Origin of the sequence: Mesorhizobium tianshanense (genome assembly GCF_007830515.1) — a bacterium.
Lineage (GTDB): Bacteria > Pseudomonadota > Alphaproteobacteria > Rhizobiales > Rhizobiaceae > Mesorhizobium > Mesorhizobium tianshanense.
This window is the reverse complement of the sequence record NZ_VLKT01000034.1, coordinates 1-56,369: the sequence shown is the minus strand read 5'-3', so window position 1 is coordinate 56,369 and position 56,369 is coordinate 1. Positions and strand designations below refer to the sequence as shown.

Genomic DNA, 56,369 nt, shown 5'->3' with positions numbered 1-56,369 from the left:
GTTGGCCAGGGCCAAACATTGAATTCAATGCCGGGCGCGGTTTCGGCCGCACCTGGAAAGAAAGATTGCGGAGCGTCCGCAGGGGTTTGAGACGACATGGCAAAGCTCAAGGTCGACGGGAAAGAGATCACTGTACCCGACCACTACACGCTGCTGCAGGCAGCCGAGGACGCTGGCGCGGAAGTGCCGCGCTTCTGCTTCCATGAGCGGTTGTCGATCGCCGGCAATTGCCGCATGTGCCTGATCGAGGTGAAGGGCGGGCCGCCCAAGCCGCAGGCGTCCTGCGCCATGGGCGTGCGCGATCTGCGCCCCGGCCCGAACGGCGAAACGCCGGAAATCTTCACCAACACGCCGATGGTCAAGAAGGCCAGGGAAGGCGTGATGGAATTCCTGCTGATCAACCATCCGTTGGATTGCCCGATCTGCGACCAGGGCGGCGAGTGCGACCTGCAGGACCAGGCGATGGCGTTCGGTGTCGATTCCTCGCGCTATCACGAGAACAAGCGGGCGGTCGAAGACAAGTATATCGGGCCTCTAGTCAAGACGATCATGAACCGCTGCATCCATTGCACGCGCTGCGTCCGTTTCACCACCGAAATCGCCGGCATATCCGAGCTCGGCCTGATCGGCCGAGGCGAGGACGCCGAGATCACCACCTATCTCGAAAGCGCGATGACCTCGGAGCTGCAGGGCAACGTCATCGACCTTTGCCCGGTCGGCGCGCTGACCTCCAAGCCTTACGCCTTCCAGGCGCGGCCGTGGGAACTGACCAAGACCGAATCCATCGATGTGATGGATGCCGTCGGCTCGGCGATCCGTGTCGATTCCAGAGGCCGCGAAGTGATGCGCATCCTGCCGCGTACCAACGAGGCGGTGAACGAGGAGTGGATTTCCGACAAGACCCGCTTCATCTGGGACGGCTTGCGCACCCAGCGCCTCGACCGCCCTTATGTGCGCAAGGATGGCAGGCTGGTGCCGGCAAGCTGGGCAGAGGCATTTTCCGCGATCAAGGAGGCGGTGTCGAAGACATCGCCCGAAAAGATTGGCGCCATATCAGGCGATCTCGCCGCCGTTGAGGAAATTTATGCGCTGAAGCTGCTGATGGCCTCGCTCGGCTCGAAGAACACCGACTGCCGCCAGGATGGCGCGGCACTCGATCCGTCGCTCGGCCGGGCAAGCTATATCTTCAATCCCACCATCGAGGGCATCGAGCAGGCCGACGCGGTGTTGATCATCGGCGCCAATCCGCGCTTCGAGGCCTCCTTGCTCAACGCCCGCATCCGCAAGCGGTGGCGGGTCGGCAATTTGCCGGTCGGCGTCATCGGCGATGTCGGCGACACGCGCTACGACTATGAGCAGCTCGGCGCCGGACCGGAATCGCTGAAAGATCTGGCCGACGGCAATGGCAAGTTCTTCCAGGTGCTGAAGAAGGCGACGCATCCGCTTATTATCGTCGGCCAAGGTGCCTTGGCACGTTCAGACGGCGCGGCCGTGCTTGGCCAGGCGGCCAAGCTTGCCACCGCCGTCAATGCCGCGCGGTCCGACTGGAACGGCTTTGCCGTGCTGCACACCGCGGCGGGGCGTGTCGGCGGTCTCGATGTCGGCTTCGTGCCGGGCGAGGGCGGCAAGAACGTCGCCGGCATGTTGGGCGACATGGACGTGCTGTTCCTGCTCGGCGCCGACGAGATCGACATGGCCAAGACCGGGGGCGCCTTCGTCGTCTATATCGGCACGCATGGCGACCAGGGCGCGCACCGCGCCAACGTCATCCTGCCAGGCGCCGCCTATACCGAAAAATCGGGCACCTACGTCAACACCGAGGGCCGCGTGCAGCAGACCAACCGTGCCGGCTTCGCGCCGGGCGATGCGCGCGAGGACTGGGCGATCCTGCGGGCGCTGTCGGATGTGCTGGGCAACAAGCTGCCGTTCGATTCGCTGCCGCAGCTTCGCGCAAAACTCTATTCGGAATTTCCGCATCTCGCCAGCATCGACCAGGTCGCAGCCGGCAACGCCGACGATGTCGCCAAGGTGGCGAAGCTCGGCGGGCGGCTGAACAAGGGCAGCTTCACCTCGCCGGTCAAGGATTTCTACCTGACCAACCCGATCGCGCGGGCTTCCGCCGTGATGGCGGAATGCTCGGCGCTGGCGAAAAACGGCTTCAGGCAGGCGGCGGAATAAGCATGGACACCTTCTTCTCCTTCTACGTGCTGCCGGCGCTGATCATCCTGTTGAAGTCGGTCGTGCTGATCGTCGTGCTGTTGATCTTCGTCGCCTACATTCTGTATGCCGACCGCAAGATCTGGGCGGCGGTGCAGTTGCGCCGCGGCCCGAACGTCGTCGGCCCATGGGGCACGCTGCAGGCTTTCGCCGACCTTCTGAAGTTCGTGTTCAAGGAGCCGGTGATCCCGTCCGGCGCCAACAAGGGCGTTTTTCTCCTGGCGCCGCTGGTGTCGGCGGTGCTGGCGATCTCGGCCTGGGCGGTGATCCCGGTCAGCGACGGCTGGGCGATCGCCAACATCAATGTCGGCATCCTCTACGTCTTCGCAATCTCCTCGCTCGAGGTCTATGGCGTGATCATGGGCGGCTGGGCGTCCAACTCGAAATATCCGTTCCTCGGCGCGCTGCGCTCGGCGGCACAGATGGTGTCCTACGAAGTCTCGATCGGCTTCGTCATCGTCACCGTGCTGCTTTGCGTCGGCTCGCTCAACCTGTCCGACATCGTGCTGTCGCAGCAGGATGGGCTGGGCACGCGGGTTGGCCTGCCCAACACCTTCCTCGACTGGCATTGGCTGTCGCTGTTTCCGATGTTCGTCATCTTCTTCATCTCGGCGCTGGCCGAGACGAACCGGCCGCCTTTCGACCTTGTGGAGGCCGAATCGGAACTCGTCGCCGGCCATATGGTCGAGTATTCGTCGACGCCGTTCCTGCTGTTCTTCCTCGGCGAATATGTCGCCATCGTGCTGATGTGCGCGCTGGCCACCATCCTGTTCCTCGGCGGCTGGCTGCCACCCTTCGACTTCGCTCCCTTCACCTGGGTGCCGGGTCTGATCTGGTTCGTGCTCAAGGTCTGCCTGGTGTTCTTCATGATTTCCATGGTGAAGGCCTTCGTGCCGCGCTACCGCTACGACCAGCTGATGCGGTTGGGCTGGAAGGTGTTCCTGCCGATCTCGCTGGCGATGGTGGTGATTGTCGCCGCGTTCCTCAAGATCACGGGGTTTGCGTGATGTCCGCTCTATCCCAAGCCGCAAAATCGCTGCTCCTGCAAGACTTCGTCAGCGCCTTCTTCCTGTCGATGCGCCAGTTCTTCGCGCCGAAGGAGACGATCAACTATCCGCATGAGAAGGGGCCGACCAGCCCGCGCTTCCGCGGCGAGCATGCGTTGCGCCGCTATCCGAACGGCGAGGAACGCTGCATCGCCTGCAAATTGTGCGAGGCGATCTGCCCGGCGCAGGCCATCACCATCGAGGCCGGCCCGCGCCGCAATGACGGCACCCGCCGGACCGTGCGCTACGACATCGACATGGTGAAGTGCATCTATTGCGGCTTCTGCCAGGAGGCCTGCCCGGTCGACGCCATCGTCGAGGGGCCGAATTTCGAATTCGCGACCGAGACGCGCGAGGAACTTTATTACGACAAGGACAAGCTGCTGGCCAATGGCGACCGCTGGGAGCGCGAACTCGCGCGCAACATCTCGCTGGATGCGCCGTACCGCTGACATTTGACGCATGGACGGGGCGAGGGGCCTCGTTCTAGAGGATGGTCCCGAAAGTTGCAGACTTTTCGGACAAGATCATCCTCCGGAATTGAAAGTGTCGCATGTTTCTTCCGATCGGGTCTTTCAACCCGATCGGAACATGCGATAGGAACACGAAACTTGCCGACCGGAGGCGGTGGCAAAACTCGAACAGGACGAACGTCCTGTTTGGACAGGAAACCCGGGGGAACCCATGCTGAATGGATTAGAGGCGGCCTTTTTCTACCTCTTCGCCTTTATCGCGGTGGCGTCGGCGTTCATGGTCATTTCGGCGCGCAATCCCGTGCATTCCGTGCTGTTCCTGATCCTGACCTTCTTCAACGCCGCCGGCCTGTTCATGCTGACCGGCGCCGAGTTCCTGGCGATGATCCTGCTCGTCGTCTATGTCGGCGCGGTCATGGTGCTGTTCCTGTTCGTCGTCATGATGCTCGACGTCGATTTCGCCGAAATGAAGGAAGGCGCCCTGCAATACGCGCCGATCGGCGCGCTGGTCGGGTTGATCCTGGCGGCTGAACTGATCGTCGTGCTCGGCGGCTATACGTTCGCGCCGCAGCTGGCGGCGACGGTTTCGAAACCCATTCCCGACCTTGTCGCGCGCTCGAACACGGCAGCGCTCGGCGACATCCTCTATACGGACTACCTCTACTATTTCCAGATTGCAGGCCTTGTGCTGCTGGTCGCCATGATCGGCGCTATCGTGCTGACGCTGCGCCACAAGCCGGGCGTCAAGCGGCAGTCGATATCAGCCCAGGTCGGCCGCACGCCGGCAACGGGAATGGAAATCCGCAAGGTCAAGACGGGCGAAGGAATCTGAGATGACCGTCGGCATCGCGCACTATCTCACCGTATCGGCGATCCTGTTCACGCTCGGCGTGTTCGGCATCTTCCTGAACCGCAGGAACATCATCGTCATCCTGATGTCGATCGAGCTGATCCTGCTCGCGGTCAATATCAATTTCGTTGCCTTCTCGGCGGCACTCGGCGATCTCGTCGGTCAGGTGTTCGCGCTGTTCGTGCTGACGGTCGCGGCGGCTGAAGCGGCGATCGGCCTCGCCATTCTCGTCGTCTTCTTCCGCAACCGCGGTTCGATCGCTGTCGAAGACGTGAACATGATGAAGGGTTGACGGAAACCACCATGTACCAGGCCATCGTCTTCCTTCCGCTGCTCGGCTTCCTGATCGTCGGCCTGTTCGGCACGTCGCTCGGCGCCAAAGCCTCCGAATACATCACCTCCGGCTTGCTGGTGATATCAGCCGTGCTGTCGTGGGTTGCCTTCTTCGCCGTCGGTTTCGGCGAGGGCGAAGTGTTCACCGTGCCGGTGATGCGCTGGATCCAGTCGGGCGGGCTAGAGGCCGCATGGGCACTCAGGATCGACACGCTGACGGTGGTGATGCTGGTCGTCGTTAACACGGTGTCGGCACTGGTCCACATCTACTCGATCGGCTACATGCATCACGATCCGAACCGGCCGCGCTTCTTCGCCTATCTGTCGCTGTTCACCTTCGCCATGCTGATGCTGGTTACGGCCGACAATCTCGTGCAGATGTTCTTCGGCTGGGAAGGCGTCGGCCTCGCCTCCTATCTGCTGATCGGCTTCTGGTACAAGAAGCCGTCCGCCAATGCTGCCGCGATCAAGGCCTTCGTCGTCAACCGCGTTGGCGATTTCGGCTTCGCGCTCGGCATCTTCGGTGTGTTCGTGCTGTTCGGCTCGGTCAATCTCGGCACCATCTTTGCCAACGCGGCGACGTTCATCCCGGCCGAAGGCGCACCGCAGGGTGCTGCCGTATTGACCTTCCTCGGCTATGCGCTCGACAAGCAGGCCGCGATGACCGTCGTCTGCCTGCTGCTGTTCATGGGCGCCATGGGCAAGTCGGCCCAGGTGCCGCTGCACACCTGGCTGCCGGACGCCATGGAAGGCCCGACGCCGGTCTCCGCACTCATCCATGCCGCCACCATGGTGACGGCCGGCGTGTTCATGCTGGCGCGGCTGTCGCCGCTGTTCGAACTGTCGCATTCGGCGCTAATCGTGGTCACCTTCATCGGCGCCTTCACCGCCTTCTTCGCGGCGACCGTCGGCCTCGTCCAGAACGACATCAAGCGCGTCATCGCCTATTCGACCTGTTCGCAGCTCGGCTACATGTTCGTGGCGCTCGGCGTCGGCGCCTATGGCGCGGCGATCTTCCATCTGTTCACGCATGCCTTCTTCAAGGCGCTGCTGTTCTTAGGATCCGGCTCGGTGATCCACGCCGTTTCCGACGAACAGGACATGCGCAATATGGGAGGGCTCAGGACGCTCATCCCGAAGACCTACTGGATGATGGTGATCGGCACGCTGGCGCTGACCGGCGTCGGCATCCCGGTGACGGTCATCGGCACCGCCGGCTTCTTCTCCAAGGACGCGATCATCGAAAGCGCCTTTGCCGCGCACAATCCGGCCGCCGGCCTTGCCTTCGTGCTGCTGGTCGTCGCCGCCTGCTTCACCAGCTTCTATTCCTGGCGGCTGATCTTCATGACCTTCCACGGCCAGCCGCGGGCGAGCCACGAGGTCATGCACCATATCCATGAATCGCCCCCGGTCATGCTGGTGCCGCTGTTCATCCTGGCGGCGGGCGCGCTGTTCGCCGGCGTGATCTTCCATGGCGCCTTCATTGGCGAGGGCTATGCCGAGTTCTGGAAGGCGTCGCTGTTCACGCTGCCGGAAAACCACATCCTGCACGACATGCACGAAGTGCCGTTGTGGGTGAAGCTGGCGCCGTTCATCGCCATGCTGATCGGCTTTGCGATTGCCTGGCAGTTCTACATCCGCGCGCCGGAAATGCCGAAGAATCTCGCGGCGCAGCATCGCGGCCTCTACGCCTTCCTGCTCAACAAGTGGTATTTCGACGAGCTCTACGACTTCCTGTTCGTACGGCCGGCAAAACGCCTCGGCCACTTCCTGTGGAAGACCGGCGACGGCACCGTCATCGACGGTCTCGGGCCTGATGGCGTTTCGGCGCGCGTCGTCGACGTCACCAATCGGGTCGTCAAGCTGCAGACCGGCTATCTCTATCACTACGCCTTCGCCATGCTGATCGGCGTTGCCGCACTCGTCACCTGGATGATGCTCTGATGACCGCCTGGCCGATCCTCTCGCTGGTCACCTTCCTGCCGCTGGTTGGTGTGCTGCTCATCCTGTTCGTCCGTGACGACAGCGAAAATGCGCGCCGCAACATCCGCGCCATCGCGTTGTGGACGACGAGCATCACCTTCATCATCTCGCTGTTCATCTGGACCGGCTTCGACAATTCGGAGCCTGGCTTCCAGTTCGTCGAGAAGCTTGCCTGGCTGGATTCCGGCATCTCCTACCATATGGGCGTCGACGGCATCTCCATGCTGTTCGTCATCCTGACCACCTTCCTGATGCCGCTCTGCATCCTGGCTTCGTGGGAATCGATCGACAAGCGCGTCAAGGCCTACATGATCGCCTTCCTGTTGCTGGAGACGCTGATGATCGGCGTGTTCTGCGCGCTCGACATCGTCTTGTTCTACGTCTTCTTCGAAGCCGGCCTGATCCCGATGTTCATCATCATCGGCGTGTGGGGCGGCAAGCGGCGCGTCTACGCCTCGTTCAAGTTCTTCCTCTACACGCTGGCCGGTTCGGTGCTGATGCTGCTCGCCATCATGGCGATGTTCTTCCAGTCCGGCACCACCGACATCCCGACGCTTCTGACGCACAATTTCCCGGCCAGCATGCAGACCTGGCTGTGGCTCGCGTTCTTCGCATCCTTCGCCGTGAAGATGCCGATGTGGCCGGTGCACACCTGGCTGCCGGACGCTCACGTCGAGGCGCCGACGGCCGGTTCGGTGATCCTGGCCGCCATCCTGCTCAAGATGGGCGGATACGGCTTCCTGCGCTTTTCGCTGCCGATGTTTCCGATCGCCTCGGAGATGTTCGCGCCGCTGGTGTTCGCGCTCTCGGTCGTCGCCATCATCTATACCTCGCTGGTAGCGCTGATGCAGGAGGACATGAAGAAGCTGATTGCCTATTCGTCGGTCGCCCATATGGGCTTCGTCACCATGGGCATTTTCGCGATGAACCAGGAAGGCGTGCAGGGGGCGATCTTCCAGATGCTGTCGCACGGTCTCGTCTCAGGCGCGCTGTTCCTCTGCGTCGGCGTCATCTACGACCGCATGCACACGCGCGACATCGACGCCTATGGCGGGCTGGTCAATAACATGCCGAAATACGCGACCGTGTTCATGATCTTCACCATGGCCAATGTCGGCCTGCCCGGCACCAGCGGGTTCGTCGGCGAGTTCCTGACCATGCTCGGCGTGTTCCGGGTCAACACCTGGGTGGCGTTCTTCGCCGCCACCGGTGTCATCCTGTCGGCGGCCTATGCGCTCTGGCTCTATCGCCGGGTGATCTTCGGCGCGCTGACCAAGGACAGCCTCAAGGGCCTGCTCGACCTGTCGGCGCGCGAGAAGGTGATCATCTATCCGCTGGTCGTGCTGGTCATCTTCTTCGGCGTCTACCCGGCGCCGGTCTTCGACGCGACGGCCGAATCGGTCAAGGCGCTCGTCACCAATGTCACGGCATCCATCGACACCGCGCAGACCGCGGCGGCGAACTGATTGGGGATTTTGCGAACCATGACGCCGGACCTTCTCTCCAGCCTGTTTCTCTCGACACCAGAATTGATCCTCGCCGTCGGCGCCCTGGCGCTGCTGATGCTCGGCGCCTATTCGCGCGCCAACACCACCACCACGGTGAGCGGCCTTGCCGTCGCCGTCCTGGTGATTGCGGGCGCCTGGACGGTCTTTTCCACCGGGCAGGGCAACGCTTACGGCGAAGCCTTTGTCCAGGACCCCTTCGCCCGCTTCATGAAGGTGCTCGCGCTGATCGGGTCGGCGGTGACGCTGGTCATGTCGATGCGCTTCGCCAAGGCGGAGCATTTCGACAAGTTCGAATATCCGGTGCTGATCCTGCTGTGCACGCTCGGCATGATGCTGATGATCTCGGCCAACGGCATGATCGGGCTTTATCTCGGCCTCGAACTGCAATCGCTGGCGATCTACGTGCTGGCGGCGATCAACCGGGACAATCTGCGCTCGACCGAGGCGGGGCTCAAGTACTTCGTCCTTGGGGCGCTGTCGTCGGGCATGCTGCTTTATGGCATCAGCCTGGTCTATGGCTACACCGGCAACACCGGGTTCCAGGAAATCGCCGCCGCACTTGGCGGCGGCGAGCGGCAGCTTGGCCTCGTCTTCGGCCTGGTCTTCGTGCTGGCCGGCCTCGCCTTCAAGATATCGGCGGTGCCGTTCCACATGTGGACGCCGGACGTCTATGAAGGCGCGCCGACGCCGGTGACGGCGTTCCTCGCGGCGGCGCCGAAGATGGCGGCGATGGCGCTGATCGTGCGCGTCACCATGGGCGCCTTCAAGCCGATCGCCGCTGACTGGCAGCAGATCATCGTCTTCATCTCGATCGCCTCGATGGCACTCGGCGCCTTCGCGGCCATCGGCCAGACCAATATCAAGCGGCTGATGGCCTATTCCTCGATCGGCCATATGGGCTACGCGCTTGTCGGCCTTGCCGCCAACAGCCAGGCCGGCGTGCGCGGCGTCGCCATCTACATGCTGATCTATCTGGTGATGACGCTCGGCACCTTCGCCTTCATCCTCGCCATGCGGCGCAAGGAAGGCAATGTCGAGCAGATCAGCGATCTCGCCGGCCTGTCGTCGACCAATCCGATCATGGCGACGATCCTGACCATCCTGATGTTCTCGCTGGCCGGCATCCCGCCGCTCGCCGGGTTCTGGGGGAAATGGTACGTGTTCCTCGCCGCCATCAACGCCAACCTCTACGCGCTGGCGATCATCGGCGTGCTGGCCTCGGTGGTGGGCGCCTATTATTATCTGCGCATCATCAAGATCATGTGGTTCGACGAACCGGTCGGCGGCTTCGTGCCGATGGCGACCGAGCTTCGCGTCGTGCTCGGCGTCAGCGGCGCCTTCGTGCTGTTCTACGTGCTGATCGGCGGACCGATCGGCACCTATGCCGAAGCCGCCGCAAAGACCTTCTTCTAGACGGGATGGCATTTCGGCTGGCTCCAACGGCGGCGTCAGAAGGGTTCCGGCTCGAGGCGCATGACACAGTCGGTTCCACCAATGCGCTGGCGCTGGACCATGCGCGCGCGGGCGACCCCGGCAAGCTCTGGGTCGTTTCAAAGAAGCAGGAAAGCGGACGTGGCCGGCGCGGCCGGGTGTGGGCGACGCCCGAGGGCAATCTGGCGGCGACGCTGCTTGTCATCACCACTGCCGAGCTTCGGCTTGCCGCGACGCTCGGCTTCGTCGCCGGACTGGCGCTGGCCGACGCGCTCGACGCCGTCGTGCCGAAGGGCAGGATCTCGATCGGCCTCGATGGCGCCAGCCAAGGGAAAAACCGTTTCGAGCTGAAATGGCCGAACGACGTACTGGCCTCCGGCGCCAAGCTTGCCGGCATCCTGCTGGAATCGGCTGTTCTGGATGGCGATCGTTTCGCGGTGGCAGTCGGCATCGGCGTCAATGTGGTGGCATACCCCAAGGATTTACCTTATCCGGCGACATCGCTTTACGCGCTGGGCACTACCTGCGATGCCGAGACGTTGTTTCTGGCGCTGTCGGATGCCTGGAGCGAGAATGCGCGGCTTTGGAACGACGGGCGCGGACTGTCAGCCGTCAGGCGGCGCTGGCTGGCGCGGGCGGCGGGGCTTGGCGGGCAGGTTGCTGTCAGAATTGACGGTAATGTGGTGCGCGGCACGTTCGAGACCATTGACGAGGACTGCCGTTTCGTGATCCGCGACGATCAGGGTTCGGTTCTGACGATCGCCGCCGGCGACGTGCATTTCGGCGCGGTCGCGTCGGCTCAGGTTTGATGGGCTTGGTCCGACCGGCCAGGAAAGGAAAGATCATGGCGAAAGCGGAAAACGCCGAACTCGTCTTCGTGCCGCTCGGCGGCGTCGGCGAGATCGGCATGAACTTCGCCCTCTATGGCTATGGGCCGCCCGATGCCCGCGAATGGATCGTCGTCGATGTCGGCGTCACCTTTCCCGATGCCAGCCTGCCCGGCGTCGATCTGGTGCTGCCCGACACGCGCTTCATTGAGGAGAACATCGCCAATCTGCGCGGCATCGTCATCACCCACGCGCATGAGGACCACTACGGCGCGCTGCTCGACACATGGCCGAAGCTCAAGGCGCCGGTTTGGATGACGCCGTTCGGCGCCGGGTTGCTGGAAGCCAAGCGGCAGGGCGAGCAGGGCGCGCCGAAGATCCCGTTGACGATCTACCGGGCCGGCGAAAGATTCAGCGTCGGCCCGTTCGAGATCGAGGCTATCCCGGTCGCGCATTCGATCCCCGAACCGATGTCACTGGCGATCACCACACCGGCCGGCACCGTCATCCACACTGGCGACTGGAAGATCGATCCGGCGCCGACGATCGGGCCGATGACCGACGAGGCGCGCTTCCGCGCCTATGGCGACAAGGGCGTCCTGGCGCTGATCTGCGATTCCACCAATGCGCTGCGGGAAGGCGATTCGCCGTCGGAAGTGGCGGTGGGCGAGGGCCTCAAGGGCGTCATCCAGAACGCCAAGGGCCGCGTCGCGGTCACCACCTTTTCCTCCAATGTCGGGCGTATCGTTTCCATTGCCAAGGCCGCAAGGGATGCCGGCCGCCAGTGCCTGGTGCTCGGCCGCTCGCTGAAGCGCGTCATCGATGTGGCTGATGAGCTTGGCTATATGGACGGACTGCCCGAATTCATCGCCGAGGAAGATTTTGGTTTCATCCCGCGCGAAAACCTCGTCATCATCTGCACCGGCAGCCAGGGCGAGCCGCTTGCGGCACTGGCGAAACTGTCGCGCGACGAGATGAAATCGGTATCGCTGACATCGGGCGACACGGTGGTGTTCTCCTCGCGCACCATTCCCGGCAACGAGAAGGGGATACTCGAGATCAAGAACCGCCTGATCGATCTCGGCATCAAGATCATCGAGGACGGCGATGCGCTGGTGCATGTCTCCGGCCATCCGCGCCGCAGCGAGTTGCGCAAGATGTACGAATGGGTGCGCCCGCAGATCGGCGTGCCGGTGCATGGCGAGGCGGCGCATCTGGTGGCGCAGGGCTCTCTGATGTCGGTGTCCGGCATCGGCCAGGTGGCGCAGGTCCGCGACGGCGACATGCTGCGGCTCTATCCCGGTGCGGCGACGATCATCGACCAAGTGCCGTTCGGCCGCATCTACAAGGACGGCAGGCTGATCGGCACCGACCAGGCGATGGGCATTCGCGACCGGCGCAAGCTGTCCTTTGCCGGCCATGTCGCGGTCAATGTCGTGCTCGACGACAAATATGAGCTCGCCGGCGATCCCGACCTCGTCGCCATCGGCGTCGCCGAGGCCGATGCAAGCGGCGAGAGCCTGGAAGACCTGATGATCGATGCGGCAATCGGCGCCGTGGACTCCATCCCCCGTCAGCGCCGAAAAGACCTCGACCTCGTGCAGGAGGCCGTGCGCCGCGCCGTGCGCGGCGCCGCCAACGAAGCGTGGGGCAAGAAGCCGCTGGTGACGGTGTTCGTCACCAGATGAGGGAGTAGGGGAGTAGGGCAGTAAGGGAGTAGTAGGGGGGAGCAAAATCTTTCCCTACTCCCTTACTGTCGTATTCCCCTATTCCCCTAACTTTCGGAGCATCTATGCTCGGACGACTGAACCATGTCGCGCTTGCCGTGCCGGATCTGGGTGCGGCGACTGCGGCCTATCGCGATGTGCTCGGCGCTCGGGTGACCGCGCCGCAGGCGCTGCCCGAGCATGGCGTGACGGTGGTGTTCGTCGATGTCGGCAACACCAAGATCGAATTGCTGGAGCCGCTCGGCGAGGGTTCTCCGATCGCGGCATTCCTCGAGAAGAACCCCTCGGGCGGCATGCATCATGTCTGCTATGAGGTCGACGACATTCTTGCCGCACGCGACCACCTCACAGCCTGCGGCGCCCGTATCCTGGGCGACGGCAATCCGAAGACCGGCGCGCATGGCAAGCCGGTGCTGTTCCTGCATCCCAAGGATTTCTTCGGCACGCTGGTCGAACTGGAGCAAGCATGAGCTGGGTTTCGTTCCTCGCCCTGTTCTTCATCACATGGTGGGTGGTGCTGTTCGCCATCCTGCCGTTCAGCATGAGGACGCAGGACGAAGATCAGGACGTGACGCTGGGCACGGTACCCAGCGCGCCGCGCGGACCGCACATGCTGCGCGCCGCGCTACGAACGACGATCGTCACGATGGTTCTTCTTGGCATTTTCTATGGCGTTACGAGGGGGCTCGGCCTCGGCATCGACGACATCCCGCACATCGTGCCGGACTTCAGCCAGAGCCCCGAAAATTGATGCATGTCGCGCAAAAGTGTGTAGCGGTTTTGCGATAACGACATGCATAAAAAAGAACTTAAAGCGCGTCGCATGAATCCGTTCAAATGCGACGCGCTTTAGACCGCTAGGGTACTGTCCACATACTTCATGTGAGCACCAAACCCGGCCGGACGCCGATGCGGGTTTTCGAGCCCGTTGTGCTGACGTCGCGTAAAGTGATTTGGTAATTTGGCGCGCTAACCAAATGATTGCACAAAAAAAATGCAAGGCACGAGGCCTTGCAATTTAAACGCGTCCGATCTGTTTCCGGTGTCCGGCGGCAGCGAGTAACCGCGCCTAGATCGCATCCTCCCAAGACTTTGACCGCGTAGGAGGGCAGATTTCTTTCCACCCTCTCGTTTATCGGGGCACATTAGCCCAAGGCGGATGAAAATGTCACGCAGAATTTTGCCTGGAAATAAGCAATCTCGTGCTGCAGTGCACAATACTAGGGCAGGCGTTGCTTGCGAAACGACCAGCAGGCGGCTGCGGCACCGCGACACCTTTGCGGGCGCCTGGGGGGCGGGTTTCCATTCCGTCATGAAATGGCTATGAAGCCGGGGCAAGCAAGCCAGCGCCGCGCCGATTCCGGTGCGGCAATCCTCTCTCACGGAACAGTCCATGCGTTTGTCGCGCTATTTCCTGCCGATCCTCAAAGAAAATCCGCGCGAGGCCGAAATCGTCTCGCACCGGCTGATGCTGCGCGCCGGCATGATCCGCCAGCAGGGGCAAGGCAGTTTTTCCTGGCTGCCGCTCGGCAAAAGGGTGCTGGACAAGGTCTGCCGGATCATTCGCGAGGAGCAGAACCGGGCCGGCGCGCTCGAGATCCTGATGCCGACCATCCAGTCCGCCGAGCTGTGGCGCGAAAGCGGCCGCTATGACGACTACGGCAAGGAGATGCTGCGCATCAAGGACCGGCAAGATCGCGACATGCTCTACGGGCCGACCAACGAGGAAATGGTCACCGAGATTTTCCGCGCCTATGTGAAGTCCTATAAGGATCTGCCGCTCAACCTCTATCACATCCAGTGGAAATTCCGCGACGAGGTGCGGCCGCGGTTCGGCGTCATGCGTTCGCGCGAGTTCCTGATGAAGGACGCCTATTCCTTCGACCTCGACTTTGAAAGCGCCAAGGCGGCCTATAACAGGATGTTCGTATCCTATCTTCGGACGTTCACGCGTATGGGGCTGCAGGCGATCCCGATGCGGGCCGACACCGGGCCGATCGGCGGTGACCTCAGCCACGAATTCATCATCCTGGCCGACACCGGCGAGAGCCAGGTGTTTTGCCATCGCGACTACCTTGCGCTGACGGTACCGGGCGAAGGCACGGATTTCTCGAACGATGCCGAGATCAGCGGCATCGTCACGAAATGGACGGCACCCTATGCCGCCACCGACGAGATGCACGACGAAGCAGCATGGGAAAAGGTCACCGAGACGGACCGGGTCTCGGCGCGCGGCATCGAGGTCGGCCATATCTTCCATTTCGGCGACAAATATTCGAAGCCGATGGGCGCCAAGGTGACCGGACCCGACGGCAAGGACCATTTCGTCTCGGGGGGCTCCTACGGCATTGGCCCGTCACGGCTGGTCGCGGCGATCATCGAGGCCAGCCATGACGACAACGGCATCATCTGGCCGGAGGCGGTGGCGCCTTTCGACATTGGTCTGATCAACATGAAGGTCGGCGACGCCGAGTGCGACCGCGTCTGCGACGACCTTTATGCCTCCCTCATCGCTGCCGGGAAGGACGTGCTCTACGACGACACCGACCAGCGGCCGGGCGGCAAGTTCGCCACCGCCGACCTGATCGGACTGCCGTGGCAGGTGATCGTCGGACCGCGCGGCGTGGCAGCCGGCGAGGTCGAAATCAAGAACCGCAAGACCGGCGAGCGCGAGACACTGCCGATCGCAGACGTGAAGAAACGCTTCGGTGTTGCCGCATGAGCGAAGCGGCCGCAGCGAAACCCCTGGCCGCCGGACCTTTTTCCGTCTTCGAACGCATGGTTGCGTGGCGCTATCTGCGTTCGCGCCGCAAGGAGACGGTGATCTCTGTCATCGCCTCGATCTCCTTCCTCGGCATCATGCTGGGCGTCGCCACGCTGATCGTCGTGATGGCTGTCATGAACGGGTTTCGCGCCGAGCTGCTGACGCGCATCCTCGGCGTCAACGGCCATCTGATCGTGCAGCCGCTCGACATGCCGCTTGAGGACTACGCGCAGGTTGCCGGTCGTATCAACGGCGTGCCCGGCGTCAAATACGCCATTCCGCTGATCGACGGGCAGGTGCTGGCGCAAGGCAATGTCGGCGGCGGGTCAGGGGCGCTGGTGCGCGGCATACGCGGTGAGGATCTGGGCAAGATTTCGATCGTCGCCAACAATATCAAGCAGGGCTCGATCGTCGACTTCGACGCAAGCGAGGGGGTCGCCATCGGCAGCCGCATGGCGGAGAATCTCGGTCTCGTGCTTGGCGACACCATCACGCTGATCGCGCCCGAGGGCGATGTGACGCCGCTCGGCACGACGCCGCGCATGAAGGGTTATCCGATCACGGCGATCTTCGAAGTCGGCATGTCGGAATATGACAGCTCCATCGTCTACATGCCGTTCTCGGAAGCGCAGCTCTATTTCAACATGGACGGCCGGGCCCAGACCATCGAGATCTATGTCGACAATCCCGACAATGTCGACGCGCTGAAGCCGAAGGTCGAGGAGGCCGCCCAGCGGCCGATCAGCATGGTCGACTGGCGAGAGCGCAACAGGACATTCTTCGATGCGCTGCAAGTGGAACGCAACGTCATGTTCATGATCCTGACGCTGATCGTGCTAGTGGCGGCGCTCAACATCATTTCGGGCCTGATCATGCTGGTGAAGGACAAGGGCCACGACATCGCCATCCTGCGCACCATGGGCGCCACGCGCGGCGCGATCCTGCGCATCTTCCTGATGACGGGCGCGGCGATCGGCGTGGTGGGCACACTCGCCGGCGTCCTCCTTGGCGTTGTCATCTGCCTGAATGTCGAGCGCATCCGCCAGTTCTTCTCCTGGCTCGCCGGCGAGAGGCTGTTCAATCCCGAGCTCTATTTCCTGAGCCAGCTACCGGCCCGCATGGACGCCAGCGAGACGATCTCGGTGGTACTGATGGCACTGGTGCTGTCGTTCCTGGCGACGCTGTTTCCGGCATGGCGCGCGGCCAGGCTCGATCCGGTCGAAGCGCTGAGGTACGAATGATGGCCGAGGCCATTATCGAGCTGAAGAGCGTCGAGCGGCACTATGTCCAGGGGCCGCGCAAGCTCACCATTCTCAAGGGAGCCGATTTTTCGCTGAAGCGCGGCGAGATCGTGGCGCTGGTGGCGCCTTCGGGCACCGGCAAATCGACGCTGTTGCATACCGCCGGGCTGCTGGAGCGACCGGACGCCGGCGACGTGATTCTGGCTGGCCGCGCCTGCGGGCGGCTTTCCGACGACGAGCGCACGGCGATCCGTCGCAACGACGTCGGCTTCGTCTATCAGTTCCATCACTTGCTGCCGGAGTTCACGGCGCTAGAAAACATCATGATGCCGCAGCTGATAAAAGGGCTGACGCGCAAGGAGGCTGCGGAACGTTCGGCGCAACTGCTCGACTACATGCAGATCGGCAAGCGCGCGCAGCACCGGCCATCCGAATTGTCCGGCGGCGAACAGCAGCGCGTCGCCATCGCGCGCGCCGTCGCCAATGCGCCGCTGGTGCTGCTTGCCGACGAGCCGACCGGCAATCTCGACCCTGTCACCGCCTCCTATGTGTTCGAGGCACTGGGAGCGCTGGTCCGGCAATCGGGCCTTGCGGCGCTGATCGCGACCCATAATCACGAGCTTGCCTCACGCATGGACCGTCGCGTCACGCTGGCCGACGGCAAGGTGGTCCCGCTTTAGAGGTATCGATATTCAGCCGGCCTGCGAGCAGGCTGATCACCAGCGTGCCGTCTGGCTGCATTTCCCCACACGCAGCCAGTATGGAAACGGCGGAAATCCGCCTCTCAACCTTTTCTTAACCGTGCCGAACCGATCGCCCGTAATTTCGCGGCGAGCCGGATTGCGTTCGTTGACATTCGAACAAAATTAGAACAAAATACGAACATACTGAAAACAGGAGAGAGTGATGACTGGTCTTGTTCAGGATGTCGTGTCACTGGTGTGCATGAGTACGTTTCTCATTTCCATGGCGATCTGGATCGGAGCGATGTGAGGCTGCGCCAACGCTGAAAGACGCAGCTCAAACGCTGGTGCCTTGCCGGGACGTAGCTACTCGTGGACATCCGCGCGGTGATCTGAGCCGATCTGCAAGATTTCAGCTGGCCTTGCGGGTCATTTCGACAGGCAAGGGTGCCGCGGGTCCGAAGACATCCTCGAAGGCGGATTTCAGCGCGAGGTCGAGGTCCGCCATCCCCACGGGAAGGCCGAGATCGACGAGGCTGGTGACGCCGTGATCCTGCACGCCGCACGGCACGATGCCGCTGAAGTGGCTGAGATCCGGCTCGACATTGATGGCGATGCCGTGAAAGCTCACCCAGCGCCTCAGCCTGATGCCGATGGCAGCGATCTTGTCCTCGGCGAGCGACCCGTCGGCCAGGGTGGGGCGGTCCGGCCGCGCCACCCAGACGCCGACACGATCCTCGCGCCGTTCGCCGCGCACATTGAAGGCGGCGAGCGTGCCTATGATCCATTGTTCAAGTGCGGCGACGAAGGCGCGGACATCCTCGCGCCGCCGCTTCAGGTCGAGCATCACATAAGCGACCCGCTGGCCTGGCCCGTGATAGGTGTATTCACCGCCGCGTCCAGCCGCGAACACCGGGAAGCGGTCCGGCTCGATCAGGTCCTCGATGCGGGCGCTGGTGCCGGCCGTGTAGAGCGGCGGGTGCTCGACCAGCCAGACCATCTCGCCGGCGGCGCCACTTCGGATCGCTTCGGCACGCGCCTCCATCACGGCAAGCGCCTCCGGATAGGCGGTGAGGCCGGGTTCGATCCGCCATTCCACCGGCGCCGAACCGGGCAAGGGCAGGAACGACGTGGCGATCTGGCTGCGTTCTGTCATGGCGTATCTCGTGTCGCTTCACATATGGTGGCAATCGGCCGAAACGTCCAGTTCCGAGCGCGTTCGACCCTTTGGATGGTTATGCCGAATCCCCGGCAATTATTGCGCGACGCGCCCTTGTTTCGCCGGGAACGATTTGCTACACGCCGCGAGCCGGTTCGTTCCGGCTCCTACCACGTGCGGTCGTGGCGGAATTGGTAGACGCGCAGCGTTGAGGTCGCTGTGGGGCAACCCGTGGAAGTTCGAGTCTTCTCGACCGCACCAATGAAATTCGAAAGCTGAACCTCTAACTCATTGAAATGTCATGGCCACCGAGAACCTCCTTAAGGGAGTGCTTGGCTTTTTCGCCTTACTGCGATACAAACTGCGATACAAAGTGAGATACATCGCGAGTTTGGCCCATGCGAAAAGAGGTCGCCGCAGAGCCCGCCAGAGACCCGGATCGTTACCTCATTCAGCGTGGCGGGGTTTTCTATTATCACCGGCGAATGCCTGCCAAGATGGTCGGCATAGACGATCGCGGCAGGTTCATTCGCAAATCCCTGGAAACGGATGAGCGCCGCCTTGCACGTGCTATGCGCGACAAGCTCGAAGACGCTGACAAGACCCTGTGGGCCGTACTTCTTTCTGGCGGCGAGACAAGGTCGGCACTCGATCAGTATCGCGACGCCGTTCGCCGGGCTGAAGCCATGGGGGTTTCCTATCTTTCAAACGGACAGGTTGCAGGCTTTCACAATGTCGATTCGATTTTAAAGCGTGTCGAAGCGCTGGAGCGCGTTCAAGCGGCCCCGGCCGTGGCCGACGCTCTTCTCGGTGGCGTGCGAGTGCCGCCTGTCAAGATCTCCGAAGCCTTTGATGTCTATGCCAATGAGATCATGGCACATGAAGTGGTCGGCAAGAGCCAGTCGCAGCGCCGAATGTGGAAGAAAGTAAAACAGAGAGCCATCAATAATTTTGTTGCCCTTATCGGCGACAAGTCCATCGGTGAAATCACGCGCGAGGACGGATTGGCCTTCTACCGGTTCTGGCTTAGGCGCGTCGCACCGCCGCCGGAAGCCGGGCCCGCCACACATTCCGCGTCGGCCGGCAATCGAGATCTAGGCAATATGCGGGACCTCTACAGGCGCTATTTCGCTCATCTGGGCGAGGAACAAAAAGGCACCCCATTCGATGACCTCCGTTTTTCGGAGCGCGGCAAGCGCCGTCGGAAACGGCCATCATTCGAAACCAAATGGATAATCGATCAGATAATGAAACCGGGCGCTCTGGAATCCCTGGATCCTCAAGCGCGTCGCTGCGTTCTGGCGCTGATCGAGACAGGCGCGCGGCCAAGCGAGATATGCAACCTCGACGAGACCGTGATCTTCATTGATACGCTGGTCCCGTATATTCGCATCTCTCCACGGGAGGATGCCCATGATCCGCGCGAAATCAAGACCGAATGGTCCGTGCGAGACGTACCGCTGGTCGGCGTTGCGCTCGAGGTTTTCAAGAAAAATCCGCAGGGCTTCCCCCGCTACCGCAATCGTGAAGAGGCACTCTCAGCAAACCTGAATAAGTTTTTCAAAACTAACAAACTTTTTCCTACGCCAAAGCACAAGATTTACTCGCTCCGACACAGTTTTGAGGATCGTATGAAAGAGGGAGGCATCGACAGTGAGCTTCGCAAGATCTTAATGGGCCACACGATCGAGCGTGTAGAGTATGGTTCGGGCGGATCGCTGCAATGGCGTCACGATGAACTCAAAAAGATTGCTTTGCCGTTCGATCCCGAGATTGTTTGAGCCGCTCCTTGACGCGCAACATTGCGCTCGTCTCGGCTATCAAATTCCTCTTTTCGCGTTCAAGACGCTCGTAAATCGGAAGGTACACTCGTCCTTTGTTGCCAGCCTTGTGGATCGCTAGGGCGAGCGTATCGAGAGCGCGGTCAATTCTCTCCAAGGTTACAGGCTCAGGAACTGCGCTGACCTGTGGCAGAACACAGTTCGTCTGCTGTTCCCACGTCTTTTTCCTGTTTGACGATGACACGGAAGAGATAGTGGCAGCAGGCGCAGGTGAGAAAAAGCGGCTCGCCTCTGGCATCGTGCAGCGGTGGTGCTTCGACGTAGAAATCGGAAAACACGCTCGCGGTAATTTTGCACTACGCAAGATGCTCGCACCTGCGACCACGCAACATCGATCCGCAATTCGAACGCATGGAGCGGTGGGTGGCGGCGCAGGACCGCTACATCGCCAGACCACTGCGCGGGATAGTGGGTTAGGGTGGTAGCGGGAGAGGCGCTACATCCCGACACCCACTATCGAGCGCGGAGTTTCGAATCTTGGGGAGCCAGGAAATCTGGCGTCATTAAATATCGTTGAAGCACTCACCAACGCAGTGTGCACATTGGAAAAGTAAAAGATCAGTAACATAGCGGATAATTCCACGGATCTGATTCCAGATTATCAATTTTATCGCAATGACTGGTAATGCAACATTATCATTCGTTTTGTTGGCACGACAGGCTGTGCGTTTCGGCGTGCAAATCATGGCGCAAAGCGCACCGCCGTTTTACCCTCGAAGTCATGATTCGCCTCGATCCCGCGACCGCCAGCCCCGCCGCGCCGCCGACCGTGCCGGCCTGGGCGCTCGCGCCCGGCCGTGACGCCAGCCCCGCCGACGCCGCCTTCCAGGCCGGCGCCGCCCTGGCCGCGCTCGACACGCTTGCCCGCGCGCAGCCTTCCTGGGCCGGGGCCTGGCGGCAGCGGCTGGCGCTTCGCTGTGCCGCCGCCAGCATGCGGCTCGCCGGCCGCGCCGAGGACGAGGCCGCCCTGCGCGATGCCTGGCACTTGTGCCCCGCCGGCACCGATCCCGGTCCGGCCGGCGCCATCTATGGCGCCTGGCGGCAGTTTTCCGTGCAGCCGCCCGCCGCGAACCCCGATCGGCTTGAAAGAATCGTCGACCAGCTCGGGGTCCATTGGGACGAGGCTGCGCTCGCCGACCTCAGCACGGAGACCGAAAACCTGGCGGGGTTGCAGCGGCCGGCGCCGTTCGCCGCGGCGGCGATCGTCGCTCACGTCGTCACCATGCGCCCCGACTCCGAGCTTCTTGCCTGGCGGCTCGCCGACCTGGTGCTGGCAAAAAGCCTGCGCTGGCCGCGGCCGCGGCCGCTCCTGATGACTCAGGCCTTCGGTCCGGCTTTTCGCGATGAGGCCGGCGGCAAGCGCATCCGACCCGCGGACAAGAGTTTTGAGCGGGCGGTTTGCCTGGCGCTGGTTCAAGCCGCGGCGGAGGCCTGCCGGTTGGCCGCCGAGCTGTCGCGGCGCGCGGAGCGGCTCATCGCCGTCGCACCCAAGCTCAGGACAAAGGGGGCGGGCGAGGTTATCCAAAGACTGCTCGACGACGATGCCGTACCGGGCTCGCTGACGACAAAGAACCTGTCGCGCTTTGCGACGCGACGCCTCTTCGCGCGACTGCAACAACTCGAGGCCGTGCGCGAGCTTTCCGGTCGCACCACTTTTCGGATGTTTGGGTTGTAGGGATGAACGAAGCCTCTGCCCGCCGCAAACCGAACGAACAGCCTGTGTTGCTCGACACGGAATTGGACCACCTGCCGCCGGAGCTGCGCTGGCGCGAATGGATGGGCCGGGTCGAAGCGGTGATCTTTGCGGCCAGCGACCCGGTGCCGCGCGAGGTGCTGGCGCGGGTAGTGGGAAAAAACTGCAATCTCGAGCTGATCATCGACGATATTCGCGCCGAGTTCGCCGGCCGCCCCCATGAGCTGGTCGCGGTCGCCGGCGGCTGGCAGCACCGGACCAAAATTTTTGGCGACGCCATCCGCGCCGCCTTCGGCACGGCAGCGGGCGAGGGGCAAAAGAACTGTCGCAGGCGGAGGCGCTGGTTTTGATGTGCATCGCCTATTTCCAGCCGATCACCCGGGGTGAGCTGTCGAGCTTTTTCGGCAAGGAGGTATCGCGCGACCTGATCGGCGTGCTGCGCGCGCAGGAGTTGATCGCCTCGGGACCGCGCAGCCCGCAGCCGGGGGCGCCCTATATCTATGTGACGACCAAAAATTTCCTGTCGCAGTTCGGGCTCGCCACGCTGCGGCAGCTGCCGGATTTCGAGGCGCTTGAAGATGCCGGGCTCCTGTCGAAGGAAAAGCTCCTGGCCGGCGGTATTCCAGCCGGTTTGGCTAACAGGGAGGGCGAGGACGATGTCGTTGAGGACCAGGTGTCGTGAGCGGGCGTTGTCGCGTTGCGACCACAGAGACAGTTGATGACTCAGGACCAGGACGCCTGGTCGTGCGGCAGCCGGTCATCGGGATCGTGAACCGCGACATGATCGCCGTCGACAAGATTGGCCGGAAAGATCACCAGATTGGTGCCGCCGGCGTGACGCAGCGACGGGAACAGGATGCCGCGAAGCCCGGCAGTGATGATCAGGTCCGCGAGCTTCCACGATGGCGGGACCTTTTTGTCAATGCGAGCGACCTGGCGCCAGGCACAATCCCATTCCTGCCAGGCGCCGTCCCAGACGTTTGGGTCGAACCCTTGAGAAAGGTCGGCCACCTCGCCGAGCGTGATCTTGTAGGCGGCAAGCGTTGCCGGCGGGACGATGCTGGCGCCCTGCTTGTATTCGTCAAGAGCCGTCTGCGTCGAACGGGACAGATAGAGCGCTTCGACGCCTGGCCGGTTGAAACGTCCGCCGTCGATCGCTGCTCCCGTGCCACTCGTGGGCAGAAAAGCCCATTTGGGTGTCAGATAGCGATGGAAGATCTCGTCCGGCCCGACGCGGGTGACCTTCACCCGCGCGCCCCGTTCTCGAGATCCCGGATGAAGGCCAGGACTGCTTCGACTTGGCCGTCCGCGACGAGTTCGGCCGCCGTGCGGTGGCCATAGTCCGCGATGGGCTCGTTGCGATACCAGTAGATCGCCTTGTCAACATTGCCGGTGAGTTCCGTCGCCGCCGAGATCACTTTCACCATCTCGCGCATCCGGCCCTGCAGGCGTTCCGAAGAGGGATTGCGGAGCGTGTTTCGATGAACCCCGGTCAACTGTGCCAGATTGGCCACCTTCACGCCAAGCGCCTGCGACAGGCGCTTCGGCGAGATATAAGGCGTACGCGGCTCCTGAAGGCTGTCGACAAAGCCTGAGACCACTTTCGATTGTGCGAGCTGTGCGTGGGTCATGACAAATCTCCAACCTCCTCATACGCACAATATATGCACATTCCAACGCATAGCAAGTGAACAGTGGCCTGGCGCCTTCCGGCGACCTGTTTGTCCTTCCTCATCCTGGTAGCGGTTGCCGGCTGACGGCAGCAATGCGCCAATCTCGGCCGTTCGGGGGTGCGTTGGAGCTGCCCAAAAGCAGACCCTTCGACGGTTTAGGCAAGGGCGCCGGAGAGCCTTCATAGCAGAAAACCTTGCGCCGGCGCCTCCTGCGGAACTTTGATCTGTGGTGCTGCGCGCTGTAGCCGCTTTGCCGCGCCAGCCGCTTGCTCGGCTACGCATTGACCGTGTGGGGTAAGCAACAACGTGACGGCGTGCCGGAAACGTCGAAGCCAAGTGAATTTCGACCCAAAAGTAAATGCGCTCACTCAAACTGCGGCCAAACGTCCAAGGGTTCGGTAACCAGACGCAACGATAGCTCCAATTCGAATAAGCAAACTTTCTAATTGTTCAGAATCGCCCGGTAGCGTCCGCCAAAGACAAAAGACGAGAAGGGTGCATTTTGAGGTATCGGGCGTGAAGGGCAAAGCCATTACAATGATCGGCATCGCCGCGGTGTTCGGCGCGGCCTCGATCTTTGCCGCCGATCTCTGGATTAAGAGCGAAACAAACGCTCGTGCCGGAGAGATTTCGCTCGCAGTTCCGACACCCGCGCCGCCGGCGATGCAGTTTCAGACGATCGTCGTCGCCAGGGCGCCGCTGCGCTTCGGCATGGCGCTAGAGCGGACGCAACTGGCGGAAATTCCGTGGCCGCAGGATTCGCTTCCGCAGGGCGCCTTCACGACGATCAACGAAGCTTTGGCCGAGGGAAGCCGTGTCGTGCTTTCACCCCTCGAGATCAACGAGCCGCTTTTGCTTGCAAAACTGTCGGGTCCCAATGGGCGCGCGACGCTGTCGAACCTGCTTTCGCCCGGCATGCGGGCGGTGACAATCCGCACCGACGAAATAGCCGGCGTCGGCGGCTTCGTTATGCCCGGCGACCATGTCGACGTGGTGCTGACGCGCGACGCCGGCGCCATCACCGAAGTCGCGAAAAATGCCGAAGGCGCGGCTGGTTCGACGCTGACCAGTGAGATCGTGGTCGAGAGCGCCAAGGTGCTGACCGTCGGCCAGGGCGCCGACGAGCGGCAGATCAGTCCGCAGATCGCTAATTCTGTGACCATCGAGGTCAATGCCGAGGGCGCGCAGAAGGTGGCGCTGGGCCGCACGGTGGGCACGCTGTCGCTGTCGCTGCGCGCCTCAAGCGAAGGCGGTGGTTCGACAGACGGTTTGACGACCATCTCTTCATTCGGCGGCTCGGTGGCCGGCGCGTCGGATGCTGCGGTCGCAGTCATCGAGGCGATCGCCGCAGAGGGGCCGGAAGCGCAAAAATTCAAGACCGTGATCGTGACGCGCGGCACCAACCCGCAATCCTATCAGGTTGTTGCGCCGGACAAGTGACACGACACCGGCAGGGGTGCCGGATTTTTGGGGACAGGCAATGTTTGGGTGGGTGGGCAATTTGTGTCGGAGCGGCGCGCATGCTGCCGGAATAGCCTTGCTGGCGATCTCGTTTGCGGCGGGACACTTTCTGGTTGGCGTTGGAAACGCTGAGGCCGGCAACGGCGTGGTTTACATTACCTCGACCAAAAACATCTCGATCAAGCTCGCCAGGGGAAAGCCCAGAACGATCAAGACCGATGTGCCGTTCTACGAGATCGTCATCGGCGATCCAGAGATCGCCAACGTCAAGCCACTGACGGACCGCTCCTTCTACCTGCTCGGCAGTAATCTCGGCACCACGGGCATCGCTCTCTTCGACGAAAACAAGAAACTGGTCGGTACGATGGACATCGAGGTGACGCTCGACACCGACCGTTTGGCCAGCACCATCCGCGACAGCGTGCCGGGGGCCAACATAAAGGTTAGCTCGGCGAATGGCCGGCTTGTTCTGTCCGGCTCAGCCGAAGATGCGTTGGCGGTTGATAAGGCGACTCGGATCGCCACCAATTTTTCGGGCGAAGAAACGGTCATCAACTCGGTCAATATTTCCTCGTCGCAGCAGGTTCAGCTGAATGTGCGCTTCGTCGAAATCAACCGGCAGGTGGGACAGGAACTCGGCACCAAAATCGGCGTGACATACATCGGCAGCAATGGCGGCGTCTCATTCAACTCTACCCCTTCGGTTTCTAAGGCGGCTCCCGCGGCACAGCTCATCGGCGGCCTTCTCTCCAACGGCGTGTCAATCGATGTCGCCATCAAGGCTCTGGAAGACCGCGGTGTCGCGCGACGTCTTGCCGAACCGAACCTGATTGCGCGCTCGGGTGAAAAAGCGAGCTTCCTGGCGGGCGGCGAGTTTCCGATCCCAGTCTCGGAAGAGGACGGCAAGATCTCAGTCGAATACAAAAAGTTCGGCGTCAGCCTGGACTTCACACCGACCGTGCTCAGCGACGGCCTGATCGCTCTCGACATCGAGCCGGAGGTCTCCTCGATCGATAGATCGGCTTCCTACAATATCGGCAACATCTCCATCCCGGGTTTCGTGGTGCGGCGCGCGCACACGTCGATCGATCTGAAAGGCGGTCAGAGTTTCATGATGGCGGGCTTGCTGCAAAGCGAGAACGACATGGTTCAGCAGCGCGTTCCAGGTCTGGGCAAGTTGCCGGTGCTCGGCCCGCTGTTCAGTTCCAGAGCGTATCAGCGGCGCGAAACGGACCTGGTCATCATCGTCACGCCGTACCTCGTTAAGCCGATGGACCCATCGAAGAAGCCGCTGACGCCGGCTGACGGCACCTTGCCGGCAAGCAATGTCGATTATTTTCTGGGCAATGTGGAGGAGGTGAAAACCGCCAACGCCGCCCACAATGGCGGGACCGCAACCGACGCTGCCGCTCCGGCCAAAAAAGTCGGCCACTTCCTCGATCTCCCAAAGGAATGAGCATGCGAACGCTTTCATTGGTCGGCGCCGTCGCAATGCTTGCCTCTGCCAGCGGTTGTGCCACCGAGGAGACGATGCGTCTCGACGGGCTGACCCGAGGCGCGGGCAATGCGATGGCGGCCAACACCGTGATGCAGATGGTCGATCCGTGGCCTGAGGGCGTCGAACGCACCCGGCTTCGGGTGCCAGCAGACCGCGGCGCCCAGCCAAGCGCGGCCCCGAAAGCGGTCGAGGAAAAAGCATCGCAACCCACGGCCGGTTACTGATCAGGCCACCAAACGCGCGGGCGAGAAGAATGGCAAATCCCGGAAAAACCAAGCGGATCGTGCTTGTTTCCACCGACAAGAGCTTTGTGCAGAAAACGAGGACGGCGTTCGCCTCGTCGGAGGCGGTTGCGCTTGTTACGGTCGAGAAGAACGTCACCGAGTTACGCGGCGAAATCCAGGAGGCTGATTGCAGCGCGGTGATCGTCGACATGGATGCGGCCAAGCTCAACGAGATCGAGGCGCTGCAGCGCATTACGCGGCGACTCGAGAGGCGCGCTGCAATCATCGTTGTGACTCAGGAATTCAATGCGTCCGCCGCGCGCATCCTGGTTCAGCTTCAGGTCGCCGATTTTCTGGTCAAGCCGCTGACCACCGCCGATCTTGTTCGCTCCTGCGTTCGCGCGCTTGAGGGACCGGGGCGCGAAGAGAACACCGAGTCGCAAATCTACACGTTCATGCCCGCCGCCGGGGGGGTAGGCACCACCACGCTGACGCTGCAAACCGCGTTCCAGCTCCACCATTCGGTAACGCGCGGATCGTCGACCTGCGTAGTCGATCTCAATTTCCAGCAAGGCTCATGCGCCGAATATCTCGACCTCGAGCCACGCTTTGACATCAACGAAATCGAGAATCAGCCGGAACGCCTTGACCGCCAGCTTCTTGACGTGATGCTCTCGAAACATGCGAGCGGTCTCTGTGTGCTGGCTGCGCCTGCGCGGCCAGCGGAGATGCGCACGTTCAACGCCGACGTGGTTGTCCGCATGCTGGACCTCGTCTCCGCCTATTTCGACAATGTCGTCATCGACATGCCGCGCACGTGGTTTCCCTGGACGGAGACCGTGCTGCTGGGCTCAAACAAGCTCTACATCGTCGCCGAAATGACCGTGCCGTGCCTGCGCCATACGCAGCGGCTGATCCAGGCCGTTTATGAGACGGTGGGCAAGGAGGTGAAGCCAAACGTCATCGTCAACCGCTTCGAACAACGCCTGTTCGAAAGCGGCATCAAGCGGGCCGACGTCCAGGCATTCCTCGGCGAGCATTTCGTCGGCGGCATCTCGAACAATTACAAGCTGGTGCGCGAGGCCGTCGATCGCGGCGTTCCGCTGCACGAGATCGACCCTAACGCGAATTTCGTCAACGATCTCAGGCGAATAGTCCTGCCTGATGAGGTCGTGGCGGAAACGCGGAAAAAGCGTTCACTGTTCGGGCTCGGCAAAAGTCTTTTGAGGAGAGCCGGGTGATCAGCCGATTTTCGACGCTCCAGAAACGCGATGCCACGCCGGAAAGCCGGCACGAGCAGGCGCCAATCCAGCATCGGCCGATCGTCATCCCGACGACACGCAAGCCGGCCCCGCCGAAACCCGAGGTGGGACCGGCAAAGCCCACGAAGGTCCTCGACGCCAGAATGCGCATTCACCGCATGCTGATCGAAGAGATCAACCTCGTAGCGCTCGAGCGCCTGCCGCGCGAAGAGATGCGGCGGCAGGTGCATGATTTCGTCTCCGAGAAGGCGCGCGGCGAACGGCTTGCGGTCAATGTCGCCGAACTCGACGCGCTGGTGGATGACATTGTCGACGAAATGGTCGGCCTCGGCCCGCTCGAGCCGTTGCTGAAAGACCCAGCCATCAACGACATCCTGATCAACGGCCATCGCAGTTGCTTCGTCGAGCGGCATGGCAAGCTCGAGCAGGTGCATATTCCGTTCAAGGACGAAGCTCACCTCATACGCATCATCAACAAGATCGTTGCGGCCGTCGGCCGTCGCGTCGATGAATCCCAGCCGATGGTCGACGCGCGCATGCTCGACGGCTCACGCTTCAATGCCGCCATCCGACCGGTCGGTGTCGACGGGCCGCTGGTATCCATCCGCAAATTCTCCAAGAATAAGCTCGGTCTGCATAAGCTCGTTGAATTTGGTGCGGTCACGCAGAACATGGCCGAGGTCCTTGCCGCCGCAGTCCATGCCCGCAAGACGACGATTATTTCCGGCGGCACCGGCACCGGCAAGACGACGATGCTGAACGCGCTGTCGGCCTTCATCCCCGAAGACGAGCGCCTGATCACCATCGAAGACGCGGCCGAACTGCAATTGCAGCAGCCGCATGTGGCGCGCATGGAGACGAGGCCGGCCAATATCGAGGGTCACGGCGAACTCAAGCAGCGCGATCTGGTCAAAAACGCGCTGCGCATGCGGCCGGACCGCGTCATCCTCGGCGAGTGCCGCGGCGAGGAAGCCTTCGACATGCTTCAGGCGATGAACACCGGCCACGAAGGCTCGATGGCGACCATTCATGCCAACACGCCGCGCGACGCGATTTCCCGTCTCGAACAGATGCTCGGCATGACCGGAATGCCGATGACCGTGCAGTCGATCCGCAGCCAGATCGCAAGCGCGCTCGACATCATCGTGCAGCTTACCCGGCTTTCCGACGGCAAGCGCAAGGTCACGAGCGTCGCCGAAGTGACCGGGATGGAAGGCGACGTGATCCAGATGCAGGAGATATTTCGCTTCGTGCGCACCGGCATAGAAGCGGACGGGACGATCCTTGGCCACTTCGAGGCGACGGGCCTGCGCCCGCGCTTCCTCGAAGACCTGAAGGCGATGGGCATCGAATTTCCTGGGCGATATTTCGAGCCTGGCAGACAGCAGGAATAATCAATGCTCGAGGGATTCAGCGCCATCTATGTCATTTATGCCGGCGCCGGTCTGACCGGCATCATGATCGCCGAAGCGTTTTACCTGCTTTACGCCGGGCACCGGGATCGCCGCATGGCGATCAATCGGCGAATGAAGCTGCAGGAGAAAAAGCTCAGCCAAGAGCAGGTGCTGATCCAACTGCGCAAAGAGCGTGGGATGGAAGGCGGTGCTTCGATGCTTTCACTCGACCGGATTCGGAAGCTGCGGATCCAGTCCGGCATGGTCCTACCACTGCCGAAATTTCTGCTGATCACGTCGGGTCTGGCGCTTGGCATCTGCCTGTTTGCCGTTTCCTACGGCCTGCCGCTGATCATTGCACTGGCAGTGCTTGCGGTCATGTGTTTGGTCTTTCCGATCATAACCCTGCGGTTCCTGCGCAAGCGGCGGCACAAGATGTTCGGAATGCAGCTTCCAGAAGCTCTGGAACTCATCACGCGAAGCCTCAAGGCAGGGCATCCGGTTCCGGTGGCGATCTCGATGGTGGCGCGTGAAATGGCCGATCCGATCGGCACCGAATTCGGCGTGATCGCCGACGAAGTGACCTATGGCTCCGACCTGGTTTCCGCGCTGCATTCGCTGTTCGAGCGCGTCGGACACGAAGACCTGCCGCTGTTCGTCACCGCTGTGTCGATCCAGAGCAGTTCAGGCGGCAATCTGCGCGAAATCCTGGATGGTCTGTCGTCGGTCATCCGCGAGCGCGGAAAGCTGCGGCGCAAAGTGCGAGCAATCTCGACCGAGGGCCGCATGTCGGCCTACATCCTGACCGCCGTACCGGCGCTGCTGATGGTCGGCATCATGGTCTTGATGCCGCAATTTTACGAGAGCGTCTGGGGCGAGCCGATGACTTGGTATCTGTTAGGCGGTTCGATCTCATGGCTAATGCTGGGCAACGCCATAATGTTCAAGATGTCGAACTTCAAATTCTGACATGGAAACCCTGATCGGCCTCCTTGCCTCCCTTCGCCCGACGTCGCTGGCGCTTTTGCTGCTCGCCGTGGGAGTAGGAGCGATCCTCTGGCAGTGGAGTACCGCGCGTGGAGGACGCGGCGACTTGAAGCGCCGGCTCAAGGTCGAAGTCTCCCAGGTTGCGGAGGCACCCAAGCCGACCGCCGCGCCGAAACGGAACGCCAGCGCCGTCCGCGACAAGGCGATGAAAACCGCCCATGAATTCTACGCCAAAAGCGATCCGGAAAACGTTGCGCGGCTGCGGATGAAACTCATCCAGGCTGGTCACATGGATCCAGGCGCGGTCGGCAGGTTTTTTGTCATCCGCTTTGTCGGCTTCCTGGCTGGAGCCGTTGTTGCGTTTCTGGTCGTCCGCTGGTTTGGCGGTGAATCGGCAGTTCCGAGCCGCTGGACTTTTATCATCATGTCCGGTGGCGCCGGTTATTTTCTGCCGGGACTTGTATTGACCTCGCAGGTCCGTACGAAAATGCGGGAATACCGCAATGGCTTTCCCGATTTCATGGACCTGATGATCGTCTGCGCGGACGCCGGCATGAGCATGGAGGCCGGGATCGAGCGGGTGTCGAAAGAGCTCTTTATCACTCATCCCTCGCTCAGCCAGAACCTTCAGCTTGTCTCGCTCGAACTCAGGGCAGGGCGCAGCCTTGACGATGCGCTGAAATCGTTGGCTGATCGCCTGAGCCTCGAAGAGGTACGCTCCTTCGCCACGCTGCTTCAGCAATCGAAGGAGCTTGGCACCAGCCTTTCGGGCGCGCTTCGGGTTTATTCGGACGAAATGCGTCACAAGCGCATGTCGATAGCTGAGGAAAAGGCGCACGCGCTGCCGGCAAAGATGTCGGTGCCGGTTACGATCTGCATCCTGCCAGTCGTGCTGATGATCGCCATCATCCCGATCATCGTGAAAATGACGGCAGGCGACTGATCCGCTCCAGTCGATAGTTAATCCGATATGTTCGGCTTTCCTAATATTTGGTCGAAACACGCCACCGAAGCTTAAGCCGAACCCGCTATGGTGCTTGATGAGACGGCCCGCCAAGCGGCCGGATGGGGCAGATTATGGGGCAATCGAAATTCGCCGCGTTGGCTGCGGTCGCAGTCGTGACGATTGTGACGGGATGCACGACGAGCAGCGTCGACGTCACCGAGACCACGTCGATCGCTCCGGCGACGACCGACATCAGCGGGGCTGATCTCGTATCTGGCAAGACGCAGTTCCGCGAAGCCAATTATGGGTTGGCGGAAAAGCACTTCCGCAAGGCGGTGGAACTTCGGTCCGACAATGCCGAGGCATGGCTGGGACTTGCCGCCTCCTACGACCAGCTCGGCCGCTTCGACTTTGCCGACCGCGCTTACGATCAGCTTGTTGTGGTTGCTGGCCGCCGGGCCCACATCGTCAACAATATGGGGTATTCGCAATTGTTGCGCGGCAACAAGAAAAAAGCCCGCGAATTGCTTCTGGAGGCCAAGGCAGGAATGACCGATACCTCGGTGGTCGATGCCAACCTCGCACTGATGAACAAGCCGTAGCAACGTTCGAACCGTCGCCGGATCCAACGAATTGCAGTTGGCTTACAGACCGCCGCGGGGTCCAACGTGAAAAATTGTAGAAAGCCTGGCTAGATCGGTTCTGGAGCGAAATGGTGGCGTAGAACGGATCTGGGGTGTTTTTCAGCGCCAGAACTTACCCTTCTAAACTGGGTGACGAGTGGTGCTGGCGATCACCCATTTCGAATGTCTTGTTTATTTTTCAATAGAATTAGCGACGGGTAACCGTTCCGCGCTGTGCACAGTCGAGCGATACCTGCATCCGCTCGCTGAGAGCGCTCTGCATTCGCGGCCACGGAACGGCGGCATCCTCCATCCGGACAGCGGTTTGACCGTCCGGCAGCTTTTCTGTGAGGATGAATTCCTCCTACTTAAGAGTTTAGTGATCAGTGAAACAACTTCTTTGCCGCAGGGATGCATTTTGCCGGCATGATGCACCAAATTCTTCTTGTGAAACGGTTCTTTCGAGACAGCCGCGGTAACTTTGCGACCGGTCTCGTTGTCATGCTGCTTCCTATGATTGCAGCAGTCGGCGCCGCGGTGGATCTCGCGAACATGAACCGCGAGCGGAGCAGGCTTCAATCGGCTCTGGATGCAGCAAGCATGGAGATCGCCGTTAAGGTCAACTCGGGCCTGAGCGACGGTGAGCTACAGGCGCTTGGCGACAAGCTACTCAAAGCCAACTTGGCATCGGTCGATGCAAGCACGGATAACATGCCCTCGCTCGTCTATCACGGTCTGGCGACGGAAAACGACGGAAGCCAGAGCCTCAGGACTGAATCCAGCCTCAACTACACCTATCTTATTCCGCGCTCAATCGGCGGCGATGGACCGTCATCCACCAACATTCTCGTCCGGTCCCGCATAACGTCCAACAATGGTGATACTGCGTGCGTCTATGCCCTCAACCGGGCCGCGCCGCGCGCCTTCGAGGCGGCCGGGAGCACCACAGTCATCATGGATGGCTGCGTTATCGCTTCCAATTCGTCGGCTCCGGATTCCATCTATGTTGGCGGCGACGCGTCCCTTGAGGCGGACTGCATTCAATCATCTGGCGGAATAGTGGCGACCAGCGGACTGATCACCGATTGTGAGCAAAATCGCGTCAATGCGTGGCGACTGCCTGACCCATGGGGTAACCTGGTGGAACCGGTACCACCAATCTTGTATCCTAATCCGAAAGCTGGCGACTTGACAGTCAGTCCAGGGCGGTATCGAAATCTCGATCTGAGCGGCGACAAAACCCTGGAGCCGGGCCTCTATTATGTCGAAGGTTCTCTTTCCGTCAAAGGCACAGTGACCGGCGCCGGCGTGACCATCTTCATGGCTGATGGCGGCATAACAGTGAACGGCAACGGCTCGTTGTCATTGAGCGCGCCGCAGACAGGCGACTATGCCGGCATGCTGATGATGTCTGCACGAGCGAACACATCGTCCCACCTGTTCAATGGGAATGGCGCCACTGATCTGAACGGCGTCCTATACTTCCCCTATGGCGACCTGACCTACAATGGTAACAACGGAACTAGCAGCAGCTGCCTGCGCATCGTTGCCGACACGATCAAGATGAGCGGCAATTCGAACATCAAGTCCGACTGCAGCGCGGAACTGGGGGGACGCGAAGCTAGAGTGGCAGGCCCGCTCTACTTTTCGATGTAAGGCAGTTGCGAACGTTCGAGACCTCCCATTGGCCGCCGCACCCCGTTCTGACCCCACGGTTGTTGAGTGCAATGGCCATCGGCCTATCGAGCACTTCGGCGAGCTGGTCAGCAAATTCCCGCCTATAAGGGCACGTTCGCACAAGCTTGCCGCCCCAAAATGTTGCGCACATTAGAGACCTGCCATGGCCGTTGCGCGCTGTTCGAAACGCCGCGGTTGTTCAGAGCGATTGCCAGGCCACGCAGGCTGGTGATGCCCGACTGCTGGATGGAGGCGATGATCGGCAGCACGGTCTGGGCAAAACTGTCAGCTTCCCGGATCGAGATTTTCCGACCTCTGGCTGCAGCCTCGGCTGTGTTAGTCGGATTCCCCCTTGTTCAACCCGATCTGAGCCCGGCGCTGCAAATCAATGTCGCCCAGCCAATCGAGCATGACGATCGAGCGCTCCAGATCCACTCTCGGCCCCAAACCGGGCCGCTCTGCGCCCTCAACGTCGGTCATTCGCACCGTCCGGACCCTCCACCAAAAGCGGACTTCGTCGGTGCTCACGGTTGTGTTTGGTACACCGGCTGCTGCTCCGGTTGACTGACAGGCTTGGTCACCGCGGGCGTCGTTTTCGGTTTGATCTTGATCGATTTGTTGAGGTCGGTCGGTTTGTTGCCGGCAGATTTGGCAGGAGCCTCGCTCTCACTCACCGCGCTGCCGAACTGCACAGCTGACCCGGCCAAATTCAAGAAGTTCTGCCACCTGCCTATCTCTGCATTTTTCTTGGCCTTCTTCATACCGTCTTCCTGAAGCTCGGCGGCGACGTCCTGCGTCGCCTTGGTGGCCTTCGTCGCCCGATCGATCTTGGCGGCAACCTCGCTGTGACTGCTATTGCTGGGGGCAAGCCCCTGAGCGATCACGGCTAGAGCGTTTTCGGAATAATTTGGGTCACGCATCGTAGCCGGCATGGGCGAAGAAGTTTTCGCATTCCTTTGGTTCGAAGCGATCGATCGCGAGGCGCACGGCGTCCCACAGTTCTGGAATGGATCGCGCGGCGACCTTTCGCAGGAAGGCCTTCAACTTGGCGAATGCCATCTCGATCGGATTGAAGTCCGGCGAGTAGGGCGGAAGATAGCGTAGGCATGCGCCAGCCGCCTCGATGATCTCGCGAACGCCGGCCACCTTGTGAGCCGGGAGGTTGTCCATCACGACGACGTCGCCGGGCTGAAGCGTCGGCGCAAGGACGCGGCGCAGGTAGAACAGAAACGCTTCGCCATCCATCGCACCGTCGAGAAGCCCGGGAGCGGCGATCCCGTTGAGGCGCAAGCCCGCCGTGAAGGTCGTGGACTTCCAATGCCCGTGAGGCACGGCCGCCCGGCAACGTGCGCCGCGCGGCGAGCGACCCCGAAGCCGCGCCATCCTTGTATTGATGCCACTTTCGTCGATGAAGATCAGGCGGCTCGGGTCGAGATCGAGTTGTCCGTCGAACCATTCTTCTCGCGCCGCCAGAACGTCCGGGCGCTGCTGTTCGGCCGCGTGCGCCGTCTTTTTTTATACGTGATGACACGCTTTGCGAAGAACTCATGGATAGTCGTCCAGTCGAACTGAACAATCCCGCGCTCCGTCATGCCGCTCCCGATGGTCTTCGTGACTTTGGGCATCTAGCGCACCTTTGTTGCTCATGGCCAACTAGCTAGTGCGCCCTCTCTTTGTGGATCGCGTCGTCAGCCGCCGATTTGAAAGGCTCTTGCTCCTTCAATGGTTGATACCCAAGAAAACGAAACATCCTTTGCGGGACTTCCGTCAGGGTTCCAGCTTGTGACCGTTACAACAACGTCCAACACTGGTGATGAAACGCCGCCGCCCACTGCTTCATTGGGCTGTAACGCGATCTCACTCAAGACGAATTTCGCTGTAAGCACTACGGGCGCATCACCAGTCGGCAGGGCCGTGAATTGAGGGCGGCTAATTAACACGCCTCGCTGGCCGATATCGAACGCATGATGACAAAGAAAATCATTGAGATGCAGCTCGGCTGTTCCAGAGTTGCCAGTCTTGTCGTTGCCCGAAAGGAGAAAAACCTCAGTAGCGCTGCATGTGATGTCTCTCAGCGGATGCCGAATCGAGTGGTAGCCATCCAACGGAACAAAATAGCGGTGTCGCTGATTGAATTTGATAAAATTGTCCAGAGCTTCTTGAGGAAGCTTGCTTATGGCATCTTCAAGTTCACGAATCCGTCTTTCAAAGCGATCTGGCATGATCATTCTCCTCGAAAGTATTACCCTCCAATTGGATATTGAATGCTCAAAACCGAGCATTGTAAAGCGCTTCGATAATGGCTCGGTGACAGACCATTTGGTTCGCGCATCGGCGGTCAGATACATGCCTCACGCAGGCACGGTCTCAGCACTGAGCTCGGCTGGCAGGTCCTCGTGCTGTGGGAATGCGAGCTGCACGACAAAGAAAATGTTGCTCGATCGCTGCTGAGTGCACGGGGCGGAACCAGCCAAGCCGCATGAGCTGTGCAATGCCGCGCGCATCCTTGCGATCCGTCTTCACCGGCATCGCCTTGAAGGCATCGCGCACCTCGAGAAGCTCCACCGCCAGGCCGGATGCTTGCAGAGCAGCAAACAGCCACTGCGACAGCGGGCCCGCCTCCAGCCCAATCCGCGCCAGCGGTACTTCGAGCGCTGCAAACCAGGCGACCAGCGCCTCCGGCTCGCTCGCCACCTTCGCTTCCCTCTCAATCTTGCCCTGCCCATCAACAACGGCAAACGCTGGAGCATTCCAATGACACATCAATCCCGGCATAATAGTTCACGGTCTGGCCTGCTGCCGGTTTCGTGGACACCGAGATAAGGTGTTTAACGGAACTGGAGAGTGGAAATGCAGAGAAGGAAGTTCAGCCGCGAGTTCAAGCTTGAGGCAGTGAGGCTGGTGAAGGATCGGGGCGTCGCGGTGACCCAGGCGGCCCGCGACCTCGATCTCCACGAGAATGTGCTGCGCAAATGGGTGCGCGATCTATCGGCCGATCCGCAGCATGCGTTTCCCGGCTACGGACAGATGAAGCCCGAGCAGTTGGAGATTGACCGGCTGCGCAAGGAAGTCGCGAAGCTGAAGGCGGAGCGCGACATCCTAAAAAAGGCCGCAGCCTACTTCGCGAGGGAAGTGACATGAGGTTCGCTTTCATCGCGAAGCACCGGGCCATCTGGCCGGTGGCATGGCTGTGCAGTGCGCTGGATGTGTCCCGCTCGGGCTTCCATGCCTGGCTCAACCGCAGCCCCAGCGTTCTCTCCCGGGATGACGAGATCCTCGTTTGCCGGATCGATCGCAGCTTCAAGAGCAGTGACCGCACCTACGGCGCGCGTCGGGTCTGGCACGACGTTCTGGCAGAGGGGCTCTCCTGCGGACTGCATCGCATCGAACGGCTGATGCGGGAGAGCGGGCTGCGGGCCCGGCCTCGGCGCCGCGGGCTGCCGAAGGACACCGGAGAGCGAGCTGCCGTGTCGGCCAACCTCCTCGATCGCAGCTTCGAGGCCGCTGCACCGAACCAGAAGTGGATCGCGGACTTTACCTACGGCTGGACCGCCGAAGGATGGTTCTACGTTTGCCGCCGTCGTCGATCTGTTCTCCCGTCGTGTCGTCGGGTAAACGGCTTCGCTGACCTTCGTCCCCTGCGCTGAGGCGCATTCCTCGCGAACCAAGAAGCTTGGCTGCCGCCGCCCTCCGCTCGAGCTGCGGCCCTACGGGTGCAGGCCGGCCGTCCCGTCGCCTGAAGACCGCTATCGAGGCCGCGCTGGGCGGCTTCGAGGAACAGTAAGGAGATACCACAATGGCTCAAATCGGCACCTTCACCCGCAGCGACGATGGCGCCTTTACCGGCACGATCCGCACCCTCAACGTCAACGTCAAGGCGACCATCCGGCCCGTCCCCCAAGGACAACGAGCTAGGCCCCGATTACCGGATCGCCGCCAATGGCGTCGAACTTGGCGCAGGCTGGGGAAAGGCGGCCAAGGAAACCGGCGCCGACTACGTCTCGCTTAAGCTCGACGACCCCTCCTTCACGGCCCCGGTCTACGCGACCCTGGTCCAGAGTGACAACGGCGAGCACAAGCTCATCTGGTCCCGCTGATCGACACGCGGTGCCTCACCCCAGGCGAGGCACCGCCCTCTCACCCTTGGGATTATGCGACGACCTGAGCCTTGCTGTTTCCGTGCTTCCAAACATTTCGATCATCGGTCGCGCGGTCCCTATCTGGCGGCCGCCGCCATCTTTCCAGTGCCGGATGTTTCCAACCATCCGGCCCCGATCGAGCAGTTAGGCTTGCACCAACCCATGCCGAAAACGCGCCTGACCATTGCGTCTGCTGCGAAGGCATGGACAGCTGGTGCAGCGTGGAATCGCACCGCGACAGGGTCTGCGCCTATCTCTCTGTCTTGATCGACAACCGTCTTCACGCAACCGGTTCGCGCCAATCTGTTCCAGTCAGAACGCATGGAGTCCGCTTTGGAGCCGCTATCGAGGCGCAATGAACGAAGCTGGTCGGTGCTCCGACTGCGCTCCCGCCGCGTCAAGCTCTTCAATCGATCGGGCGTCGGTCAAGCCATCGACAAATCGCCCGTGAGGCGGGTGCCGCGTGCAGCGAAAGTCAGGGCGGCCGGACGCCAATGGCGGAGGACGCTTATCGCGGCGCAATTTGCGGCAAGCAAGTCCGGCAGGCGAAGCCTTGCTCTTGACGGAAGCGAGCACGGCCGCAGGCTGTCGACGCATCAGAAGCGTGATATATGCACTGTCGTACGCAGCAGCACGACGATGATGTCTGCTGCTTGGCTCACCCTTTCAGCGTCGGTTGGTTACGCAGAACCTGGCGGATAGTGAGCGGCTGGGGCGCTCCAGCAGCACGATTTTATCCGCCGATCCATGATCTCGACATATCCGGGAAGCCGCGAAACGTTTCGCCATCCCCCGAGCGGTTGCTTCGCGCCATAAATGCATGTCGAGAGCGTTGGCGATGTTCATCTGGTGTGCAGCAAGGATGGGCTTGATGCAGATCATGCCGCCGACATGGCAGGAGCTGCGCATCATGTCCGCGTCGGCGACGACCGTTGACCGCATGACAATATGTTTTGCACGTACAGCGTATCTCCGCGCGAAGCTCGACCGCTTCGGGCGCGGCGGCGTTTTCGCCGCCTACAAATCCGGTCCTTACGATATCAATCAAGAGCATGTCGCGCCCGTGTGTCCACCGCCGCGAGACGGTCGACTACGCTAGGAAACGGGCACCGCTGATCATTACTGCGGTTCCCATTCCGATGCGCTCACGGCGAGGATGCAGCAGGGCGAACGTACTTCATTGGTTGGTTTTTCGCGCGCACGGGCGACACCCGGAATGTCGTTACAATGCATGGCGACCGTGGCGCGCATGTTGCGGCAGAGACTGTGTTCGCGGCGATCCATCCGTCCAACATTCAGTCTTCCACAAACGTTGCCGTAGTTGACTTAACTGCGGTCGAGCCGCGGCGGGATGACTTGTCGGTGGAACCGGTGTCCGGCGAGAGACCCGCCGCAGATAGCTGTTTGTCCAGCGGTTCTACAGCGTCACGTTGATAGTGACATTCCTGGTCGAAGGCATGTCTGCCTGTTCCGTTGCGGAAATTGCGGCGAGTAGGTTGGCCGCGATAGAGGTCGATGGGGGAAGGCAAGATAAAGCGAGCTGGCGCTCGCACCTCGCGTTGCTCGTAAGTTGTTGTCTGCACATTGTTTTTTGCGAGGCGTGCGGACGCCAAAACGGCACGACGCGAGGTGCGAAGAATGCCAGTCGATCCGCTATCCTGTTGATCTGAAACGGAAAGACGCGGTGCCGCAGTGATGTGCGTTCCGCCATGTCTACGCCACGGCAAGTCTTTCCACGCCCTGGCACGCTCTGCGCTCCGGCCACCTTGAAGCGCGCGATCAGAGCCCCGATGCTGTCGTCATGGCAGATGGTGATGACGACAGATTCCAGATCCGCATCGGCCGGCCGCGCCGCCGTGCCGCGCCGGTCAATCCGCGTACGCTGCCCTTCGTGCGTCAGGTCGAGATCGCCATCCGCAAACAAGGTGGCAATCCCTATCGCATCGGTGGAAGCGCGGGGAAGGGGAGTGGCCGCTTCAACGCCCGCGGCCGAGGCGGCAAGATGGCGGCAGGGTTGCCGAAGGTTGCGGGCGGATGGCGGCAGGACGGCGGCGGCATGCGCTTTCGCTCCCGCCGCGTCGTGGTGAAGGCGCGCGTCGTCAAGCTGCCGGGGCGAACGAAGGCGACCGGGCGCGGCCAAAAATTCGTCACGACCAGCAAGGCCGTCGATGCGCACCTGCGCTATCTCCAGCGCGACGGCGTGACCAGGGACGGCGAGAAGGGCAGGGTGTATTCGGCCTTCGACGACGAGGCCGACGGCAAGGCTTTTGTCGAACGCGGTCGAGGCGACCGGCATCAGTTCCGCTTCATCGTCGCGCCGGAGGATGCCGCCGAGATGGAAGACCTGCGGTCCTTCACCCGCGACCTCATGCGGCAGATGGAAGCCGACCTCGACACGCACCTCGACTGGATCGCCGTTGACCACCACAACACCGGCCATCCACATACCCATGTGCTGGTGCGCGGCATCACCGATGACGGCAAGATCCTGAACATCGCCGGCGACTACATCGCCCATGGCGTCCGTCACCGGGCAAGCGAACTGGTGGAACGGGAACTCGGCCTGCAAAGCGAGATCGAGGTCGCCCACAAGCTCGCCAACGAGGTGGACGCCGAACGGCTGACCCGGCTCGACCGCATGCTGATCGCCGAACAGCGGGAGCACGATGTTGTCGACCTTCGGCCCGATGCCAGCGACAGCTATACCGTTCGCAGCAACCGCTACCTGCTGATCGATCGGGCGAAGAAGCTGGAACACCTCGACCTCGCGACCGAAATCGAGCCCGGCCAATGGATCGTTTCCGATAGAGCCGAAAGCACCTTGCGGTCGATTGGCGAGCACAACGACATCATCAATTCCATGCATCGGGCGCTCGAGGAGCACGGCCTCGCCGATGAACGGGGCCCGGCCCAATATGTGACGCACCGGCGGACCATCACAGAACCCGTCGTTGGCCGTGTGCTCGCCAAGGGCCTTGCCGACGACGAGATGAGCGACCGGCTGTCGCTCGTCATCGATGGCGTGGACGGCCACACCCACTATGTCGAGACCGCGGATGCGGCAAAGCTCGAAGACATTCAGCGCGGCGATATCGTGGCGCTCGATCCGATCCTGCCGAAGGAGGAGCCGCGTGCGGCCGACCAGAACGTCAGCATCGTAGCTGGCGAGGATGGCATCTATCGCCCGAGCAGGCACCTGGAGGCGATCCGCGAGACATTCATGGAGCAGGGCAAGGACCCGGACGCCTTCGTCCGTTTCCATGTCCGCCGTCTCGAAGCGCTGCGCCGGGCCGGCCACGTCGAACGCATCGACGAAGACCACTGGCGCATTCCCGAAAACCTGCCCGAGCGCGGCATCGCCTACGATGCCCGCGACCGCGGCAAGGACTTCTCCGTCCGCGTGCTCTCGACGCTCGATCTGGACGCGCAAATCGGCAGCGACGGCGCCACCTGGCTCGACCGGGAGCTGACCGCCAGGAACCCCGTGCCGCTGGTCCGGTCAGGCTTTGGTCTCGACGTGGACAACGCTCTCGACAAACGGGCTGCCCAGCTCGTCAGGATGGGCCACGCCAACCGCGATGCGACGAGCAGGACCATCACCTTCTCGCGCGATCTTGTTGCCACGCTGGAGGGCCAGGAGGTCGCGCGCGTCGGCAAGGAAATGGCCACTGCGCGCGGCCTCACCTTCGAGCCCGCACAGCCCGGCAACTATGTCGGTGGCACGCTCCTCGGCTCGGCTCGTCTTGCCAGCGGGCGTTTCGCCATGATCGACGATGGCCTCGGCTTCCAACTCGTGCCCTGGCAGCCGATGCTCGACAATCGCATCGGCCAGCACATCAGCGGCGTCGTGCGTGACAGCGGCGGCATCGAATGGGGCTTCGGCAGAAAGCGGGGGCTGGGGTTGTGAGATCCCACAGGCGCGGCATTCTTTAGCTCCTGCTGTCCGCAACGATAGCGAAGCCTACTGGCAGGCGGTTGTCAGATCCGGGTTCTTAGACGGATACCGTTCTCGGACAAGAACTCGATTCCGGCCCTCTCAAGCGTATGTCTTATACTTATGAGGTTGTTGGCGATTGGAATGCGCGCCCCACGCTCAAAATCCGCAATCGTCTGTCGAGCCACATTGGCGGCTCTAGATAATTCGGCTTGGCTCCACCCAAGCATTGCCCGAGCGCCGCGACACTGCTCTATCGTTAGCGCATTTTCCATGCTACAATCCGATTGACGTCAATCAATTTGTATGATGAGATTCCCTAAACGGCCGAGCTGAGCGCTGACACGCTTAGCCCGACCTAACCACAACCAAGCTGTTAGGAGCTCGGATCGTGATTGATTCCGACAATACCACAACTCTGCCTCTCGTCACCCGCAGGCGAGTGCTTGTGGGAACAATGGCGGCTACCACAGCGTGGCCCCTAGAAGGCAATGAGTTGGCTGGCGATGCAGGAAGGGCGAATGTGCCTTCCGACCCTGCGCTGGTGCTTTGGCGGGAATGGGAGACAGCTCACAAGCTGACCGAGCGGCTTTGCCTCAGGCAGCAGCGCCTGAAAACGAGGCTGGTCGAGAGCGTCGGCTTTCCCTATTGGACCGTCTGCCAGCCCGAGAGTGAGGAGGTGACCGTTCACTCGATCGAGGCGCTCAATGAAGTGCTCGGCAAAGGGCCGGATATGGCGGCACTCCGCGAGACGGGCGAAGCCCAATTCGCAGCGCATCAGGCACGCTGGGATGCGGCTGCCGGGGAGGGCGGCTATACAGCCGCGCTCAGGGCCGAGCGCGAGGCCCGCGACCGTGCCGAGGATCTGCTGGAAGCATTCTCGACGACGCCTGCCACGACTCTCGCCGGTGTGGCGGGCAAGCTTGATGCCGTGTTGCGCGAGGGCGAGGCCTGGGAGGGATGCTCCGAGTTTCCCTGGCCGCAAGTCCGCTCGGCGCTCAGCGATCTGATGCGCATCGCCGAGCAGATGATGCCGGAACAGGTCTTTCACGGCGAGCAGCGTCCCCAGGTCCGCAGGCGGCGGGCTGGCTGCTGTTTCCGCGCCTGAAAGGCGAAAAAGGAGGCGAGATATGAAGACCCATCCAACCCAACGTCCGGTTTCAGCGGAAGAACCCTCGACTAGCGGCGAAGCGTCTGCCTCTCGTCATCCTTCAACCACCAGGGAGTTGGCACCGGACGCACTTGCGGCATCTCACCATTCGGCGGCGAGCGATCCCGATCTGCTGGACGCCTTCAACCGCGACGCCGCCCTGGAGAAGTGCACCGTGCCTGAAGTTGCAGAGGCAGCGAAAGCCATTTGGGGAAAGACAGCCGCGACCACAATCGCCTGGCACGCCTTCTCGGCGCATTGCGACGGGCGGACACAGGAGTTCCGATTCTGGTTTCGGGTATTCACCCATCTTCGAGCGGGTTCGCCTGATGCCGAAGCGGAAGCAGCGTCCGGGCAGGCTCTTCCAGACTCGTCTCGGTAGAAGGGGAATCATGTCCGACAAACCCGGCTGGCTGCTTGTCGAGAGGAAGCCGAACCGAAGCCAACCTGGCAAGGCCAGAGCCGCTTCGCGATGGCGCGTGCCGCGCCAGCCGCACCGATCACAGAAGATGCTGGCGAACGGGACTGCCCTCAATTCGTGGATCGCGGACGGCGCCTCGCCAAGACCGTTTCATCGGAACACGACGATCCCTCGTGGGTGGCCAAGCGCAAGGCAGCGGGAAGCGCAGAAGCGGAAAGCCGCCTAATCAAGGGAACTTTGCTCCTCATACCGAGCCGTCGGGTGCTGAGATCAGAGCGATCCCGCCAGGTTAATCCCGCCCGATCAGGACGCTCGCTTCCTGCACTTCTGCGACTTGTGGCGTCACGGGTGCAGAATTAATGACGTAGGTGTTCGAGGTCGGGTCGCTAGTAGATCGGATGATGATACCGTCGTCTCTTAATCGGGTAAACGTTGCCCTTGCGATACGCATTGGCTTGCCGGTGGCATCTGCGGCGGTGACCTTGTTCGACCAGGGAACGTGAGTGATGGTGTCAACGCGTGTGAGAAAGCGCTTTTCCTTCTCAGTCAACTCGATCACGCCCGTTCCTCCGTATCATTTGGCAGCGTTTGGTTGGCCGGTAACGCCGATGATGCGACTCCGTTCCAAGGACCCACGACACCAAACCATGGTGGGGAGCTAGCGGGTCCGCCGGGCATGCTTATCCGCTGAAGCAGCCACGAGGGCGAAGAAATCAGCATTTGCTCGCCAGGCACTTCTTCACCTCATTGAAGCGCCCCGATTAGGATCGCCGCCCGGTTGAATGCCAGGCATCCTCACCCGAGGCAGCGTGGCGCCAGGATATTTCCAGTCCAAGGAACTGGCCGCCTCTGCCTATCAAGAGGCAGCGCCTGCGCGGCTATCAGAACGGACGGACGACACTATTTGGACTCACGGAGCCAACCGACGATCTTGCGTGCTTCTCCCTCAGCCTCGTCGAGCCGCGCAAAATATCCAGATGGGATATGGTTGGTGCGTCCCCGTTCGGGGTCCGGGTGACCGAGGTCTGGATCTGGAGGAATGATTTTCTGTGCTCTCCACTGAAAAAGACCATTCTCGTTTTCATAAAAGACGACGCGTAGTTTGCCGTCTGCGGACGAAAGGACCTTGGGTGTTTGTTTCATTTATTGCCCACAGAATCCTTTGAAAAATAATCATCCCAGAGTTCAACAAACAAACCTGCACGTGGTGGCAATAGACCAGAAGGTGGTTGCAAGCGTGGTGCGCCGAATAAAGCATCAGCGGTGCGGCAGGCGAGGGTAGAGGCATCGGGCGCGACCCCACTCGACTCCATGCCTGAAGGTCATGTGTGATGCGAAGGCCGACCCAGGCAGGCGTGACGAAAGCGGCAGCTCCCTATGTCCATCCAAAACTGGCTGGCCGCGATGGCGGACCGATCCAGACCATCGACCTCACAAAGCTGAGCGGTGCTGGTCATGAAGGATTTGCGGCCGATCCCGCCGGCTGGAATGCCGGTGGCTTACGTCGCTTTCGTGGTGGCTTAAAACACCGCGAGGTATTTCAGCAGTGAAATGATGCCGATGATGATCACGATAACCCGGGCGATCTGGCGGGTACGACCGTCAAGCGGCAATCGGTTTACGAGATACAACACCAGAATGATGACAAGGAAGGTGATCAGAATACCGATCAAAGGTGTGCTGGCCATTGCCCCTCACTGAAATGAAAATGCAGAAATAAGCCAGCAACACCGCGTTGCGTGGCAAGTTCCCCATGCTCAAGCGCCTATCACCTCGCGAACGATTCGAACAGCCTGTCTCCACTTACGAGCGGATGCTTCGTGCTGCCTGGATCGAGGCGATCGACGACATTCAGTCCAACATAGTCCTCCGCCGGGTTGTGGAGCGCTTGTGGCAATGAACCTCGACGAGTCGGCTTTCCGACCGCTGGATGAGGCAATCCGGCAGGCGTTCAATGGCGGCGGCGTTGCCACCGTCGAGCAAATGCCGGCGCTTCGCTCCCCGAGCGGATTTCAGATCGTGGTAGGCTGGGATGCCCGCAATGTGGCCGCAGAGGCTTGGCTGCGCGACCACTCGTCAACCCTGATCCGCAATATAGTTGCCGACCAGCAGGAGAGCATTCGCGCTGCCCTTTCCGAGGGCCTCGCCAAGGCAGCGATCCGACAAAGGCCGCATTGGAGGTGGTCGGCGGGTCAACAGGATGACTGGCCGCAGGGAAGGCGGGGTGATCGGGCTCACCACGGTTCAAAGCGACTATGTTGCCCGAGCCCGCTATGAACTGCTGTCCGGCGAGCCCGACCGATTGAGGGCCTATCTGAATAGGCGGCGACGCGACAAACGGTTCGATCGCACAATCACAGCTGCGATCCGAGATGGTAAACCAATCCCTACCAAGCTAGTGGCGAGGATCGTTGACCGGTGGGTGCGCTGCTGGGACTATCCGTTCCCGAAATTTGGCTCTCCTCGAGGCATGCGCCTAAGAACATGCACAGGCTAGGGCGCCCCGTGGCGTCTGTTCTTGGGTCTCTGCAAGAGAGCCATCGCATGCATGTCCCTCTCCATCTGTCATTATTCTACCGCTCATCGCCTTCGCTTCGATCGTGACCATTACTCTTCAATCTCACACAGGAACCCCGACACCACAGCCATGCAGCGGTCCTTCTCCTCAATATGCGGCATGTGGCTGGAGTTTTCGAACACCACCGCACGGCAACCAGGCACGCGCTCGACATAGGGCCGGACAACTTCCGCCGTTGCCTCGTCGAACCTGCCGGAGATCAGCAGGGTCGGCGCGTCGATGAGCGGCAGGCGATCCTCGATCGTCCAGTCCTTCAGCGTTCCGATCACATGGAATTCCGTCGGACCGTTCATGTTGCGATAGACCGTATTATCCTCGTCCATGATCGCGAAAGTACGCGCCACTTCAGGCGGCCATGGCACGACACGGCAGACATGGCGATCATAGAAGACGCGCGACGCGGCGATGTAGGCGGGGTCGGTGATAGTGCCGGCGTCTTCATGCCGCTGCAGCGTTTCCTGCACGTTCTGCGGCAGGCCACGACGCAACCGGTTTGCCTCGGCAACCCAGGTTCGCATACTGGCCGGCGAATTGGCAATCACCAGCGCCTTCAGGCCCGGCGGTCGGCGCACCGCATGCTCGGCCCCGAGCATGCCTCCCCAGGATTGGCCCAGCAGTGCGTAGCGCTCGCTGATGCCAAGATGGTGAAGCAGGTTGCCGAGTTCGTCGAGGAACAGAGACACCGTCCAGAAGTCGGCGCCCTTTTCCGGCAGCCGAGTGGAATTGCCGTTGCCGACCTGGTCGTAGTGAACGACCGCGCGGCCGTCGAGGGTGGCGATGTCCTTGAAAGAATCGACATAATCGTGAGTGCAGCCCGGTCCCCCATGCACGACCACGAGCGGCAGCCTGGACGAGTCCAACTGGCCGGTGACACGATACCAGGTGCGATAAGCGCCGAACGGTGCATGGGCTTCTACCGTTTCCAATGCGGTCACCTGCGCCTCCTTCGCTGCGGGCCGATTTTAGCGCGGTTGCCAAACGCTCGGCAGCTATCACAACTGATAGGTCACATTGGGGAAGGGTAAGGCTGTTCAGTGCTCCAGCAGCCGGTAGTGCGAGGCCCTAACCACCGCTTGCGTGCGGTTCCTAGCGCCGAGCTTTTTCGCCGCGCTGTTAAGATGCAGCACCACCGTCGGTACGGCCCTGTTGATGATGCGCGCGATTTCCTTGGCTGAAAGTCCTTGCGCGGAATAACGCAGGCATTCGCGCTCTCGCTCGGTCAGTCGCGCCGCGCCCGCTGAGCGCATGGAGTCGTCGTCAAACAGCGAGAAGGCGGCTTCGTGAAAGACGTGCGCGAGCAGGCTGAAGTCCGCAATATGGCGCAACGCATCCTGTTCGTCGCCCGCTCGTCGGCCGAAGCGCACTGCCGTGACCGTCGCGTAGTCGCCGTGCGGCATGTGGATCGGCACTGTGACGCCGCTCAAAACTTCCCGCTCGCGCAGGTAGCGCGCGACCGGAGCTGTCTCCTCGGTCAGAAAGCACTTGATGCGGGTCTCGGCATCTACATCGTAGCTCCAGAAGAACGGAGCAGATGTGCGCGTCGCCAGGATCTGCACGGGGTCGATGCGGAAATAGCCGCGGACGCACCAGTAGTCGTGCATGTCCTCGGCCATGTTTCGTAGCTTGAGCAGCGATGGAATATTGAGGCTTCCGTCGAGGTCGAACGGCACCGGCGTGTAGTCGTAGACCAGGCCGTCGAAGCCGAGCTCCTTTGCCCTCTGATAAATCTCGTCGACCTGGCCTTCCAAGCTATCTTGGCTGTCGAAGCGCTGCCGCAACGGTGAGATTTCGTCGAGCATGCTCCGCTCCAACAATCCAGAACCGAACGAACCTATCACTTCTTATAGCTGTCGTAGACCCGCCATTCCGCTAAAATTTAATCATGCTCAAATATTGAGCAAATTCGCCAGGAGCACCCGGCATGTGGCGCGAGATGACGCCGGACGACCGCATTGAAGTGACCGTCGACGGTTTTCGCGTGGTCGCCTACAGCTTCGGCAGCGGAAGCGAAACCGTGTTTTGCCTGAACGGCGGGCCCGGCTTGCCGTGCGACTATCTGCGCGAGTCGCATTCGTGCCTGGTGGATCAGGGTTATCGCGTCGTGGCCTTCGATCAGCTCGGCACCGGCGCATCGGAAAGACCCGAGGACGCCACGCTATGGACGATCAGCCGCTATGTCGAGGAGACCGAAACCGTGCGCAAGGCGCTCGGCCTTGGCAGGGTTCATATGCTCGGCCACTCCTGGGGCGGCTGGTTGGCGATCGAATATGCGCTGAGCTATCACGACAATCTGCGCACGCTCATTCTCGAGGACACGGTCGCGGACATGCCGCATCTGATCGTCGAGCTGGAGCGGCTACGCGCCGCGCTCGGCTCTGAAACGGTGGCGATGATGCAGAAGCACGAGGCGCAGGGCACGTTTGACCATCCCGAATACGCTGCCGCCGTGACCATTCTCAATTACCGCCATGTCTGCCGGTTGCCCGACTGGCCGGCGCCGGTGCGGCGATCGCTCGACGATTGGAACATGGGTCCCTACGCCACCATGCAAGGTCCCAATGAATTTCTCTACGTCGGCAACCTGAAGGACTGGAACCGGGTGCCCGACCTGCCCAAGATCACCGTTCCGGTGCTGATCACGCATGGCGAATATGACGAACTGACGCCCGCCTGCGGCCTGCGCATGAAACAGGGCCTGCCCAATGCCGAGCTCAGGATCATCGCAAACGCCAGCCACATGCCTTTCTACGAGAACCCGGAGGTGTATTATCCTATTCTGACCGAATTCCTGTCGAGGCACAGGACCGGCCGATGTATCTGAAATCGCTGCCTCGCGACTTGCGCAGGAGAGCCTCGAGCAGCCATGCACCGGTATAGGTTCGTTCTCTACCGCCCCCTCCAATTCCTGCCGGTGCTGCTAGGCATCAGCATCATCACCTTCGTGCTCGTCCGCCTCATCCCCGGCGATCCTGCACGCGTCCTGCTCGGCTCACGCGCCACTCCGGCGGCCATCGCCAACATTCGCGCTCAATATGGCCTCGATGAGCCGCTTTGGGTGCAGTACTTCTACTTCATTGGCAATCTCGGCCAGGGCGAGATGGGCAAGTCGATCCTCTACAAGATCGACGTGCTGCGGCTGATCGCGACGCGGCTGGAACCGACTCTTGCGCTCGTGCTATCGAGCGTGGCGCAGTCGATCCTGATTGCCGTGCCGCTGGCGGCACTCGCGGCGCGGCACCGGACACGCCTCCCCGATCACGCCGTACGCATCGTCTCCACGCTCGGCATCGGCTTTCCGCCGTTCTGGCTGGCGTTGATGTTGATCATCCTGTTCAGCGTCAGGCTCGGCATCTTTCCCGTGTCTGGTTACGGCGGCAGCCTCACCGACAAACTCTACCATCTCGCTTTGCCCAGCCTAACGGTCGCCTTGTCGCTCTCTGCAGTCCTGACCCGCAGCCTTCGCGCGGCGATGGTACAGGCGCTCGAATCCGACGTCGCCACCGCGGCGCGAGCGCGCGGCATGCCGGAGAGTATCGTGTTCTGGCGTCATGTGCTGCCCAACTCGCTGGTGCCGACGGTCAATCTTCTCGCCGTGAACATCGGCTGGCTGATCGGCGGAACGGTGGTGGTCGAGAGCGTCTTCGCGCTGCCAGGCTTGGGGCAATTGCTGGTGCGCGCGATATTCTCGCGCGATTACATGGTCGTGCAGGGCGTCGCCATGGTGTTCGCCTGCGCGACGGTGCTGGTGAACTTCCTGGCCGACATCATCACGGTCGCCCTCGATCCGCGGGTGAAGCTGTGATCCGGCAATCGGCGCTCTCGTTTCCGTTGTCATGGCGCCGGCTGTTCGGCGGACGAGGCACGCTCGCCGCCGGAATGGCCGTGCTCGGCCTGTTCCTCGTGCTGGCGGTGTTTGCACCCTTCATCGCGCCGTACGACCCGATCTTCCAGGATGCCGCAGCGCGGCTGCATGCTCCCTCGCCGGCGCACCCGCTGGGCACCGACAATTTCGGCCGCGACATTCTTTCCCGCGTCATCTGGGGTGCGCGCATCGACCTGCAGATCGCGGTGATCGGCGTGGTATTCCCTTTCATCATAGGCACCACGTTGGGAACCATCGCCGGCTTCTTCGGCGGCATTGTCGATGTCATCTTCATGAGAGTGGTCGACGTCGTACTTGCCTTCCCATTCCTCGTCCTGATGTTGTCGATCATCGCCATTCTGGGCCCGGGCCTTGGCAGTTTCTATATCGCCATGGCGCTGGTGGGCTGGGTATCCTATGCTCGGCTCGTCCGCGCGCAGATCCTGGTGCTGAAGAACAGCGACTACGCCGTCGCCGCTATCAGCCTCGGCTTCAGCCGCAGCCGCGTCATGTTCCGCCATTTGCTGCCCAATGCGGCGGCAGGCTCGCTTGTCTTTGTCATGTCTGACGCGGTGCTGGTGCTGCTCAACGGCGCTGCAATCAGCTATCTCGGGCTTGGTGTGCAGCCGCCCCTCGCCGAATGGGGCGTCATGGTCGCTGACGGGCAATCATTCATCTCCACGGCCTGGTGGATCACTTTGTTCCCCGGCCTTTCCATCGTGCTGTTGGCATTCGGCTTCAGCCTGCTGGGCGACGCGTTGGCTGACCTGATGGGCGTGCATGAATGAGTGCGCCGCTGCTCTGCGTCCACGACCTCACCGTCGCCGTGCAGGATGGCGCAGGGCCTCGCGTTCTGCTCGACCGGATTTCGCTCGATCTCGGCGCTGGCGACGTGTTGGGCCTGGTTGGCGAGAGCGGTTCGGGCAAGAGTCTGTTGTGCCGTGCTTTGATTCGGCTGCTGCCGTCGCCGAAGCTCCGAATCACCGGCGGCGCCGTCTTTCTCGAAGGCCGCGATCTTGTCACTGCCGACGAGCGCGAAATGCTGAAAGTACGCGGCGGCGAGATCGGCATGATCTTCCAGAACCCGACCAGCCATCTCGATCCGGTTATGCGTGTCGGCGACCAGATCGCAGAAGGCATCCGCTACCACCAGGGCCTTAGCCAGCGCGCCGCCCGCGCTGCCGCCGTCGAGATCCTGGCGCAGGTCGGCTTTGCTGACCCAAATCGCCAGTACAATGGCTATCCGCACGAATTCTCCGGCGGCATGCGCCAGCGCGCGATGATCGGCGTCGCATTGTCTAGCAATCCGAAGATTCTGATCGCCGACGAACCGACCACCGCCCTCGACGTCACGATTCAGGCACAGATCCTGCGGCTGCTGCTCGACATTCGCGACCGGCGCGGCCTGACGGTCATCCTGATCAGCCACGACCTCGGCGTCGTGGCGCAAACCTGCGATCGCATCGCCGTGATGCGGAATGGCGAACTGGTGGAACAGGGCGACAAGCGCTCGCTGCTGGCTGCGCCGCAGCATCCCTACACCAAGGCGTTGATCGAAAGCCATCCGTCCATGCCCGGCGAAGGTGTGGCGACCGCAGCGATCGCGCAGCCCGCACCGGCGCTCAGGCCATTGCTGGAGATCGACGACCTGCACGTCCGCTTCCCCAGCGGCGCCGGCCTGTTCGCTGCCGGCCCGAAGACGATTTCGGCCGTCAAGGGCGTCAGCCTGCGCATCATGCCCGGAGAGACAGTCGGCATTGTCGGCGAATCCGGCAGCGGCAAGAGCACACTTGCCCGCGCGATTCTCGGCCTGGCGCCGCTATCGTCCGGCCACATCAGTTTCGATGGGGCCGATCTCGGCCAAAACCGTGCCAAGGCGCTGCAAAAACTGCGGAGCGAAGCCGCAATGGTGTTCCAGGATCCGTTCAACGCACTGAACCCGCGGCTGACCATAGGCGAAATGGTGGCCGAGGTGCTGCGCGTCCACGGCAAGGCAGTAGCGGACATACCGGCGCGCATAGGCGAGTTGCTCGACCTGGTCGGGTTGGAACGAGAATTCGCCGACCGCAAGCCGCGCAGCATGAGCGGCGGCCAGTGCCAGCGTGCCGGCATTGCACGGGCGCTCGCAGTCGAGCCGCGCATGATCATCGCCGACGAATGTGTGGCCGCTCTCGACGTTACCATCCAGGCTCAGATCATCGATCTGTTTCGTGCGCTGACGGCCAGGATGTCGCTGACGCTGCTGTTCATCGCGCACGATCTCGCGATCGTTCGCAATCTGTGCGAGCGGGTCGTGGTAATGTATCGCGGCGAGATCGTCGAGGAAGGGCGCTGCGCCGATGTCTTTGCGCGACCCCAGCATGCCTACACCGCTTCCTTGATCCGCGCGATCCCCGATATCGATCCGGATAAGCCCCTGCGCGCGGATCTCCTTTCGCCAAGTGTCGCCGAGACCGGATCGGGTCGCGTGTCCGATCAACCGTCAGCAGCATTCAACTGGTAGCAAAAAAGAAGGGAACACACATGTTGAAGAAATGGATGAAAATCGGCCTGGTCACCGTCATAACCAGCCTGTCCATCGGTGCCGGCCTCGCCGAAGCGGCGGGCGTGCTTACCATCGGTCGACGTGAGGACTCGACCACCTTCGACCCGATCAAGACGGCGCAGAACATCGACTTCTGGGTCTTCTCGAACGTCTATGACGTGCTTGTCCGCGTCGATAAGAGCGCCTCCAAGCTGGAGCCCGGCCTCGCCGAAAGCTGGACCGTTTCGGAGGACGGGCTAACCTACACGCTGAAGCTGCGCGAGGCGAAGTTTTCCGACGGATCGCCGCTCACGGCAGGCGATGCCGCTTTCAGCCTGTTGCGCATCCGCGACGACGAGGGCTCGCTGTGGAGCGATTCCTACAAGGTCATCGACACTGCCGTGGCGAGCGACGATCGCACTCTGGTGATCAAGCTGAAGACACCGTCGGCGCCTTTCCTGTCGACGCTGGCAATGCCTGGTGCATCCATCATCTCGCAAAAGGGTATGGAGACGCTCGGACCTGATACCTATGCTGAAAGCCCCGTCGCCTCCGGCGCGTTCACGGTCAAGGAATGGCGGCGCGGCGACCGCGTAATACTGGAAAAGAACCCGAACTTTTGGGAAGCCGACCGTGTCAAGCTCGATGGCGTCGAGTGGATCTCTGTGCCGGATGACAACACCCGCATGCTCAACGTGCAAGCCGGCCAGCTCGATGCCGCGATCTTCGTGCCGTTCTCGCGCGTCGCGGAGTTGAAGAAGGATTCGAACCTCGTCGTCCACATGGATCCGTCGACGCGCGAGGACCATCTGCTCATCAATCACGAAAAGGGCGCGCTGGCAAAGAAGGAAGTCCGCCAGGCGCTGGATATGGCAATCGACAAGCAGGCAATTGTCGACACCGTCACCTTCGGCTTGGGGGAGGTCGCCAATTCCTTCATCCCGAAGGGCGCACTGTATCACTACGCCGAAAATCTGCAGCGTCCATTTGATCCTGAAAAGGCCAAGCAGATGCTGGCCGACGCAGGCGCCTCCGACCTCGCGCTGAACTATGTGGTGCGTGCCGGCGACGAGATCGTCGAACAGACCGCTGTCCTTTTGCAGCAGCAGTTGGCCAAGGCAGGCATCACCGTCAACATCCAGAAAGTCGACCCCAGCCAGGAATGGGACATGCTGGTCGCTGGCGACTACGACGTTGGCGTCAACTACTGGACGAACGATATTCTCGATCCGGATCAGAAGACCACCTTCGTCGTCGGGCACGACACCAACATGAACTACATGACGCGCTACAAGAACGACAAGGTGAAGGACCTCGTCACGGCAGCCCGCATCGAGATGGATCCGGCGAAGCGCGAGGCGATGTATATCGACATCCAGAAGATGGCCAAGGACGACGTCCACTGGATCGACCTCTACTACAGCCCCTACATCAATGTTTCGCGCAGCAACATCGAGAACTTCGACCAGAACCCACTTGGCCGCTTCTTCCTCGAAGACACAGTCAAGAACTGACCCGAGCTGGCGTCGCTCACAACGGCGCCAGCAACGCATAGAATGTAGGGGGGCGGGCCAAGGCAGACATTCTAATCGGCATCCCTCTGATTATTCATCGGGTAGGAGCGGCCGCACCACTCCTTTGAATTCATCAGCGTTGCGGCGGCAGCCAGCGCCGCCGGGTCAATACCTCGTCCTCGCTCCAGAGCGGCGGGAGAAGGGCCACTCCGTGCTGCTCGTAGATGTCGTGGGTTCACCGAAGGATACTTTTGTCTCTTGAACGGCGAATGGCGGCACCCGAAACCCTTCAGCATTTTAGTCATTCGTAGCTATTTCGCTCTTGCACGAAAGCGGACATCGGCAGCGTGGAGTTGTTAGAAGCGTTTGCGCCAAATGCAGACGACGCGGTCCGTGAACGAGCTTCGCGCTACCGGGGCGGCGTCGCCGTTTTCGACCGCCTCAATCCGCGCCAGACTGCGCACATCATCGTCGATCTGCAGAACGGTTTCATGGACCACGGCCAAGTGGCAGAGGCGGCGATGGCCCGCACGATCGTACCCAATGTCAATCGCATCAGCGCCGCGCTGCGCGAAGCGGCGGAACTCCTCTGCCGCTGTCAACGAGGGCGATTCAGCCGCCGATTATTGGAGTTTTCACGCAAGCACTGCATTGCGCACATCATTGACCTATTCGAAGCGCTCGGGCCAGCCATTGCCCATGGCGGAATGTTTGCAGTTGGACAATCATGCCCAGCCGAACGGTCCCGGCGTTGCCGTTGCTTCGGAGCCGATATAGACCAACAGGCGCGATGGAACGCGGGCAGGTTCATTGCGAGCCGGTGAACCCGCACTGCTTCTGTTCCATATCGATCTGCTTCGTGATGCGGATGGCGTTCTGCGCATAGGCCTCCGTCACGGAGCCGCTATTCACGGTCTTACCCTTCAGCGGACTCACGGCTGCGCAGAGGTGGAAAACATGCTCCGTCTCGGACTTCGCGGCTCCGTTTTCCGGCGCGATCCAGTACACGACATCCTGACCAGCGGGGTGTGCCGCGTCCTTCGTCGCCGCAGCCACCGCGGCGGAGTCGGTGGCGATCTCCTGCGCCTGGGCGGCGACCTCGGGCGAACAGGCTGTGGTCGGCTGCCCCGCCTTAATCTGGGCCGCGCACGTGTTCATGTCCTGGGTGTACTGCTCGACCGATGGGGGTTGGAAGCTGACCCCGATCACTGTCGCGAGCACGGCCAGCACAGCACCGACGCCGCCGGCAACCTTCTTGCTCTGCGGATCCATGTTTTTGTCGGTGAAGATCAGGAGAATCAGGGGGAGGAAGGCAATCAGCGTGATGATCGCGCCGAGCTGGTTCTGGACGAAGAACCTGAACGTCTCGGATGCGCGGGCCGGATCATGCCTGTTGGCCGCCTTCCAAAGCAAGTTGCCGGCGATAGCGAAAATCGCGATCCCGACCAGAATGCCGATCAGCAGCGGCAGGTTTCCGTGGTCGAACTTGTGCTGGTAAACAAAACAATCCCGGCGATCTCGCCGCCAATGGCAACGATCCACGAGAGCGCGGCGAAAAGGCGGAGGCGCGTGGCTCCGGACTTCTGGCCCTGCGTTGCTTGCCAATCCTTGGTAACGTCTGTGGTCGGCTTGTTGTCGGTCATGACTAGCTCCCCCGGCATCGACACTTTTGCAGGGAGGCGTCAAATCGGAAGGCCAACCCGCCCGGCGCAGCGTCATTGAACGAACGTCTTCGTCGCCTGCCTTAGCGACCCGGCGAAAATGTGAGCGCCACGGCAGACCACATCCCCATCCATATTGTGCATGAGTGAATTCGTCCATACCCACGAGGGCAGACGCCGATGCGGCGATGGCTCCGTTCTTCTTCATTTCCGGGTCGAACTTGACGCTGCCTTCCCTCGCTTCCCTGGCGTTTCGGCAGAGGCCGCGATGGTCACAGGATCGGTCGAATGCAACATCGTGAGATCTAAACTGCGGCCGGATCGATGGTCTGAGGACCCATAAGCGGACCGCCCGTTTCTTCGGCCCAAAGCCAGTCACCCGGCAAGGCGTATCGGCGCGCGACAGCGCAAACCGTTCCGCCCGCCTCGCAACTTTCAGCTACGATCCGAGCGTTCTCCTCAGGCGGCCATTCTCGCCGGTGCCCGGACCCGGTGAATACCTTGAACCGGCGCACCGGCTCCTCGTAAGAAGGGCCACTTGCCTAGTGGATAAGGTCCGCCGCGTGCGATACGGACTGAGATACAAACTGTGATACAAATCGCTGCGGCGCCTTGGAAAAAAGCTGTAAAATCAATGCCGCAAGCCGTGCGGCGTTGCTTCTCGACCGCACCATAAGTATTAAACAATTTCAGGTCCTTACCTTTATAGCTTGTAACCGGGGCAAAAGCGGCGGCGTTTGGGCGCGTCGATCTGCTGTTGGGGTTCAGCGCGCGGCGAGGAGAACGGGAAGCGGTAGGATCTTGCTGCCAGGGATGCCGAGGCGGTCGCCGAGATAATCCCAGAAGCTGACACCGAGCTTGTTGCAGGTCTTCATCATGCTGAGCATGGTGTCGCGGGCGGCACGGCCCTGGTTGCTGTGGGTTCCGCCGCTGATCTTGCGCCGGGTCACCACGCTGCGGATATCGTTCTCCGAGCCATTGGTGTGGAGCGGAATGTCCGGGCGTTGGAGGATCTTCAGGAAGCTTTGGCGGTCGGTCCGGATGCGCGCGAGTAGACGGTCGAGG

55 protein-coding genes, 1 tRNA gene and 5 pseudogenes (1 of these 61 running past the window's edge) are annotated in these 56,369 nt (G+C 61.5%); 42 read left to right on the top strand and 19 right to left on the bottom strand.

The features are described from left to right. From IQ26_RS24645 to IQ26_RS24570, 16 genes are all read left to right on the top strand, one after another. On the top strand, positions 1-22 hold the 3' portion of the coding sequence (locus IQ26_RS24645) for an NADH-ubiquinone dehydrogenase (RefSeq protein WP_145720901.1). Its footprint begins 668 nt before the window's first position; the window shows 22 of its 690 coding nt (coding positions 669-690); its start codon lies off the left edge, out of view; it ends in the stop codon at positions 20-22. Between the two features lie 74 nt (positions 23-96). Beyond that, complete coding sequence (nuoG, locus tag IQ26_RS24640; protein ID WP_145720900.1) at positions 97-2,178, top strand: NADH-quinone oxidoreductase subunit NuoG; 2,082 nt, start codon at positions 97-99, stop codon at positions 2,176-2,178. A 2-nt stretch (positions 2,179-2,180) separates the two neighbouring features. Then, complete coding sequence (gene nuoH, locus IQ26_RS24635; RefSeq protein ID WP_145720899.1) at positions 2,181-3,224, top strand: NADH-quinone oxidoreductase subunit NuoH; 1,044 nt, start codon at positions 2,181-2,183, stop codon at positions 3,222-3,224. Beyond that, positions 3,224-3,715, top strand: a complete 492-nt coding sequence (nuoI, locus tag IQ26_RS24630; protein ID WP_027046992.1) for an NADH-quinone oxidoreductase subunit NuoI — start codon at positions 3,224-3,226, stop codon at positions 3,713-3,715. Before nuoH ends, nuoI begins: the two co-directional genes overlap by 1 nt. 232 nt (positions 3,716-3,947) lie before the next feature. Beyond that, the gene (locus tag IQ26_RS24625; RefSeq protein WP_145720898.1) at positions 3,948-4,568 is read left to right on the top strand and encodes an NADH-quinone oxidoreductase subunit J; all 621 of its coding nucleotides are present in this window, start codon (positions 3,948-3,950) and stop codon (positions 4,566-4,568) included. A gap of 1 nt (position 4,569) precedes the next feature. Then, entirely contained in the window at positions 4,570-4,878 is a 309-nt protein-coding gene (gene nuoK / locus IQ26_RS24620) for an NADH-quinone oxidoreductase subunit NuoK (RefSeq protein ID WP_006335669.1), read from the top strand. An 11-nt stretch (positions 4,879-4,889) separates the two neighbouring features. After that, positions 4,890-6,863, top strand: coding sequence for an NADH-quinone oxidoreductase subunit L (gene nuoL / locus IQ26_RS24615; RefSeq protein WP_145720897.1), 1,974 nt, complete (start codon positions 4,890-4,892; stop codon positions 6,861-6,863). Beyond that, the gene (locus IQ26_RS24610) at positions 6,863-8,368 is read left to right on the top strand and encodes an NADH-quinone oxidoreductase subunit M (RefSeq protein WP_145720896.1); all 1,506 of its coding nucleotides are present in this window, start codon (positions 6,863-6,865) and stop codon (positions 8,366-8,368) included. The genes nuoL and IQ26_RS24610 overlap by 1 nt, the downstream gene beginning before the upstream one ends. An 18-nt stretch (positions 8,369-8,386) precedes the next feature. Beyond that, the gene (gene nuoN / locus IQ26_RS24605; RefSeq protein ID WP_145720895.1) at positions 8,387-9,823 is read left to right on the top strand and encodes an NADH-quinone oxidoreductase subunit NuoN; all 1,437 of its coding nucleotides are present in this window, start codon (positions 8,387-8,389) and stop codon (positions 9,821-9,823) included. Between the two features lie 5 nt (positions 9,824-9,828). Then, entirely contained in the window at positions 9,829-10,650 is an 822-nt protein-coding gene (locus tag IQ26_RS24600) for a biotin--[acetyl-CoA-carboxylase] ligase (protein WP_145720894.1), read from the top strand. A gap of 35 nt (positions 10,651-10,685) precedes the next feature. Next, the gene (locus tag IQ26_RS24595) at positions 10,686-12,356 is read left to right on the top strand and encodes a ribonuclease J (RefSeq protein WP_145720893.1); all 1,671 of its coding nucleotides are present in this window, start codon (positions 10,686-10,688) and stop codon (positions 12,354-12,356) included. A gap of 104 nt (positions 12,357-12,460) precedes the next feature. Further along, the gene (mce, locus tag IQ26_RS24590; protein WP_145720892.1) at positions 12,461-12,865 is read left to right on the top strand and encodes a methylmalonyl-CoA epimerase; all 405 of its coding nucleotides are present in this window, start codon (positions 12,461-12,463) and stop codon (positions 12,863-12,865) included. Further along, positions 12,862-13,146 (top strand): DUF1467 family protein, encoded by a 285-nt coding sequence (locus IQ26_RS24585; RefSeq protein WP_145720891.1) that lies wholly within the window; start codon positions 12,862-12,864, stop codon positions 13,144-13,146. The genes mce and IQ26_RS24585 overlap by 4 nt, the downstream gene beginning before the upstream one ends. A 642-nt stretch (positions 13,147-13,788) precedes the next feature. Next, positions 13,789-15,117 (top strand): proline--tRNA ligase, encoded by a 1,329-nt coding sequence (gene proS, locus IQ26_RS24580; RefSeq protein ID WP_145720890.1) that lies wholly within the window; start codon positions 13,789-13,791, stop codon positions 15,115-15,117. Next, positions 15,114-16,400 (top strand): lipoprotein-releasing ABC transporter permease subunit, encoded by a 1,287-nt coding sequence (locus IQ26_RS24575; RefSeq protein WP_145720889.1) that lies wholly within the window; start codon positions 15,114-15,116, stop codon positions 16,398-16,400. The genes proS and IQ26_RS24575 overlap by 4 nt, the downstream gene beginning before the upstream one ends. Beyond that, entirely contained in the window at positions 16,397-17,080 is a 684-nt protein-coding gene (locus IQ26_RS24570; protein WP_208760208.1) for an ABC transporter ATP-binding protein, read from the top strand. Before IQ26_RS24575 ends, IQ26_RS24570 begins: the two co-directional genes overlap by 4 nt. A gap of 415 nt (positions 17,081-17,495) precedes the next feature. On the opposite strand, the gene lipB is transcribed toward IQ26_RS24570, so the two are convergent. Beyond that, entirely contained in the window at positions 17,496-18,239 is a 744-nt protein-coding gene (gene lipB, locus IQ26_RS24565) for a lipoyl(octanoyl) transferase LipB (protein ID WP_145720887.1), read from the bottom strand. Between the two features lie 179 nt (positions 18,240-18,418). Between lipB and IQ26_RS24560 the strand changes: the two genes are divergently transcribed. From IQ26_RS24560 to scpB, 4 genes and pseudogenes are all read left to right on the top strand, one after another. Continuing rightward, a tRNA-Leu gene (locus tag IQ26_RS24560) sits at positions 18,419-18,503 on the top strand. A 137-nt stretch (positions 18,504-18,640) separates the two neighbouring features. Further along, positions 18,641-20,023 carry a DUF6538 domain-containing protein gene (locus IQ26_RS24555; RefSeq protein WP_145720886.1) on the top strand — a complete coding sequence of 461 codons (1,383 nt, stop codon included), beginning with the start codon at positions 18,641-18,643 and terminating at the stop codon, positions 20,021-20,023. Between the two features lie 781 nt (positions 20,024-20,804). Beyond that, positions 20,805-21,758 (top strand): DUF1403 family protein, encoded by a 954-nt coding sequence (locus tag IQ26_RS24550; protein ID WP_145720931.1) that lies wholly within the window; start codon positions 20,805-20,807, stop codon positions 21,756-21,758. Positions 21,759-21,760: 2 nt separating this feature from the next. Next, positions 21,761-22,458, top strand: a pseudogene (gene scpB, locus IQ26_RS24545) (SMC-Scp complex subunit ScpB). A gap of 41 nt (positions 22,459-22,499) precedes the next feature. Here scpB and IQ26_RS24540 read toward each other — a convergent pair. Beyond that, positions 22,500-23,024 (bottom strand): RES family NAD+ phosphorylase, encoded by a 525-nt coding sequence (locus tag IQ26_RS24540; protein ID WP_145720885.1) that lies wholly within the window; start codon positions 23,022-23,024, stop codon positions 22,500-22,502. After that, entirely contained in the window at positions 23,021-23,407 is a 387-nt protein-coding gene (locus tag IQ26_RS24535; RefSeq protein WP_127221768.1) for a hypothetical protein, read from the bottom strand. The genes IQ26_RS24540 and IQ26_RS24535 overlap by 4 nt, the downstream gene beginning before the upstream one ends. A gap of 558 nt (positions 23,408-23,965) precedes the next feature. On the opposite strand from IQ26_RS24535, the gene cpaB reads away from it, so the two are divergent. The 10 genes from cpaB to IQ26_RS24490 all read left to right on the top strand — a co-directional run bounded on the left by cpaB (position 23,966) and on the right by IQ26_RS24490 (position 33,500). Next, on the top strand, positions 23,966-24,889 hold the full coding sequence (cpaB, locus tag IQ26_RS24530) for a Flp pilus assembly protein CpaB (protein ID WP_240547211.1): 924 nt from the start codon (positions 23,966-23,968) through the stop codon (positions 24,887-24,889). A gap of 40 nt (positions 24,890-24,929) precedes the next feature. Then, positions 24,930-26,366, top strand: a complete 1,437-nt coding sequence (locus IQ26_RS24525; RefSeq protein ID WP_145720884.1) for a type II and III secretion system protein family protein — start codon at positions 24,930-24,932, stop codon at positions 26,364-26,366. A gap of 2 nt (positions 26,367-26,368) precedes the next feature. Beyond that, positions 26,369-26,632 (top strand): hypothetical protein, encoded by a 264-nt coding sequence (locus IQ26_RS24520; protein ID WP_145720883.1) that lies wholly within the window; start codon positions 26,369-26,371, stop codon positions 26,630-26,632. Positions 26,633-26,661: 29 nt separating this feature from the next. After that, complete coding sequence (locus IQ26_RS24515; protein ID WP_145720882.1) at positions 26,662-27,873, top strand: CpaE/TadZ family protein; 1,212 nt, start codon at positions 26,662-26,664, stop codon at positions 27,871-27,873. Next, positions 27,870-29,288 carry a TadA family conjugal transfer-associated ATPase gene (locus tag IQ26_RS24510; protein ID WP_145720881.1) on the top strand — a complete coding sequence of 473 codons (1,419 nt, stop codon included), beginning with the start codon at positions 27,870-27,872 and terminating at the stop codon, positions 29,286-29,288. The genes IQ26_RS24515 and IQ26_RS24510 overlap by 4 nt, the downstream gene beginning before the upstream one ends. 3 nt (positions 29,289-29,291) lie before the next feature. Beyond that, positions 29,292-30,257 (top strand): type II secretion system F family protein, encoded by a 966-nt coding sequence (locus IQ26_RS24505; RefSeq protein ID WP_145720880.1) that lies wholly within the window; start codon positions 29,292-29,294, stop codon positions 30,255-30,257. A gap of 1 nt (position 30,258) precedes the next feature. Continuing rightward, positions 30,259-31,218: a type II secretion system F family protein gene (locus tag IQ26_RS24500; RefSeq protein WP_145720879.1), complete on the top strand. Its 960-nt coding sequence runs from the start codon at positions 30,259-30,261 to the stop codon at positions 31,216-31,218. Between the two features lie 134 nt (positions 31,219-31,352). Next, positions 31,353-31,823 (top strand): tetratricopeptide repeat protein, encoded by a 471-nt coding sequence (locus tag IQ26_RS24495; RefSeq protein ID WP_145720878.1) that lies wholly within the window; start codon positions 31,353-31,355, stop codon positions 31,821-31,823. Positions 31,824-32,004: 181 nt separating this feature from the next. Further along, positions 32,005-32,274, top strand: coding sequence for a hypothetical protein (locus tag IQ26_RS39985; protein WP_208760207.1), 270 nt, complete (start codon positions 32,005-32,007; stop codon positions 32,272-32,274). Then, positions 32,271-33,500, top strand: a complete 1,230-nt coding sequence (locus IQ26_RS24490; protein WP_208760206.1) for a TadE/TadG family type IV pilus assembly protein — start codon at positions 32,271-32,273, stop codon at positions 33,498-33,500. Before IQ26_RS39985 ends, IQ26_RS24490 begins: the two co-directional genes overlap by 4 nt. Before the next feature lie 357 nt (positions 33,501-33,857). Here the strand turns inward: IQ26_RS24490 and IQ26_RS39215 are convergent, their stop codons facing one another. From IQ26_RS39215 to IQ26_RS24455, 6 genes and pseudogenes are all read right to left on the bottom strand, one after another. Next, positions 33,858-34,001, bottom strand: coding sequence for a hypothetical protein (locus IQ26_RS39215; protein WP_156090951.1), 144 nt, complete (start codon positions 33,999-34,001; stop codon positions 33,858-33,860). Between the two features lie 44 nt (positions 34,002-34,045). Further along, on the bottom strand, positions 34,046-34,441 hold the full coding sequence (locus tag IQ26_RS24475) for a hypothetical protein (protein WP_145720876.1): 396 nt from the start codon (positions 34,439-34,441) through the stop codon (positions 34,046-34,048). Continuing rightward, positions 34,434-35,036: pseudogene (locus tag IQ26_RS24470) on the bottom strand (IS630 family transposase); the annotation flags it as partial. The pseudogene IQ26_RS24470 and the gene IQ26_RS24475, both read right to left, overlap by 8 nt. Continuing rightward, the gene (locus tag IQ26_RS24465) at positions 34,937-35,146 is read right to left on the bottom strand and encodes a hypothetical protein (RefSeq protein ID WP_145720874.1); all 210 of its coding nucleotides are present in this window, start codon (positions 35,144-35,146) and stop codon (positions 34,937-34,939) included. The gene IQ26_RS24465 and the pseudogene IQ26_RS24470, both read right to left, overlap by 100 nt. Before the next feature lie 63 nt (positions 35,147-35,209). Then, positions 35,210-35,743, bottom strand: coding sequence for a hypothetical protein (locus tag IQ26_RS24460; protein ID WP_145720873.1), 534 nt, complete (start codon positions 35,741-35,743; stop codon positions 35,210-35,212). A gap of 229 nt (positions 35,744-35,972) precedes the next feature. Then, positions 35,973-36,306: pseudogene (locus tag IQ26_RS24455) on the bottom strand (IS110 family transposase); the annotation flags it as partial. Positions 36,307-36,371: 65 nt separating this feature from the next. Between IQ26_RS24455 and IQ26_RS24450 the strand changes: the two are divergent. Beyond that, a pseudogene (locus IQ26_RS24450) lies at positions 36,372-37,133 on the top strand (IS3 family transposase); the annotation flags it as partial. 184 nt (positions 37,134-37,317) lie between these two features. Further along, positions 37,318-37,555 (top strand): annotated as a pseudogene (locus IQ26_RS24445) (DUF736 family protein); the annotation flags it as partial. A 771-nt stretch (positions 37,556-38,326) separates the two neighbouring features. Here IQ26_RS24445 and IQ26_RS24440 read toward each other — a convergent pair. Continuing rightward, complete coding sequence (locus tag IQ26_RS24440) at positions 38,327-38,602, bottom strand: hypothetical protein (RefSeq protein WP_145720872.1); 276 nt, start codon at positions 38,600-38,602, stop codon at positions 38,327-38,329. Between IQ26_RS24440 and IQ26_RS41560 the strand changes: the two genes are divergently transcribed. Next, the gene (locus IQ26_RS41560; protein WP_407660310.1) at positions 38,499-38,759 is read left to right on the top strand and encodes a transglycosylase SLT domain-containing protein; all 261 of its coding nucleotides are present in this window, start codon (positions 38,499-38,501) and stop codon (positions 38,757-38,759) included. The two genes, IQ26_RS24440 and IQ26_RS41560, sit on opposite strands and share 104 nt — an antisense overlap. Positions 38,760-39,461: 702 nt before the next feature. Beyond that, positions 39,462-41,567, top strand: a complete 2,106-nt coding sequence (locus tag IQ26_RS24435; RefSeq protein ID WP_145720871.1) for a DUF3363 domain-containing protein — start codon at positions 39,462-39,464, stop codon at positions 41,565-41,567. 71 nt (positions 41,568-41,638) lie between these two features. Here the strand turns inward: IQ26_RS24435 and IQ26_RS24430 are convergent, their stop codons facing one another. Continuing rightward, positions 41,639-41,824, bottom strand: a complete 186-nt coding sequence (locus tag IQ26_RS24430) for a helix-turn-helix domain-containing protein (RefSeq protein WP_145720929.1) — start codon at positions 41,822-41,824, stop codon at positions 41,639-41,641. A gap of 293 nt (positions 41,825-42,117) precedes the next feature. On the opposite strand from IQ26_RS24430, the gene IQ26_RS24425 reads away from it, so the two are divergent. After that, positions 42,118-42,702, top strand: a complete 585-nt coding sequence (locus IQ26_RS24425; RefSeq protein WP_208760205.1) for a hypothetical protein — start codon at positions 42,118-42,120, stop codon at positions 42,700-42,702. A 752-nt stretch (positions 42,703-43,454) separates the two neighbouring features. Here IQ26_RS24425 and IQ26_RS24420 read toward each other — a convergent pair. From IQ26_RS24420 to IQ26_RS39795, 3 genes are all read right to left on the bottom strand, one after another. After that, positions 43,455-43,724: a hypothetical protein gene (locus IQ26_RS24420; protein ID WP_145720870.1), complete on the bottom strand. Its 270-nt coding sequence runs from the start codon at positions 43,722-43,724 to the stop codon at positions 43,455-43,457. A gap of 341 nt (positions 43,725-44,065) precedes the next feature. Continuing rightward, complete coding sequence (locus IQ26_RS24415) at positions 44,066-44,308, bottom strand: hypothetical protein (protein ID WP_145720869.1); 243 nt, start codon at positions 44,306-44,308, stop codon at positions 44,066-44,068. Between the two features lie 377 nt (positions 44,309-44,685). Continuing rightward, a complete protein-coding gene (locus IQ26_RS39795; RefSeq protein ID WP_126043591.1) occupies positions 44,686-44,853 on the bottom strand; it encodes a Thivi_2564 family membrane protein in 168 nt (55 codons plus the stop codon). A 208-nt stretch (positions 44,854-45,061) separates the two neighbouring features. Between IQ26_RS39795 and IQ26_RS39980 the strand changes: the two genes are divergently transcribed. Further along, positions 45,062-45,442 carry a hypothetical protein gene (locus IQ26_RS39980; RefSeq protein ID WP_208760204.1) on the top strand — a complete coding sequence of 127 codons (381 nt, stop codon included), beginning with the start codon at positions 45,062-45,064 and terminating at the stop codon, positions 45,440-45,442. Between the two features lie 330 nt (positions 45,443-45,772). On the opposite strand, the gene IQ26_RS24400 is transcribed toward IQ26_RS39980, so the two are convergent. After that, positions 45,773-46,678 carry a proline iminopeptidase-family hydrolase gene (locus IQ26_RS24400; RefSeq protein WP_145720868.1) on the bottom strand — a complete coding sequence of 302 codons (906 nt, stop codon included), beginning with the start codon at positions 46,676-46,678 and terminating at the stop codon, positions 45,773-45,775. A 96-nt stretch (positions 46,679-46,774) separates the two neighbouring features. Then, positions 46,775-47,542 (bottom strand): LuxR family transcriptional regulator, encoded by a 768-nt coding sequence (locus tag IQ26_RS24395; protein ID WP_145720867.1) that lies wholly within the window; start codon positions 47,540-47,542, stop codon positions 46,775-46,777. A 122-nt stretch (positions 47,543-47,664) separates the two neighbouring features. Between IQ26_RS24395 and IQ26_RS24390 the strand changes: the two genes are divergently transcribed. The 6 genes from IQ26_RS24390 (at position 47,665) to IQ26_RS24365 (ending at position 54,467) form a co-directional block, all read left to right on the top strand. Further along, positions 47,665-48,564 (top strand): proline iminopeptidase-family hydrolase, encoded by a 900-nt coding sequence (locus IQ26_RS24390; protein ID WP_145720866.1) that lies wholly within the window; start codon positions 47,665-47,667, stop codon positions 48,562-48,564. Between the two features lie 42 nt (positions 48,565-48,606). Beyond that, positions 48,607-49,545, top strand: a complete 939-nt coding sequence (locus IQ26_RS24385; RefSeq protein WP_145720865.1) for an ABC transporter permease — start codon at positions 48,607-48,609, stop codon at positions 49,543-49,545. Beyond that, on the top strand, positions 49,542-50,393 hold the full coding sequence (locus IQ26_RS24380; RefSeq protein WP_407660309.1) for an ABC transporter permease: 852 nt from the start codon (positions 49,542-49,544) through the stop codon (positions 50,391-50,393). Before IQ26_RS24385 ends, IQ26_RS24380 begins: the two co-directional genes overlap by 4 nt. Further along, positions 50,390-52,108, top strand: coding sequence for a dipeptide ABC transporter ATP-binding protein (locus IQ26_RS24375; RefSeq protein ID WP_145720864.1), 1,719 nt, complete (start codon positions 50,390-50,392; stop codon positions 52,106-52,108). Before IQ26_RS24380 ends, IQ26_RS24375 begins: the two co-directional genes overlap by 4 nt. Before the next feature lie 20 nt (positions 52,109-52,128). Continuing rightward, entirely contained in the window at positions 52,129-53,643 is a 1,515-nt protein-coding gene (locus IQ26_RS24370; protein ID WP_145720863.1) for an ABC transporter substrate-binding protein, read from the top strand. A 347-nt stretch (positions 53,644-53,990) separates the two neighbouring features. Then, positions 53,991-54,467: a hypothetical protein gene (locus IQ26_RS24365; RefSeq protein ID WP_145720862.1), complete on the top strand. Its 477-nt coding sequence runs from the start codon at positions 53,991-53,993 to the stop codon at positions 54,465-54,467. Here IQ26_RS24365 and IQ26_RS24360 read toward each other — a convergent pair. The 3 genes from IQ26_RS24360 to IQ26_RS24350 form a co-directional block, all read right to left on the bottom strand. After that, a complete protein-coding gene (locus IQ26_RS24360; RefSeq protein WP_240547210.1) occupies positions 54,451-55,185 on the bottom strand; it encodes a hypothetical protein in 735 nt (244 codons plus the stop codon). The two genes, IQ26_RS24365 and IQ26_RS24360, sit on opposite strands and share 17 nt — an antisense overlap. Further along, the gene (locus tag IQ26_RS40535; protein ID WP_240547209.1) at positions 55,101-55,286 is read right to left on the bottom strand and encodes a hypothetical protein; all 186 of its coding nucleotides are present in this window, start codon (positions 55,284-55,286) and stop codon (positions 55,101-55,103) included. Before IQ26_RS40535 ends, IQ26_RS24360 begins: the two co-directional genes overlap by 85 nt. Before the next feature lie 782 nt (positions 55,287-56,068). Then, the coding region (locus tag IQ26_RS24350; RefSeq protein ID WP_145720860.1) for an IS66 family transposase at positions 56,069-56,369 on the bottom strand (301 nt) is incomplete at its 5' end.

Coding starts and splice junctions, on each gene's coding strand:
- nuoG (WP_145720900.1), top strand. CDS start 97: ATGGCAAAGCTCAAGGTCGACGGGAAAGAGATCACTGTACCCGACCAC.
- nuoH (WP_145720899.1), top strand. CDS start 2,181: ATGGACACCTTCTTCTCCTTCTACGTGCTGCCGGCGCTGATCATCCTG.
- nuoI (WP_027046992.1), top strand. CDS start 3,224: ATGTCCGCTCTATCCCAAGCCGCAAAATCGCTGCTCCTGCAAGACTTC.
- IQ26_RS24625 (WP_145720898.1), top strand. CDS start 3,948: ATGCTGAATGGATTAGAGGCGGCCTTTTTCTACCTCTTCGCCTTTATC.
- nuoK (WP_006335669.1), top strand. CDS start 4,570: ATGACCGTCGGCATCGCGCACTATCTCACCGTATCGGCGATCCTGTTC.
- nuoL (WP_145720897.1), top strand. CDS start 4,890: ATGTACCAGGCCATCGTCTTCCTTCCGCTGCTCGGCTTCCTGATCGTC.
- IQ26_RS24610 (WP_145720896.1), top strand. CDS start 6,863: ATGACCGCCTGGCCGATCCTCTCGCTGGTCACCTTCCTGCCGCTGGTT.
- nuoN (WP_145720895.1), top strand. CDS start 8,387: ATGACGCCGGACCTTCTCTCCAGCCTGTTTCTCTCGACACCAGAATTG.
- IQ26_RS24600 (WP_145720894.1), top strand. CDS start 9,829: ATGGCATTTCGGCTGGCTCCAACGGCGGCGTCAGAAGGGTTCCGGCTC.
- IQ26_RS24595 (WP_145720893.1), top strand. CDS start 10,686: ATGGCGAAAGCGGAAAACGCCGAACTCGTCTTCGTGCCGCTCGGCGGC.
- mce (WP_145720892.1), top strand. CDS start 12,461: ATGCTCGGACGACTGAACCATGTCGCGCTTGCCGTGCCGGATCTGGGT.
- IQ26_RS24585 (WP_145720891.1), top strand. CDS start 12,862: ATGAGCTGGGTTTCGTTCCTCGCCCTGTTCTTCATCACATGGTGGGTG.
- proS (WP_145720890.1), top strand. CDS start 13,789: ATGCGTTTGTCGCGCTATTTCCTGCCGATCCTCAAAGAAAATCCGCGC.
- IQ26_RS24575 (WP_145720889.1), top strand. CDS start 15,114: ATGAGCGAAGCGGCCGCAGCGAAACCCCTGGCCGCCGGACCTTTTTCC.
- IQ26_RS24570 (WP_208760208.1), top strand. CDS start 16,397: ATGATGGCCGAGGCCATTATCGAGCTGAAGAGCGTCGAGCGGCACTAT.
- lipB (WP_145720887.1), bottom strand. CDS start 18,239: ATGACAGAACGCAGCCAGATCGCCACGTCGTTCCTGCCCTTGCCCGGT.
- IQ26_RS24555 (WP_145720886.1), top strand. CDS start 18,641: ATGCGAAAAGAGGTCGCCGCAGAGCCCGCCAGAGACCCGGATCGTTAC.
- IQ26_RS24550 (WP_145720931.1), top strand. CDS start 20,805: ATGATTCGCCTCGATCCCGCGACCGCCAGCCCCGCCGCGCCGCCGACC.
- IQ26_RS24535 (WP_127221768.1), bottom strand. CDS start 23,407: ATGACCCACGCACAGCTCGCACAATCGAAAGTGGTCTCAGGCTTTGTC.
- IQ26_RS24525 (WP_145720884.1), top strand. CDS start 24,930: ATGTTTGGGTGGGTGGGCAATTTGTGTCGGAGCGGCGCGCATGCTGCC.
- IQ26_RS24520 (WP_145720883.1), top strand. CDS start 26,369: ATGCGAACGCTTTCATTGGTCGGCGCCGTCGCAATGCTTGCCTCTGCC.
- IQ26_RS24515 (WP_145720882.1), top strand. CDS start 26,662: ATGGCAAATCCCGGAAAAACCAAGCGGATCGTGCTTGTTTCCACCGAC.
- IQ26_RS24505 (WP_145720880.1), top strand. CDS start 29,292: ATGCTCGAGGGATTCAGCGCCATCTATGTCATTTATGCCGGCGCCGGT.
- IQ26_RS24500 (WP_145720879.1), top strand. CDS start 30,259: ATGGAAACCCTGATCGGCCTCCTTGCCTCCCTTCGCCCGACGTCGCTG.
- IQ26_RS24495 (WP_145720878.1), top strand. CDS start 31,353: ATGGGGCAATCGAAATTCGCCGCGTTGGCTGCGGTCGCAGTCGTGACG.
- IQ26_RS24490 (WP_208760206.1), top strand. CDS start 32,271: ATGATGCACCAAATTCTTCTTGTGAAACGGTTCTTTCGAGACAGCCGC.
- IQ26_RS39215 (WP_156090951.1), bottom strand. CDS start 34,001: ATGACCGACGTTGAGGGCGCAGAGCGGCCCGGTTTGGGGCCGAGAGTG.
- IQ26_RS24475 (WP_145720876.1), bottom strand. CDS start 34,441: ATGCGTGACCCAAATTATTCCGAAAACGCTCTAGCCGTGATCGCTCAG.
- IQ26_RS24465 (WP_145720874.1), bottom strand. CDS start 35,146: ATGCCCAAAGTCACGAAGACCATCGGGAGCGGCATGACGGAGCGCGGG.
- IQ26_RS24460 (WP_145720873.1), bottom strand. CDS start 35,743: ATGCCAGATCGCTTTGAAAGACGGATTCGTGAACTTGAAGATGCCATA.
- IQ26_RS41560 (WP_407660310.1), top strand. CDS start 38,499: ATGTTCATCTGGTGTGCAGCAAGGATGGGCTTGATGCAGATCATGCCG.
- IQ26_RS24440 (WP_145720872.1), bottom strand. CDS start 38,602: ATGCGGTCAACGGTCGTCGCCGACGCGGACATGATGCGCAGCTCCTGC.
- IQ26_RS24435 (WP_145720871.1), top strand. CDS start 39,462: ATGGCAGATGGTGATGACGACAGATTCCAGATCCGCATCGGCCGGCCG.
- IQ26_RS24430 (WP_145720929.1), bottom strand. CDS start 41,824: ATGCTTGGGTGGAGCCAAGCCGAATTATCTAGAGCCGCCAATGTGGCT.
- IQ26_RS24415 (WP_145720869.1), bottom strand. CDS start 44,308: ATGAAACAAACACCCAAGGTCCTTTCGTCCGCAGACGGCAAACTACGC.
- IQ26_RS39795 (WP_126043591.1), bottom strand. CDS start 44,853: ATGGCCAGCACACCTTTGATCGGTATTCTGATCACCTTCCTTGTCATC.
- IQ26_RS39980 (WP_208760204.1), top strand. CDS start 45,062: ATGAACCTCGACGAGTCGGCTTTCCGACCGCTGGATGAGGCAATCCGG.
- IQ26_RS24395 (WP_145720867.1), bottom strand. CDS start 47,542: ATGCTCGACGAAATCTCACCGTTGCGGCAGCGCTTCGACAGCCAAGAT.
- IQ26_RS24390 (WP_145720866.1), top strand. CDS start 47,665: ATGTGGCGCGAGATGACGCCGGACGACCGCATTGAAGTGACCGTCGAC.
- IQ26_RS24385 (WP_145720865.1), top strand. CDS start 48,607: ATGCACCGGTATAGGTTCGTTCTCTACCGCCCCCTCCAATTCCTGCCG.
- IQ26_RS24375 (WP_145720864.1), top strand. CDS start 50,390: ATGAGTGCGCCGCTGCTCTGCGTCCACGACCTCACCGTCGCCGTGCAG.
- IQ26_RS24370 (WP_145720863.1), top strand. CDS start 52,129: ATGTTGAAGAAATGGATGAAAATCGGCCTGGTCACCGTCATAACCAGC.
- IQ26_RS40535 (WP_240547209.1), bottom strand. CDS start 55,286: ATGACCGACAACAAGCCGACCACAGACGTTACCAAGGATTGGCAAGCA.